The sequence below is a fragment of the Pseudomonas sp. AC242 genome (genome assembly GCF_979258655.1).
This window is the reverse complement of record NZ_OZ409873.1, coordinates 4,383,227-4,440,897: the sequence shown is the minus strand read 5'-3', so window position 1 is coordinate 4,440,897 and position 57,671 is coordinate 4,383,227. Positions and strand designations below refer to the sequence as shown.

Here is a 57,671-nt window from a genome sequence, read left to right as displayed (position 1 = left end):
CCGCAGGTGTATCGTATTCGCCTTTTGCAGGCTTTCAGGGCCTGCTGCTGATACGTGAGGTAGTTGAGTTCATGTCCTTTACCCGTCGCCAAATCCTCGGTGGCCTGGCCGGTCTTGTTGTCGTTGGTGTCGGGGCGGGGGGCGCGTCGCGTTATTGGCTCGGCAAAATGGCCGACGCCGAGGCGGGCCATGACTATGAACTGATCGCCGCACCGCTGGACGTCGAATTGGTGCCGGGGCACAAGACCGAGGCCTGGGCATTCGGCCCGTCGGCGCCTGGCACTGAGTTGCGTGTGCGCCAGGGTGAATGGCTGCGGGTACGTTTCATCAACCACTTGCCGGTGGCGACGACCATTCACTGGCACGGCATTCGTCTGCCGCTGGAAATGGACGGCGTGCCGTACGTGTCGCAGCTGCCGGTATTGCCGGGCGAGTACTTCGACTATAAGTTCCGCGTGCCGGATGCCGGCAGTTACTGGTATCACCCGCACGTCAGCAGCAGCGAAGAGCTCGGGCGCGGGCTGGTCGGGCCGTTGATCATCGAAGAGCGCGAGCCGACCGGTTTCAAGTACGAAAAGACCTTGAGCCTGAAGAACTGGCACATCGATGACGAAGGCAATTTCGTCGAATTCAGTATTCCCCGTGAAGCGGCGCGTGGCGGTACGGCGGGGCGCTTGTCGACCATCAACGGTGTGCCGACCCCGGTGATCGAACTGCCGGCCGGGCAGATCACCCGGGTGCGTTTGCTCAACCTCGACAACACGCTGACTTATCGCATCAACATTCCCGGCGTCGAAGCGCAGATCTATGCGCTGGACGGCAACCCGGTCGAACCGCGCCCGTTGGGCAAGGAATACTGGCTCGGCCCGGGGATGCGTATTTGTCTGGCGATCAAGGCGCCGGCGGCGGGCGAAGAATTGTCGCTGCGCAACGGTCCGGTACGTCTGGGCACCCTGCGTTCGGTGGCCAATACCGACGCGCCGAGCGACTGGCCAAAAGCGCTGCCGGCCAATCCGGTGGCAGAACCGGACCTGGCCAATGCCGAGAAACTCAACTTCAATTTCGAATGGGTCGGCTCAGTGTCGGTCAACGTCGACAATGGCCGGCCGCCGAGCCTGTGGCAGATCAACGGCAAGGCCTGGGACATCACCGACAAGACCTGCGCTGACCGACCGATTGCCAGCCTGAAACTGGGGCAGAGTTACATCTTCGAATTGAAGAACATGACCCAGTATCAGCACCCGATCCACCTGCACGGCATGAGTTTCAAGGTGATCGCGTCGAACCGGCACAAGATTATTCCGTACTTCACCGACACCTATCTGCTGGGCAAGAACGAGCGCGCGCAAGTGGCGCTGGTGGCCGATAATCCGGGGGTGTGGATGTTCCATTGCCACGTGATCGACCACATGGAAACCGGCCTGATGGCCGCCATCGAGGTGAAGTGATGCGCCAGATTCGCCCCGCGGCCATCATCGACCGCAGCCGTGACCAAGACTTCATGCGTGAAGCGCTGACCCTCGCTGCACAAGGCGCAGCCCTCGGCGAAGTGCCGGTGGGTGCAGTGTTGGTGCAGGACGGCGAGATTATCGGGCGCGGCTTCAATTGCCCGATCAGCACCAGCGACCCGAGTGCCCATGCAGAAATGGTCGCCATCCGTGCGGCGGCGCAGGCGGTGGATAACTATCGCCTGCCGGGCAGCACGCTGTATGTGACGCTGGAGCCGTGCAGCATGTGTGCAGGCTTGATCGTGCATTCGCGGGTGGCGCGGGTGGTGTATGGCGCGCTGGAGCCGAAGGCGGGGATTGTGCAGAGTCAGGGGCAGTTTTTTACCCAGGGTTTTCTCAACCATCGAGTGCTATATGAAGGCGGGGTTTTGGCCGAAGAGTGTGGCGCCGTGCTGACCGAATTCTTCCGTGCTCGCCGAGCAAAAAGCCCCTCACCCTAACCCTCTCCCAGAGGGAGAGGGGACTGACCGAGCTGGATGGGCGAGGTCCGTCGACCTGAGATTCCGAGTCGAACTCAAGTCTTGAAAAGCTCAACGATCAGCCCCCTCTCCTTGGGAAGAGGGGACTGACCGAGTTGGATGGGCTAAGTCCGTCGACCTGAGATTCCGAGTCGAACTCAAGTCTTGAAAAGCTCAACGATCAGCATGCAGTGGTCTAATTTCCCCGGACACCCCGATAGGTGGAAAATACATCTATCGAGGAGTTATTCATGACTAAAAAACGCAGGGCATTCGACGACAGCTTCAAGCTGCAAGTCGTGAAGATGATCAAGGATCAGGGACTCACCGTTGTACAGGTTTGCCAGGATCTGAACATTGGTGAGACAGCCGTTCGACGCTGGGTTCAGCAATACGAGGCAGAGCAACTGGGGCAGGCCGGAATCGGCAAGCCATTAACGGCAGAGCAACAGCGCATCCGGCAATTGGAACAAGAAAATCGGCAGCTCAAGATGGATAACGACATCTTAAAAAAGGCTACCGCCTTCTTTGCCCGCGAGCTGAAGTAAGGTATCGACTGGTTCGGCAGCTGCAACAGAAGGCTTACTCAGTGGCACATGTCTGTCGGTTGCTGAGCATCAGTCGTTCAGGCTTCTATGAGTCTCAGAAGCGTGCTGATGCGCCTGTTCGGCAGAGTTGTCCTGTTCTTGTGCAACTCAAGGCGTCTTTCGCCGAGAGTGGAGGCTGCTACGGCAGCCGCCCTTTGCGCGACGCTTTGCGCGGTAAAGGCATGCTTGTCGGGCTGTATAAAATCCGTCGATTGATGCGGGCTAACGGACTGCGTTCAGCCTGGAAGCGCAAGTTTGTACACACAACCGATAGTAATCATGACCTGCCGATTGCAGAGAATGTACTGAACAGAAAATTTGATCCAGTAGCGCCAAACAAGGCCTGGGTAGCCGACATCACTTATATCCGCACCCGCAGTGGCTGGTTGTATCTGGCCGTGGTGTTGGACTTGTTTTCACGCAAGATAGTGGGCTGGTCGATGGCTCCGAACATGCCGGCAGAGCTGGTGTGCACCGCGATGCAACTGGCAATCGCGCAGCGTCAACCGCCGCCAGGCTTGATTGCCCACTCAGATCGGGGTAGCCAATATGCGAGTGCAACTTACAGAGAATTACTGGCAAGAAACGACATGCAGCAGAGCATGAGCCGTAAAGGTAATTGCTGGGACAATGCAGTGATGGAGCGCTTCTTTTTGAGTTTGAAAATGGAGCGAGTATGGCGACGTGACTACGCGAACCACGCTGAAGCGATCCGCGACATCACCGAATACATCGTTGGGTTTTACAACAACGAACGGCTGCACTCGAAACTGGGATATCTGCCACCGACCGTTTACGAGCGGGCGATGGCGTCAAAACCACCTATCGAGGTGTCCGGAATTAGTTGACCACTGCAGCCCTCTCTCCTTGGGGAGAGGGGACTGATCGAGTTGGATGGGCTAAGTCCGTCGACCTGAGATTCCGAGTCGAACTCAAGTGTTGAAAAGCTCAATGATCAGCTCCCTCTCCTTGGGGAGAGGGCTGGGGTGAGGGGTGGGCTCACCGCGGTGTTTGGGCGATTTGATTATTTACGAGCGACAATCACCGCGCGCATCGGCGCCGGCAATCCTTCAATCGTTTTGCTGTGATCTTCCGGATCAAGGAAATCACTCAGCGACTGATACTTCATCCACTCAGTCCCGCGCTGTTCTTCCACCGTTGTGGTGCTCACATCCACGCAGCGAATATCGCTGAACCCGGCACGACGCAACCACAACTCCAGCGCCGGCACCGACGGCAGGAACCACACGTTACGCATCTGCGCGTAACGGTCTTCCGGCACCAGCACTTGATGCTTGTCGCCTTCCACCACCAACGTTTCCAGCACCAGTTCACCGCCCTTGACCAGGCAATCCTTCAGCGCCAGCAAATGCTCGATCGGCGAGCGACGGTGATAGAACACGCCCATCGAAAACACGGTGTCGAAGCCTTCCAGGTTCGGCGGCAGGTCTTCGAACGGGAAGGGCAGATGCCAGGCGTTCGGCTCTGACAGATAACGCTGCACCGCCTGGAACTGGCAGAAGAACAGCCAGTTCGGATCGACACCGATCACGCTGTCAGCGCCGGCACCGAGCATGCGCCACATGTAGTAGCCGTTGCCGCAGCCGACATCGAGGATGCGTTTGCCTTTCAAATCCAGATGCGGGGCGACGCGCGACCATTTCCAGTCCGAGCGCCATTCAGTGTCGACGTGCACGCCGAACAGATCGAACGGCCCTTTGCGCCACGGCGACAAACCCATCAATGCAGTACGCATCTGCGCACGGGTTTCGTCGTCGCAATCGGTGTCGAGTTTCAGGCCATTGAGCAGATCGATTTCGCTCGGCTGAATTTTCGGCAAGGCATCCAGCGCACTTTGCCAGCGCTCCAGGTCGCCGTGACCTTTCTCCATTTTCTTGTCGAGTTGCGCCTGCAGGGTGTTGGCCCATTCGGCCAGCGGCGTGCCGGCCAGACGACGGGCGAGGGGGGACAGATCAATCATGGCAAGGCAATCAACGAGGCAAAGTTAAGACACTGGAACCACGGCACGACTTTCGAGAACCCGGCGGCCAACAGGCGTTCGCGGTGTTCTTCGAGGCTGTCGGGCTTCATGACGTTTTCGATGGCGCTGCGTTTCTGGGCAATCTCCAGTTCGCTGTAGCCGTTGGCGCGTTTGAAGGCGACGTGCAGATCGGTGAGCAGCGCGTGTTCTTCGGCATCGTTGAAGCGCAGCTTCTCCGAGAGGATCAGCGCGCCGCCCGGCAGCAGCGATTGGCGAATGCGCGAGAGCAACGCGGTACGCTGATCCGGGGCGATAAATTGCAGGGTGAAGTTCAGCGCCACCACCGAAGCAGGCTGAAAGTCGAGGGCGAGGATGTCGCCTTCGATCACTTCAACCGGCAGCAACTCCTGGAACATCGAATCCTGACCGTTGAGGTATTCGCGGCAGCGTTCGACCATCGCGGCAGAGTTATCCACAGCGATCACCCGGCAGCCGTCGGTGCGCACGTGACGGCGCAAGGCCTGAGTCACTGCACCCAGCGATGAACCGAGGTCGTAGAGCACGCTGTTCGGCTGGGCGAACTGTGCGGCGAGCACACCGAGGTTTTCGACGATGGTCGGGTAACCCGGCACCGAGCGCTTGATCATGTCCGGGAACACCCGCACCACGTCTTCATTGAAGGCGAAGTCAGGCACCTGGGCCAAAGGCTTGGCGAAAATACGATCGGGTTCTTTGCTCACGGCGGTTCCGGCGGTGTAAATGGAAAGGCCGGCATTTTAGCCAAAAGGGCGCGGGGATGCTTGGGTTGTCTGATAAAACGCGGGGATATTGCTCTGGTTGATCGTTCCCACGCTCTGCGTGGGAATGCCGCCCCGGACGCTCCGCGTCCCTGCGCAAATGACGCAGAGCGTCACAGGATGCATTCCCACGCGGAGCGTGGGAACGATCAGATCCGTTTGGTCTGGGAGAACGCCGAGGCGGCGATGCCCCACTGGCCCAGCCAGTAGCTGAGGATGATGACGTATGGCGCGGCGTGGAATGGCGATACGAAGCGATCAATACCGATCACGCTGTCCGAGAACACAAACGCCAGCGCACCGCCCGCCGCTAGCAACGCCGAGCGTTTCGGCACATCGGTGCCCAAACGGGCCAGTGCGCGCCAGAGCATCGCGCTGATCGCCGTGCCATAAACAATCACCGGCACCAGCAATGGCCCAAGACCGCTGGAAATCAGAAGACCTAGCAGCATCGCGCCAACACCGAGGGCGAGCACCAGCGGCAACACCGCCAGACGCTTGCAGTCACTCAGATAAGCCTTCAGATAAGCCAGATGCGCAACCAGAAACGCGCCGAGGCCAAACACGAACAGATCGCCCGGCCACGCCAGCAACACATCACCCAGCAACGAGAAAATCAGACCGAGACTGATCCAGCGCCGATAGTCACTGGGTGGCGCGTCGTGCAGCCAGCCGAGCAATGCCAGCACCGGCAACGGTTTGACCAACAGGCACAGCAACGCCGCATGGGTGCTGACACCGTAGAGAAACGTCACCGCGCCCATCAACGCCAGAATCAGCCAGCCCATGATCAATTTACCGAAATGGCGCAGTCAAAGGTTTCCACCGGGAGCACTTCCGGTGCCCACGGTTGTTGTGAAGTCAGGCGCAGGCGCCCGGTGCCGGGGGCGAAGGCCTGGAAGCGCCAGGTCGACAGACCTGCTGCGCCGACCACGCCAGCGTCTTCCGGATTGCTGTAGACCTCGGGGCTGAGTGCGCGCAATACACCGCCAGCCGAGTCCTGAATGGCCCAGCGATAACCCGTGGTCGGGTTGCTTGGCAGCATGATGATGAGGTTTTGCCCGTTAGTGAGCCGCACCGGGCATTCGCTTTGTTTTTCCACGGTCACGTTGTGTTTCGGTTGCGTGGCGCACGCGGCCAGCAATGAAAGGGCGAGGGGGAGAAACAGGCGAGTGGGGGACATAAGGTCAGTGGCTCCGGGTGTTCACGACGAACGGCGAGCATAACTGAAGATGAGACAAAGTGTGACAGTGCCTGCCCTCACCCTAGCCCTCTCCCAGAGGGAGAGGGGACTGATCGGGGGATATTGGTGAGGTACGCCGACCTGAGCGTGCGTCAGCGAATCCATAATCGACCCGGTGTTTCAGGTCGGCGCATAGCGCAAGACCGCTCGGTTGGCTCCCTCTCCTGGGGGAGAGGGCTGGGGTGAGGGGCTACGGGCTACCGGTCAGAACAGTACCTTCGCCACATCGGCAAACCGCTTGGCGAAATGCACGGTAATCCCTTCCTTCAGATAATCCGGCAACTCCTCAAAGTTACCCCGATTCGGCTCCGGCAAAATCAATTCGAAAATCTTCTGCCGCCGCGCCGCAATCACCTTCTCACGCACCCCGCCAATCGGCAGCACATGCCCGGTCAGGGTCAATTCGCCAGTCATCGCCACGCCTTTCTTCGGCGGTTGATTACGTGCAAGCGAGAGCAGGGCGCTGGCCATGGTCACGCCGGCGCTCGGGCCGTCCTTCGGTGTCGCGCCTTCCGGTACGTGCAGGTGGACGAAGGCTTCGTCGAAGAACTTCGCGTCACCGCCAAACTGTTTCAGGTGCGAGCTGACGTAGCTGTAGGCGATCTCTGCCGATTCCTTCATCACATCGCCCAGTTGCCCGGTGAGCTTGAAGCCACGGTTAAGCGTGTGAATCCGCGTCGCTTCGATCGGCAAGGTCGCGCCGCCCATGCTGGTCCAGGCCAGACCGGTAATCACGCCGGTGCCGGACAGCACTTGCTCGTTGCGGAACACCGGATGGCCGAGTGACGCTTCAAGGTCTTTCGGCCCGAGTTTGATCACCGCTTTCGGCTCGTCAATCAGCTTCATCACCGCTTTGCGCACCAGTTTGCCCATTTGTTTCTCGAGCTGGCGCACCCCGGCTTCACGGGCGTAACCGTCGATCAAGGCTTTGAGCGCGCTGTCGCTGATGCTCAGGCTACCCTTGGACACACCGGCCTTTTCCAGCAGTTTCGGCCACAGGTGACGCTTGGCGATGGCGACTTTTTCTTCGGTGATGTAGCCCGACAGGCGAATCACTTCCATGCGGTCCAGCAACGGGCCGGGGATCGAATCGAGGGTGTTGGCAGTGCAGACGAAGAGGACTTTCGACAGGTCCATGCGCAGGTCGAGGTAGTGGTCGAGGAATTCGACGTTCTGCTCCGGGTCGAGGGTTTCCAGCAGTGCCGAGGCCGGGTCGCCCTGGTAGCTCTGGCCCATCTTGTCGATCTCGTCGAGCATGATCACCGGGTTCATCACTTCGACGTCTTTCAACGCCTGCACCAGTTTGCCCGGCTGTGCGCCGATGTAGGTGCGGCGGTGTCCCTTGATCTCGGCTTCGTCGCGCATACCGCCGAGGCTGAAGCGGTAGAACGGCCGGCCGAGGGATTCGGCGATGGATTTGCCGACGCTGGTTTTACCTACGCCCGGCGGGCCGACCAGCAGCACGATGGAGCCGCTGATCTCACCTTTATAGGCACCGACGGCGAGGAACTCGAGGATGCGGTCCTTGATGTCGTCCAGGCCCGCGTGGTGTTTGTCGAGAATTTTGCGCGCGTGCTTGAGGTCGAGTTTGTCCTCGCCGTACACGCCCCACGGCACCGAGGTCGCCCAGTCGAGGTAGTTGCGGGTGACCGCGTATTCCGGCGAACCGGTCTCGAGGATCGACAGCTTGTTCATTTCTTCTTCGAGGCGCTTCTGCACCTGCGCCGGCAGGACTTTGCCTTCGAGGCGTTGCTCGAACTGTTCGAGGTCGGCGCTGCGGTCGTCCTTGGTCAGGCCGAGTTCCTGCTGGATAACCTTGAGTTGTTCTTTAAGGAAGAACTCGCGCTGATGCTCGCCGATCTTGCGGTTAACCTCCGCTGAAATCTCTTTTTGCAGGCGCGCGACTTCGACTTCCTTGCGCAGCATCGGCAGGACTTTTTCCATGCGCTTGAGCATCGGCACGCAGTCGAGCACGCCTTGCAGTTCGGGGCCGGTGGCGGAGGTCAGGGCGGCGGCGAAGTCGGTCAGCGGCGACGGGTCGTTGGGGCTGAAGCGGTTGAGGTAGTTTTTCAGCTCTTCGCTGTACAGCGGGTTGAGCGGCAACAGCTCTTTGATCGCGTTGATCAGCGCCATGCCGTAGGCCTTGACCTCGTCGGTCGGCTCGGTGGGCTGGTGCGGGTATTCGACTTCGACCAGATACGGTGGGCGATGGTGTTTCAGCCAGGTCTTGATGCGTACGCGGCTGAGGCCTTGGGCGACGAATTGCAGTTTGCCGTTCTCGCGGCTGGCGTGGTGGACTTTGACCAGGGTGCCGTATTGCGGCAGGGCGCCGGTGTCGAAGTGGCGCGGGTCTTCCTGGGGCGTGTCCATGAAGAACAGGGCCAGGGAATGGTGTTCAGATTTACTGACCAGTTCGAGGGTTTCGGCCCAGGGTTCTTCGTTGACGATGACCGGCAGGACTTGGGCCGGGAAGAACGGGCGGTTGTGGATCGGGATGATGTAGACCTTGTCCGGCAGGTTCTGGCCGGGCAGGGCGAGGCCTTTGCCGCTGGAGGTGTGTTCGATGTGTTCGGCTTCGGTGTAGTCGTCGGGGTTTTCCGGGAATTCTTGCTGGTCGCTCATGGGGCACCTGCGCAATGGGGTATGGGTCTTAGATGGGGCAGGGTTTGGGTGGTTTCAATGGCGGGGGATGTTTCTGCTTGTGTGTTCAGGGTTTTGACAGGGTTCACGCTTTTGACTTGGCGGCCTTTGGGCCGACCATGCTCTTTGGGGTTTTGGGTGTATATCCGTTTCTTCGGTAACGGCGGCTTAGGGTTTCGCCCTGACGGCGACTCACTTTTTTGACAAACGCCTCAAAAAAGTAAGCAAAAAAACGCTTGCTCCTACGTGCGGCCCGCTCGCTGGGGCTCGGGGTTCCTTCGCTGCGGGATCGATCCGGGCGCAGCGCCTACGGTTTGCTTCGCTGCACCTCCTCTCGCTGTGTTTGGCTGCGCCAAACGGTCGCTGCGCTCCCACGCCCGGATCAATCCCTCCGCTCAGCCTTCCGACGTCGCCTGTGGATCAAGATCAAAAGCAGGCGAGCTGACACTCGGCCTATTGAGTGGTGAAGAGCGGGGGGCGTGGACGGCTTTGGATTTGTGGTGGATTGTCCCCCTCATTGGAACGCCGCCCGCCCAGACCTCTGCCGAGGGAGAGGTGGCCGTTTTTTGGGCTTTTCAAAATGCGCGTTCAACTCGATATCCCAAGTCGGCGTAGCTCGCCCAAACACCTCGGTCAGTCCCCTCTCCCTCTGGGAGAGGGCTAGGGTGAGGGGCTTTTGATTTTCTCAAGTTCTGCGTTTAGATACGGGTTGACCTGACCAAGGTCGTTACAAAGGCCACGTCAGTTCCTGGAGCAGAAAGAACCCGTTGCAGGTGAGTTCACGTGTGTCATCCGTGTAGCGTGCCTTGCCGAAAAGTTCGAAGTCTTTGAAGTCATATCGGTAGAGGTTGGGGTTGAGCTTGGTGACTGCGATAGTTGAAGAGGACTCTGTTTTAAATTCATAAAACTGGATACCCCGGCCTGTAACGACTCGTTCAGAGTAGGCAGGTGTAGATGGCTTTAGCAGGTCGCGAAGTGAAACGGAAAAAGTTCGTTCGCTCGATAAGCCTCTTTTGTGACCGAAATCAAAGTAATACCCCCCTAACGGGTTGAATGACACAGAAGTGGCTTTGGTCCTGTAGCTGGTCAGATCTAAATACGTACCGCTGATAGTGCCTTTCACATCAATATCAAGAACACCGACGGCGAAGACTGCTGGGAATGCTTTTGAAGTTGTCATAGGGGGCTTCCTCGATTGATTGAGTTGGAGAAGGAAGTCTGAGAGAAACGGCATAACCTGTTAACTGTCATATCTGACAGGTTTTTATGCCTGTTCGTGATGATGCCCTATGAGACGAGTTATATAGGACGCGCAAGATAATCCGGTGGCGGGGAGGGCCGCTTGCGAAAGTGACCTGACAGCCGACCCTTTTCTAGCTAAATGCGCTCAATCCGACTATGGGCGAGCCTGCTCGCGGACGCGGTGTGTCAGGCACTGTAGATGTTGAATATGCTGACGCCTTCGCGAGCAAGCTCGCTCCCACAGGTTATCTCGGGTGCTTCTGAAATAGCGTGCACAAATAAGGCGATGCCTCTCGACAGTCATCTGCAATCTGGCGGTTAACTCATAGATCAAAATTCATTGCGGTTTATTTCGAAGCGGTCTTGGGCCCCTGTAATTTCTGACAGTAGACACGTTGCCCGGTCGATCCGAGATTAACCAGGCGTCCTCAGGCAGGGCGGCGCGTGCCGATTTACGGACTTAAAGGAATCCAGCCATGAGTTATACCGATACGAGTTACGAGGGCTGCACTATTCGCGAATACTCCCCTGACACCCCGGGTCTGCGTTATCGGGTGATCTATAGCGCGACGGATGAGAGTTTGTTGCTTGAGACTCGCAAACAGGCCGAGCAATTGATCATTGAGCGATTGCGGTTGATGAAAAACGGAGGGAAAGCTTCTTGAGTCAGCCGGGCTAACGCTCACCTGTGCAGGAGCAGCCTGCGGCAGCTCCTGCACCGGGTGGTTTGTCAGGTATTTGCGGGGATTTCGTGGTTATCCAGCACGCGGTTCACCGCCAGTTCGGCGAGCATGATGATCTGCTGAATGGCCAGGATCGTGCGCCGCTGTGGCAGGTCGATGTAGGCGGCGATGTCGCTGGTCATGAGGCTGGCCTGGGCCAGTGATTCGCAGGCGTGGACCAGAAGGCTTTCGCTGTCCTGCTCGGGGGCGACCTGGAACATGGTGCTGGGTTTGTGGAAGCGCAGGGTTAAGGCGTTGGGTTTGAGGTAGTGGTCGAGGGCGCGTTCGGCGGCTTCGTGGAATTTCTTGGAATCGGGGGATTCGTAGGGCGAGGTGTCGTCGGTTTCGGGGGGATTGGGTGTTGGCTTTTTCATAGTGACGCTCCGAATGATAAGTGGGGCTGTCACTCTCAATCACCGCGACGCGACGGAGGGTGGCAGCTGTACGCAGGTTCGCGGACCGAGCCATTCGGCAATCTCGGCATACCCGAAGGTATCCCGCGCACAGCCACCATCAAACCAAACAACAAGCACCTGAGCGCTCCGGTTTGGGCCGGCGATTATGCATCAAATCGAATGAACTGCTCGGGCCGCGACGCCCGTTCGCTGAATTTGCAGCGACCCCCCGAGCCTATCCAGCCGATTTCCGAGGCACAACCGACGCGACTTGTCGGAAAACTCCGCGCCACTTTCAACGTCTGTAGGACGAGTACCTTTCCCACAGATCAACGCATTTCAACCTGTAGGAGCTGCCGAAGGCTGCGATCTTTTGATCTGGCTTTTAAAAAACGAAGTCAAAAGATCGCAGCCTTCGGCAGCTCCTACATGGGTGTTTGGCGTGCACAAAAAAGGCGATGCCCCTTGCGGGACATCGCCTTTATTTTTACCGCCGCTAAATCTTATTCCGGCAGTTTGTACGCAATCACGTAGTCACCCATTTTGGTGCCCAGCGAGCCGTGACCGCCGACAACCAGCAGCACGTATTGCTTGCCGTCCTTGCCGGTGTAGGTCATCGGAGTCGCTTGGCCACCTGCCGGCAGACGCGATTTCCACAGCTCTTTACCGCTGTTCACGTCGTACGCGCGCAGGTACTGGTCGAGGGTGCCGCTGAGGAAGCCGACGCCGCCAGCCGTGACCATCGAGCCGCCCATGCTAGGCACGCCCAAAGTGAAGCCGATCGGGATTGGCGAGCTGTCGCGGCTGGTGCCGTTTTTGCGTTTCCACACGACTTTGCTGGTGGTCAGGTCGATACCGGCAACGTAACCCCAGGCCGGGGCCTGGCACGGTACGCCGAATGGCGACATGAACGGGTGCATGATCACCGCGTATGGCGCGCCGGTGTTCGGTTGCACGCCAGCGGTTTCGCTTTCGCGTTTGCTGCCGGCGGCGACTTGCTCGCGTGGCACCATTTTCGAAACGAAAGCCATGTAGTTCGGGCTGGTGAACAGCATTTGGCGAACCGGGTCGACCGAGACGCCGCCCCAGTTGAACACACCAACGTTACCCGGATAGATCAGGCTGCCCTGTTCCGACGGCGGGGTGTACTGGCCTTCGTAACGCAGTTCTTTGAACTGGATGCGGCACAACATCTGGTCGAACGGGCTCGCGCCCCACATGGCTTTTTCGGTCAGTTCCGGGGCCAGCAGGTTGAGGTCCGAACGGGCCTGGGTCGGTGCGGTGTGGTCGCCTTTCACGGCGCCTTGCGGGACCGGGATTTCCTTGATCGGGATGATCGGCGTGCCGTCACGACGGTCGAGGACGTACAGGCTGCCCTGCTTGGTCGGGGCGATCAGCGCAGGTTTCACGCCATCGGCGGTTTTCATGTCGAGCAGGGTTGGCTGGCTGCCAACGTCCATGTCCCACAGGTCGTGGTGGGTGAACTGGTAGTTCCAGCGCACTTTACCGGTGGCCAGGTCGAGGGCTACAACGCCGGCGCTGAATTTCTCGGCGCCCGGGGTGCGGTCTGCGCCCCACTGGTCTGGAGTCTGGTTACCCAGTGGCAGGTAAACCATGCCGAGTTTTTCGTCGACACTGGCCAGCGACCACATGTTCGCCGAGTTGCGGCTGTAGGTTTCGCCCGGTGCCAAAGGCTCGGTGGCGTCTGGCTTGTCGCTGTCCCAGTTCCATACGAGGTGACCGTCGCGCACGTCGAAAGCGCGGATCACGCCCGATGGCTCGTTGGTCGATTCGTTGTCGGTCACGTGACCGCCCATGATCACCAGATCACGAGTGATCGCGGCCGGCGAGGTGGAGTAGTAGCCGCCAGCGGTGAATGGGCCGATGCCTTGGGTCAGGTCAACCACGCCTTTGTTGCCAAAGCCTTCGCAGATTTTGCCGGTGTCGGCGTTCAGTGCGATCAGGCGAGCATCAGCGGTTGGCAGGTAGAGACGACGCGGGCAGGCCTGAGCAACGGCTTTGCCAGCTTCGGAAATCACCGCCGAGGCGGCGTTTTCAGTTTTCGCATAAGCAGCTTCGTCGTAGTACGACACGCCACGGCAAGTCATGTGGGCGAAGCCTTTGAAGCCGACCGGGCTCTTGATCTGTGGGTCGAAGCGCCACAGTTCTTTGCCGGTGTCCGGGTCCAGGGCCAACACTTTGCTGTGCGCGGTGCAGGCGTAGATCATGCCGTTGGCTTTCAGCGGGGTGTTTTCGTTGGTCAGCTCGACCGGGTCATCCGCGGTCGGCAGGTCGCCGGTCTGGATGCGCCAGGCTTCTTGCAGCTTGCCGACGTTGGCCGGGGTGATCTGCTTCAGCGGCGAGTAACGGTCACCGAACTCGGTGCGGCCATAGGCCTGCCAGTCGCCATCGGGCATGGCTGGCGCGGTGCTGGTGGTGTCCGCGGTGTCGCGGCCCAGTTCGCCGAAGGTTTCGCCCGGGTGGGTGAACAGGCTGGCCAGAGCGGTAACGCCGGCCAGCACCACAGCGACGGTCAGACCGCCAGTGCCCATTGGCGCCGGGCCGTTCAGCAGCAGTGGACGACGGAACCACGGCAGCAACATCACGAAGCCGAGGACGAACCACAGGGCCAGACGTGGCACCAGCTGCCACCAGTCCAGACCGACTTCCCACAGCGCCCAAACGGTGCTGGCAAACAGAACGATGGCGTACAGGCCCAGCGCCGCGCGACGACGCATCAGCATCAAAATGCCGGACAGCGCGATGCCGATACCGGCCAGCAGGTAGTACAGCGAGCCGCCGAGCATGCTCAGCTTGACCCCACCGGCCAACATGGCCAGGCCCATCAGTAGAAGCAGAATGCCGAGCAGGCTCGGTAGCAAACGGCCCCGACTCGAAGCACTTTCGGTGCTCATAGTGTGATTCTCCGTGACGTTTATGTAGTCCCGCGCTGTAGTCACTTTAGATGACGATTTGGCACAGGCATGGTTCAGATAAAAACTTGTCTAGCTAACGAAATTTATTTGTGTAGGAGTGAGCCTGCTCGCGATGGCGGTGCGTCAGTTTCTGGAGATGTCGCCTGAAACACCGCTATCGCGAGCAGGCTCACTCCTACAATGGATTTGCGTATTGCTTTAGAACGAGGACTGGATCTTGATCCCGCCGATCAGGGCGTCGTCGACGTTGTTCACGCCACCGGGGTGGCGGATGTATTGCAGGTTCGGGCGCACGGTCAGCCAGTTGGTTACGTGCACGCCGTAATACAACTCGGCGCTGTATTCGGTGTCTTGCGGCGGCAGGAACGACGGATCGTCGTAGTCGTACACGGCGTTGGCGCGGTTGCTGGCTTCAGCATTTTTGCGGAAGGCCGGGTTGACGTGTACGCGGGCGAGGGCGAAACCGATGTCGTCCTTGGCGCGCGCATCGAACGGGCCTTTGTAGGTGATGCCGGCCTGGACGTAGTTGTCGATCGCGTTGGTTTTCTTGTCGTGCATCGTGCCGTTGGCAAACACGCTGAGGCCGCGCGAGTTGTCGCTGGCCATGCTGGTGATCTGCTGCTGAATGCCCAGCCACACGCCGTGTTTGCTCGACGCGCTGCGGTAGGCTTCGCCGCTGAGAGCCGCCGGTTGGCCGTGGCTGTCTTTATAGACGTCGCTGGCATTGGCGTTGCTGTAGTAGTAACCGGCGCGGTATTCGCCCGGCAGGCCGTTGAGTTTCGGCGTCCACACCAGTTCGATCGGCAGGATTGCGCCCTGGGTGCCGCTGCCGCTGAGTTTGAAGCCGTTGCCGCGATCGAGGTTCGACGGGTTCTGCTCGTAGGCGCCGACCTGTGCGTACAGCTCCGGGGTCAGGTGATATTTGACGCGCAGCGCCCATTGGCTGACCGGCCAGTTGTACCAGATGCCGCCGACCCAGTTGCCGACCTGCGAGCCGCAGAACGCCAGGTTCTGGAAGTCGCACGGAAAGCTGTTGAAGTCTTCGCCTTCGCCGAAACGGCCGACCTTGATGTCGAGTTTCTGATCGAAGAACTTCTGCTGGTACCACATCTGCGTCAGGCGTGTGGTCTGGCCACGGCCCCAGACTTCCTGGGCCGAGGTGAAACCACCGACGCGCGGATCGTTGATGCGGTCGTTGCTGATGTTGTTGCCGCTGCGTTTGGTGATGGTCAGTTGAAACTCCGCATCGTCCCAGCCGAGGATCTTTTGCAGGTCCAGGTGTGTGCCCAGGCCAAACTGATCGCTGTAACGCGCGGTGCGGTCATGGTCGTAGCCACCGTGCAGGTTGCTGCCCATTTCGCCGGTGTAATCGAGCTTGAAATCGTAGCCTTTTTCCGAGAGTTCGGTGCGCGTGCCGTTCCAGTCACCGAGCATGTACGGTGATTCACTGTCGAACGCGGGCGCCGCTTGCACGCAGCTGGCGAGGCCGAGGGCGGTACAGCCGCCAAGGGTGCGCAGGGTTAAGATAGCGCTGTCTCGGGAGAAGGAAAAATCGGGCATGGCTAAGTCTTTTTTTGGTGTTTTCGGGGGCGCGAGCTGAGTGCTTCAATAAGTCGCAGGCAGTGAAGCGATTCAGCGGAAGGGCGGCAGGATAATGATCTGTTACAAAAACACAAAGGCCTTTTGTGAACATGCAGCGTTTCAGATTCGGTAACAGTGCGGCAAACGGGCGCATTGTCGGCCGCTTCGCAGCCTGCGATCTTTTCAGGTTGGCCTACATTTGAAGGTAGGCCTTCCACCCGATCACCCCCTCGGCTAAGGTGCGCGGCTTCTGCATTTTCACTTCGCCCAAAGGCCTGGCATGAACGAACAAACCCCCGATCCGCTGCACGGCGTCACCCTCGAACAGATTCTCAATGCGCTGGTGAGCCATTACGAATGGTCGGGGCTGGCCGAGCGCATCGATATTCGCTGCTTCAAGAGTGATCCGAGCATCAAGTCGAGCCTGACGTTTCTGCGCAAAACCCCGTGGGCGCGGGAGAAGGTCGAGCGCCTGTACGTGAAGTTGATGCGCACCAAGCGACCGCTTTGAAATGGACGCCTGTTGTTGGCGTCGTCGCCAGATCACCTGCGCAGCCGTGTTGGGCTGGGCGGGATTGGGCATTCAGCTTTACCTGATTTTCTTCGCGCGTTTAAGCGTTGGCGCGAGCCTGTTGGGCGGCGTGGTGAGCTTTTTCAGCTATTTCACGATTTTGACCAATACGCTGGTGGCGACGGTGTTGACCTGCGCGGTGACCGAGCGTGAATCCGCTGCGCGCCGCTGGTTTTTGCTGCCGTGGGTCAGCAGTGGGATTGCCGTGAGCATTGCTGTGGTCGGACTGGCCTACAGCATTCTGCTGCGGCATTTGTGGCATCCCGAAGGTTGGCAATTTATTGCCGATGAACTGCTGCACGACGTGATGCCGTTGCTGTTTCTAGGCTATTGGTGGTTGTGCGTGCCCAAGGGCACTTTGCGCTGGTGGCATCTGCCGGTGTGGCTGATTTATCCGCTGGTGTATTTCATCTACGCGCTGCTGCGCGGGCATTTGCTCGGCGCGTATGCGTATCCGTTCATTGATGTGGCGGTGTTGGGTTATCCACAGGTGCTGATCAATGCCGGGGGGATTTTGGTGGGGTTTGTGCTGATTGGGTTGTTGGTCATTGGCATGGACCGATTACGGCGATGAAAATCAAAAGATCGCAGCCTTCGGCAGCTCCTACAGGTGTACGCATTCCAATGTAGGAGCTGCCGAAGGCTGCGATCTTTTGATCTGGGGATTTACTCCTCTTCGGAGGTGCCTTCGGCGCGCCAGTAGCCGACGGCTTTGATCAGTTGCTCATCCAGCCCGTGCTCATCGATCAGCACCCGGCGGATCTGCCGTGAAACTTTCGTTTCTGTGGCTACCCACGCATACAGATTGCCCTTGGGCACCTGCAACTGCTTCACCGTACTCAGCAGGTTGTCCTTGCCACCTTCACGCAACACCCAGATCACATTGACCTGCGCTGCGCTTTCCAGCACTTGCTGCTCGGCGCCGTTTTCCACTTCGATCACCACCAACGCCTTGCGATTGGCCGCCAGGCCTTCGAGGCGGCGGGCGATGGCGGGCAGGGCGGTTTCATCGCCGATCAGCAGGTAGCTGTCGAAAATGTCCGGCACGATCATCGAGCCGCGCGGCCCGCCGATGTGCAGGAACTGCCCCGGTGTGGCTTGCTCCGCCCAGGTCGACGCAGGGCCGTCACCGTGCAGAACGAAATCGATGTCCAACTCCAGCGCGTCGAGGTCATAGCGACGCGGTGTGTAGTCGCGCATTTCCGGTTTCGGCCCATCGTCCTTGCCGGCGCCGAGCACCATCGTCTCCAGCGCGGCGGCTTGTTCGGCGTTCTGCGGGAACGGCAGTTTGACGTGATCGTCGGTGCCCAGGCTGATGAACCCGGCCAGCTCCGGTCCGCCGAGGGTGATGCGGCGCATACGCGGCGTCAGGTCGACCACGCGCAGGACTTCCAGCTTGCGGCGTTTGATTTCGTGCATCACACGGTGAATGGTTTGGGTATCGACTGCAGTCATTCGGCTTTCTCCGGGGCAGGTTGAACGGCAGGGCCGTCGACGATGGCTTTGGCGGTGTCGTTGAGCAGGTCACGCACGCGCAGGATTTCTTCGGCGCTCCAGCGGCCGTGGTGCATCTGCAGGGCATGGCGCAGGTTGTGCACGGCTTCATGGATTTCCGGCGGCCGATCATGGCCGCGCAGCGAGCGTTTGCTCACATCGATGCGCATACGCACACCGTCCAGCGCCACGGCTTGCTCGCTTAAAGACAAACGACCGGCGTCGGTGGCGCTGTAGCGTTTTTTGCCGCCCTCGGCGTCGCCGGTGATCAACTCGCTTTCTTCGAGAAAGGTCAGGGTCGGGTAGATCACGCCGGGACTGGGGCTGTAGGCGCCGTCGAACATGCCTTCGATCTGGCGGATCAGGTCGTAGCCGTGGCACGGCTGTTCGGCGACCAGCGCCAGCAGCAGCAATTTCAGGTCACCGGGGGCGAACACCCGAGGGCCTCGGCCGCCGCGCTCGCGCCCGGGGCGCTTTTCGAAGCCGTCACGGCCGTCGCCGTGTTCGCGATGGGGGGAATGATGGTCTCTCATTTCTGTCTTCTCTCGTCGTGTTTAGATATAACTTAAGATATATCTTGGAGAGTATGCAAGACGTTTTTCCCCGAGAAAGGGCGTCGCCTGACGAGCGGCAGATCCGATTCGGGCGCAAGCAGCGAATCTCGGCCGGTTGTCGGAAACGATAACTTGAAAGTTAAAGTCATCGCTCTATTGTATGTAGAGTATATGTTCTAAATTGCACTAAGTTGCCGTGCTGTCAGGGTGAAGTTGCTGTATGGTTTTTTTACTGAAACTGTCTGTAGGGTGAAACTTACAGTCAATGTTTTGAATATCTGTTTTATGTTCTTTTTTCTTGCGGGTCATGGGGTTGTTTAACTACGCGGTTGTCGGAAGTTGCCTGCTTACTTCCAAGAGTTAACAGTCGATGATGCTTCGGCATTGAAAGTTCAAGTTGACCTGGCTCAACTCGGGCAGCGACTCGGGCAGTGATTGTCTTGAACTTTCAATGTTCATCCCCCTATCAAGAAAACAGGTACATAACGATGTTCAAGAAACTCGCAATCGCCGCTCCACTGGCTCTCCTGGCACTGGGTTCGACTGGCGCATTCGCCGCTGGTGAAGCGTCGCACTCGATCAGCCTTGTCGCGCATGTGCCGACCAACGGTTTCTATGTAGTGCCGACCGATCCGGACCTGGTCAACAAAGACCAGGACATGAGCTACCAGCCGAGCACCGGGAAAATGCGCGACGTCAATGGGTTCTTCGATGTGCGCAACAACAACGGTTCGGTACACGCCAGCCTGGAGAGCCAGCCGAAGCTGGTCGCTGGCAATACCTCGATCGACCTGCAAGTCATGCTTAACAACAAGGAACTGACCCTCACCCCGCAAATGGTTGTGGGTGAATCGGAGTCGGACGTCAACTACCGCGCACCGCTGAAAATCAGCGCGGTGGGCAGCAACTTCGTGCCGGGGGATTACACCGGCTCCGTGGCGATGATCTTTGATGCCGTGCCACCGGTTGCTGGCAACTGATCGCATTGATCAGGCACTAAGGCGCGCTTTTACAGTGGCGCTAACCGACGGGGCAGATAGCAGTGTTTGTCCCGTCGGACTTTCCTTGTTTGTAAATCAGAGTACGAGTTCATGTTCCCGATGACACCCATCGCGGCTGCGCTTGCGCTGTTGTTTTGTGCCAGCGCAGCCGTGGCGTCCAACTCCACCGGTACCACGCCCCGCAGTCTGCTGGCGCAGGCCAAGGGTTTGCCGGCGGATTTCGAAGAGCATTTCTTTGATGTGCCTCTGGCGGTACGGGTCGAAGTCGATCAGCAACCGCTGGGTGAGGCCATGGTGGTGTTGTCGCACGATGATCGCATCACCCTGCTCGAATTCACTGACACCAGCGATAACCGTCTCGGTCCGGCCGAGCGGGAAAAATGGGCGAGCTATCTCAAGCCCGGCGTGCCCTTGGGCGCGTGCAGCGGTTCCTGTCCGGACCAGTTTCTGGCGGTGCATTACAACCTGGAAAACTCCCTGGTCTCGATCCTTACCGAAAATGCCGAGCGCGACGTTGAGGCCAAGCGCTATTACGAGCAGCCCGACAGTGGCAGTCACGGCCTGATGGTGCGTAACCAGCTCAACCTCAACGGTGGTCAGGAGCAGGATCTGGGCGGACGCTTCGGCCTCGAAGCCAGTTCAAGCCTGGGCAACTGGAGCCAGACGCTGAACCTGCAAGTTGCCCGTCTTGGTGGCCCGGACGACAAGCTTTATCACGCCATCCAGGAGCTGCACACCCAGCGCGAACTGCAAGGCAGTTTTTTCCGTCTGGGCTATTTCACCCCCAATTCCGAAGGGCTGATGCGCCAGCCGCGCACGTTCGGCACCAGCCCCGACACCGCCGTTGGTGTGATGTACGGCAGCTCCGACAGCCTGGCCATCAACAGCGCGATGCCCAGCGTTTATCCGATCTATGTCACCGCCAACCGTCAGGGCTCGGTGGAGATTTGGCGCGATGGTCTGCTGATCAATACCCAATCGGTGCCGGCCGGCTTGCAGACCCTCGATACCCGACCGCTGCCCGGCGGCATTTATGAAGTGGAAGTACGGCTGATCGAAGACGGTCAGATCACCTCCACCACCCAGGAGCTGGTGTACAAGCCCAACAACTGGCGCAACCTCGACGAGCGCTGGCGCTACAACGTCTTTGCCGGCGAAGAACAGAAACTGCTGAGCAACTGGGACACCCAGGCCAGCGGCAATCCGACGGCGGGCGCGTCAGTGAATTACCTGCTGCATCCGCGGGTGATCCTCGGGCTGTCGGCGCGGCAGATTCGCGAAAAACTGCAATACGGTACGTCCATCGACTGGACCCTGGCCAATCACCTCAGCCTCTACGCCAACGTCTACAAGACCGAGGATTACGGCACTGGTCTCGACTTGCAAAGCCTCTACAACTATGGCGCCGGAAGCATCGTCGTCAGCCACAGTCGTAGTTGGCTCGACACTACCTATACCTACGACACCCTGCCCGATGGCACTCGGGTTCGTCCGCGCAACGTGTTCATCGGCCAGACCAGCAATTCTTCGCTGGCGCTCAACCATCGCGTCAGCAGCAAGAGTTCAGTCAATGCGCGGGTGTCGCACAGCGAAGGCAATGTCGAAGGCATGGGTATGGATCTGGGCTGGACGCAGCGCACCACCCTGCTGGGCAGTGACGCCAGTTGGCGGCTTTCGTTGTTTGATCGGCCCGGCAGTTACAGCAGTGGTGATGCGCGCAATCGCGGGGTCGACCTGAGCATCAACATGGCGCTTGGCGCACCCGGCCAGCAGATCACCGGCAGCATCGGCTCACGCACGGCCCGCGACGGCACACGTGACAACAACGCCTCCCTCGGCTGGCGCAAGGATTTTCAGGATCACGTCCTGCAAAACGTGTCGCTCACGGCACTCACCGATACTTACGGGGTGGGCGTCGCCAGCCTCGCCAACTTCCGCACCGACGCGGTCAATGGTGATGGCTTCATTCAGCGCTCCTCCTACAACGGCAACTTCACCGGCGGCCTCAACGTTGACAGCACCTTGGTGGTCGGCGGGCAACAGATGCTCATGACCAGCCAGAGCGATGTGCGCGGCGCCGGGATGATCGTCGATGTCGAGTCGGATATCGAGGACATCGTCCTGCGGGCTGACGATTACAGCGGTGGCGGGGCGGCGTTGAAGCCGGGGCGCAATTTCATCCCGATCACCGCGTACCGGAACAGCTCGGTGAGTTTTGATTTCGAGGGTACCCACGTGCCGGCGGCGAGCATTGAACCGGCACGCACCCGTTATCACCTGAACAAGGGCGGGGTCGAGTACCGCAAAGTCCGCGTGATGAAAACCCTGACCGTGCTCGGTCGACTGGTGGACGCACAAGGACGGCCGCTCAAGGGCCATCACGTGATCAACCACGCCAGCCGCGGTGTAACGGAAGTCGACGGCTTCTTCTCGATGGAAATGAACGCCGGCTCACCGACCCTCGAAGTGCGTCAGGGCAACCAGTTGCTGTGCCAGTTCCGCCTCGATGCCGGCAGCCATCGCAGCGAAAACGATGTGTTGATGATCGGCGACCTGCGTTGCACGCCGGACACGCTGGCCGACGTTACGTTCACCGAACAGAAGGCAGGTTGATCCGATGAAGATAATCACAAGTGGATGTGTATTGGCGCTGGCGCTGAGCATGTCGCCGGCACAAGCCATCAATCAGGAGATCCGCGCGCTGTTTCAACCGGATGCTTCTCAGCCGGGCAAGAACCTGTTCGTCAACCAGACACCCAATAGTGGCTATTGCGTAAACTTCCCCGCGCAATGCGCCAGCAACAACATGTTCAGCATTGAGTTGCCCGTCCGCTACAGCTCAGGCGAGCTTAGGCCGGGTGACGATGTCTCAGTGCAGGTTCCGGCTGGCTGGAGACGGTTGACGGTCACCAATCAGGATACTCAGGAAACGGAAACCGTAGAGGTGCGTATCACCGGTATCGGCTCCCGATTTGTCCTCAGCGATAGCGTGGATAACCTGACCGGAGTGGCAGCCCCCACAGGCCATGACATCCTCTGGACGTCCCTTAGCGGTTGGCTTTATGCCCCGGCGCCTTGCCAAGGCACTAGCGTGGCCGGGTACAGCGATCGCACCTATCGCTTTTTCTGGCAGACGCCTGTGCAAGCGCCCTGTACCAAAACCGCCGCTTTTCGCATCCCCTCTATGTACTTCGAGAGGATTGATTTTGCGTATGAGCTGAAAACCCCAAACCCGTTGAACATGTCGAGCGGTCTGTACACCGGATCCATCTCCTACAGCATGGGGCCCAACGGTGATTTCGATATGGGCGCGACATTTCAACCGGATGACGGCAACCTCACCCTGGACTTCGTGCTGGACGTACAGCACACCCTCAAGGTCGATCTGCCGCCGGGTGGCAACCAGGTGTCGCTGGAACCCCAAGGTGGCTGGGCGCGCTGGATCGACAGCGGGCGCAAGCCGACGCGGATTTTTCGCGATCAGCTGTTTTACCTGTCCGCCTCGTCGCGCTTCAAAGTCAAGATGGTGTGCAATTCCACTGGCGGCCCGGCGTGCAAGCTCGGCAGCCCCAAGGGCAATACCACCGAGGTCGAAGTATCCCTCAGCTTGCCGACGGGGATTACCGGTCCCAGCGGCAATGTCACCCGGCATCCGTTAAAACACGACGAGTGGGCGGGGCCGTTCCTGCCAAGCCTGTACGTGGATCGCAAGCCCGGCACGCTGCATTTCGACATGACCCCGTTTGCCATCGAATTCCTGTTGCGCCCCGGCCTGAGTGACCGGCTGCGCGGCAACATCACCATTATCTGGGACTCGGAAGCATGAGCGGTCCCGCCTGGCCATTCTCGACATTCATGGAGTTGAAAACGATGAACCGTGGTTTTCTGCTGGGCCTGCTCAGCGTGTTTTGCCTGACGGCGCAGGCCGGTCCGCAGATCAATGTCGGCACCGTTTACGACTATCTCGACGCCGATAAAAGTACCTATCTGAAACGCGTGTTCAATAGCGGCGACGCGACGGCATTCGTCAAGATCAATGTGCTGGAAATCATCTACGACAGCGATGGCAAGCCGCAGGAAATTGCAGTCGAGAACGCTGCCGACGGCGCCTCACGCAATGGTTTGATGGCCAGTCCGGCGCGGCTGATCGTCCCGGCTCAGGGCATGCAAGGCACGCGTTTGCTGTACATGGGCGAGCGTGATCGTGAGCGTTATTTTCGCGTGCGTTTTGTCCCGGTAGTCCCGGAAAAGGAAGACGACTTTGTGGTCAGTGGCGAAGAGCGGGATGAGTACAAAAAATCGCTTTCGGCCGGGGTCAATGTCATGACCGGATTCGGCACGATCTTTTTCGTGCGGCCCAAGGACGTTCGTTTCGCCACCGTGGTCAATGAAACCGAGAGCCGCTATGAGCTGCGCAATGACGGTAACACCGTAGTGATTGTCGATGAGTTCAAGAGCTGTTCGCTGAGCAAGGAAACCGACTGTGGTGCGACCACCAAGCACCATGTGCTGGCGGGCAAGACTTTCGCGTTCGACAAGGACAAGGGGCGCGAGTACCGCTTCTTCCTGATCGAGGGCAGCGCCAGAAAAACCATAAAGACCGCCAGTCGCTAGGTCTGTTTTCCAATGACGCATCGGGTAAACCACATGATCAAGCAATGCATCCTCGGCACGCTGATGGCCACTGCCGTGTTGGCCAGCGTTGGGGCCTGGGCCGCTCGCGAAGAACACACCTTTGAAGTGTCCCTGACCATTCCCAGCCGGCCGTTCTACATTATTCCCGCAGAGCCGGACTGGATTCACCGGACCCAGCGGCTTGCCTGGGATTACCCGCGTGCGACGCTTGGTGGCCTGGAGAAAAATTTCGACCTGCGCCACGACAGCGGCGCGATCGAGGCGCGCCTTGGCTCCGACCCTTATCTGGAAAACGGCCGCCCCGGCGAGGTGATCGAGTTACAGGTCACGTTCAATGCCGTGGAGTTGAGTTCACACATCACGCCGCGCCAGGTGCTGTCTCAGGAAGAGGCGGCGGCCGGCAAACGCGTGGCCCTGAAGATCAGCCCTGTCGAACCGGCGGGCGGGTATCGCTCTGGCGATTACAGCGGCAACGTCGTGTTGTTGTTCAACGCCAGGGCGCCGGGTGTCGAATGAGGCTGTTGCGTAGTCATCTTCGCGCCTGGCCCGATCCTGTGGCGGTCTGTTGCTGGCGCTCAACGTCAGCGCCGCAACGGCCGAAGTGCATCACATCGAAGCCCGGCGTGGCGTGAAGTTACTCAGGCCACGTCACCGTGATTCGGGATTCGGAAGTGGCGCAGGCGCGATGAAGCTCTGCCAGCTTTGACCGGGCTGGCAGAGCAACAGCGTTGTCGTCAGAAACCCGCTCTGGCCAATGCTTCACGAGTCAACTGCCTGGACAGTTCATCGCGCTCATAGCCAATGTTGTCCGACAGCCGTCTGTGGCGTGCGGCGCTCATGGCTTCGCCGCTGAAGACCTCTGCCTGCGGTATGCCCAGTTGATCGGCAAGGCTTTCCATTTTTCGCGCCAGTTGATTGAGCGGCGTTTGTGGCGTGGCGTTGGCCCATTCAGCCTGCGCATCACGCAGCTCATCGAGCCGTCCCAGTTTTTCCGCGTAAAAATCATCATTGGTTTCATAGCGGTCCGGGTGGTTCTTGCGCAAATGAGTCTCCCAGAACTTCTTCGAATAGAGGTGGATCATTCCGTTGACCAGACCATCGCCCTGTTCGCGTTTGATGATCGTGTTATAGGCCGCGTCGAGTTGTTCGGTACTGACGCCGGAGCGAGGTCGGTAGAGCATACCCTCGGCCTGCCAGGGCAGCCCCAGTCTTTCGGCCAGCCCGGTCTCATAGGCCAGATGGATTTCTACCTCATCGGGAGCGGGGATGCTGTTATCGATCTTGTTTTGCTGTTTCTGACGCTGGTATTCAAAATCTGCCTCATCGGTCACTCGGTTCAGTCGGGCGGCACTGCGGGCGAGGCGTACGAGTCTGTCATCCAGAGCGCTGGCTGATGTCGACTCTTCGTAGGCTTTGGATACCAGTACTTTCATCCCCAGTGAATTGAACAACTGAGTACCCAGATCGCCGCAATCGTCGGGGGACACAATCTGTTTGAACAGTTCTGCGCGCAGTTGTGAATCGATTGCCGCCGCTTCGACCATTTCCCATACGCGCCGGGTCAAATTCTGTCGACCGCGACTCGTCCGGTAATCCGCGCTTTCCCTTTGCTTGCGGATAACGCTGAAAAAACCGGCGGAGTCTGGTTCGGCCATCAGGTCATGCCAGGATTCTTCGCGATATTTTTGCAACGCTGCGGACGGTCCGAACCCGCTAGGCTCAACGGGAAACATTTGCCAATGGCTGAGCTCGTTGCTGGCTGCCGGCAAATAGCTTTGCACCAGACCCAGGCCTGAAGATTGCCGATACAGGCCATAACGCACCCTGTCCTCATTGGTCAGTTTTGCCAGGTCAAAGCGCGCGCGGCTGAGGACAAACGCCTGATCGGAGCCGGGCGTGACCTGGGGCAGGGTATTGATCGGCGACCGCCGCATGTCGAGCATGAAACCGCGCCGTCGCGGCCAGTCGCCGCTGCCGGGTTCGAACAACCCCTCGGGCCAGGTTTTAATGTCGGTATTGGCCAGGCCCAGTTCATACAACTGGGACATCCGCCCGACATCGGGTGGCACGCCCAATGGATTACCGTTCAGGTTCAGCGTGCGCAGACGCACCAGTGCGTTGAGGTGTTCGCCGGACTGTGGCGTCAAGTGAATCCGGTTGTCGCTCAGATCCAGATACTCGAGCCGGCGCATTTGGCCGAGGGTGGAAGGTATCTCTTTCAGACCGCACTGGCGGGCGCTCAATTGCCGCAGCTGCGGCAGGCTGCCGAGTAGTCCTTCGGCGGTAGGCGAGAGGGGCATTTTGTTGACTCTCAGCGAGGTGATCTGCTCAAGGTGTTTTTGCAGGTCAGGTTGTTCGCGTAAATCTTTCCACCACCTTTCGAGCTCAAAGCTCAGGAAATCGGACGTCAGGTCCAGCGTATAGCCTTGTTCGGGATGATTGCTGCCACCTTCGAACAGATCGCTTTTACGCTCGAAACATTCAATCAACTTGTCTTCGATGTGCCTGCCGCCGTTGTGCATGTAATCCAGGGATGCTCCGTAGGCCGGATCTCCCGAGTCGTCCATGCCGGCGGGGTAATTGTCACGCCATTTCTGCAGTGCCTGGTGCAGATCCTCGCGTTCGTTTTCCAGCTGTTTGATCGCGTTTTCGGGGGTATCACCCTTGCGTTTCAACACTTCGATGAAGGTGGTCACCTCGCTTTCCTTCATGTACGGGTAGAGCTGCCTGATTCGTTGTTCCGGTGTCTGTTTGGCAAACGGCCACGGCCAGCCGCGCAGCAGCGTTTCGGTTTCAATCGTCGCCACCGGGCGGATGGGTGGCTCTGCCAGCGCGGTTCGGCGCTGTGCAGGGGACGTGGCCTGTTCCATGATCCATAGCTTCAGCGGGCGTCCCTGACGGCGTTGATAACCCACTTCAGGCAAGGTCTGGACAGGCACCGCATGAAGAATCGACTCGTAGAAATCATCGCCTTCATGCAGTTGGCGGTTATTGGCGTCGAGCACTTCATAACGCCCCCGTTCGTCGCGGATCAGACGTCTGACGGTGGTTGCGTCAGCCGGCCCGACACTGCAGCGCAGCGGTCCGTCAAAGCTGCCATCGCGAACCTCCAGGCGCAGGTCGGCGAAGGTGTCGGTATTGACTCTGAGGGTGTTGAGCGCGAGGCGTTCAGTCTCCGCAGTGATCAACTCATCGTGATAAAAACCATCGTAAGCCCGGGTAGCGGACGCTTCGAAATCCAGTTCTCGGGCTTGGTTCTTGAGGCGCAGCGGCAGGCGTTGTTCATCGGCGATGCGTTGCAGTTCGGCGGGTTTGGCCTGCGCCACGACTTTTTCTGCAAGCTCGAGTGGAAGATCCGGGAACGTCTGTCGGACGCGCTGGATATCGGCTTTGCCTGATCGTTCCCCAGCTTGATAAACATGCCGGGATACGGCGCCGCTGCGTTTGTCGACGTCATCGGCGAGCTGATTGCGCAAGGCCGCAACACGCTCGCCAGGGGGAACCTCGCGCCCCAGCAGACTGTTGAACTCTGCCTCGGTAAGAAAGCCCGCCACCCGATCCGGCAACTTGCCCGCGTTCAGATCGGCGAGACTGATGCTCAAGGTATCGGCCTCCAACGCTTGGGGGTTGCCGTACTTGCGCGAATAGCCGGCCCGGTCGGTGTCGGCAAACACCTCCAGCGCCCGGTTGTACGGCCAGCCTGGCAGGCTGGTCAGCACCGGCTCCAGCCACACCGATTCAGCGGCAATCGGCTGCCCGTTACGGATGTTGGCGGTGGCGATGCGAATATCGTCGTAGGCACTGAACCGCTTGACCGTGTCGGCCAGCAGCGGTGGTGGTGGACGGGTGTCCACATACATCTGGCGCAGAGCGTTGTGGTCGGTACCGCTGCTGATGCGGATCTGCTCCAGTTCCCTGGGGGAAAATCGCTCGACGCGATGGCCCAGGCGCCGCATCAGTGCTTCATTTGGCCAGTCTTGCGGGGTTTCCGCTTCATGCACCCAGGCGCCGTGGCCATTGTGTTCGATCCGTGGCTGGTAGGCGTTGGCGCGGTTCGGGTGCTTGATGCGGTGGGTGGTGGACGTCGCGTCAGTCGAGGCTTTTTCGACGAAGTACAGCTTGCCCTCCAGTGGCAGGACGTTTTCGTTGCCGTACTGATGCAGTCCCTGGTGGTCAGGTTTGGCGTCTGGCGAGAGCATCAGTTCATTGCGTGCGTAAGGGCTCAGATCCGGGTGCCATAAACTGTTTTTGCCATCGGGCAGCTTGACCGGTTTCATAGCGTCGACCAACGGCGACAGCTTCACGCGAAAGGCTTCGCCGATCTGCGCGCCCGCAGTGAAGGCGGCCAACTGGATGATGTCGGTCACCACGCTGATGACATGCCCGGCGGCTTCCTGCCAAAGCCCTTCGGCCAGATCGACGATGCCTTCGATGACGTCGCTGGTCAGTTGGTAAGCGGTGTAGGCCATCATCAGTTCGCCCAGACCCGGGACGAAAGGAGTGGCGATCAACAAGGCGACATTGGCAATGTCCGAGAGGATTTTCTTGAAGTTGTCCCACCACGCCCAGCGCGCCTTGCTGTCGGTGTCGGCGGTGGAGACGGCGATTTCCCGGGCATCGTTGAGAATCTTGTTGAGCTTTTGCTGATAGGCGTGGCGCCAGTAATCACCCTGTAATTTCAACCGGCTGAATTGCAGGTTGGGATTGTCCACCGGATCCTTGCGCCACGCCGGTCGCTGGTCGGCCGGATCCTGACGCGGGTGATACCTGACGATGAACAGTCGCTGTTCGAGTTCAGCGAAGAAGTGTCCGCGCTGCTGCTGGTCGACAAACTGGCTGAAGAATTGACGATAGGTCTGTTGGCTTGAGGCACTGAATCGGTCTTCGCGAAACTGCCGCGTCAATTCATCGCGCAATGCTGTCAGAGAGTCGTACTCCTTGAGCGGGTGATCCGGATCGTGAGGAATGTAGGCGATCACCCGTCGAACGCCACGGTTGTCCGATACCGCATGCGTCAGTAGCAGGATCCCGGTCAGGCGGGTGCCGAGCAGCGACAGGTCAGAGCACTGCATTGAGCGGCCATTGAGCCGCAGTTGCGGTTTGCCTTCGGCCAGGGTCAGCAGCATTTTGTAGGCGTCGTACTGGATATCGTCCTTGATCAGTGCCAGGTGCGCCGCGACGGCGAGGGCGTCTTTCTGACTCTCGTTCACCTTGTGTTGCAGCACGCCTTCAGCCAGCGGTTCACCCGGTAGCAGATAGCTTTCCAGATGCTTTTTATACTGGGCGCCGATATCCAGGTCGCGGCACAGCGTCTGGAACTGGCTGATGGGCATGGCGCTTTTGATCGGCACGACATCGAACAGACCGCGTTCATCGGGTTGGCTGATGTAGTCCGAGCCAGGACCGACCGTTTCGCTGTTGGCGAAGTTGTGCAGGGCGGCGTCCAGCAAGGAGACGGTGCGGGTCACGACGCCTGCGGAGAAATCGATGGCGTACCACGGTTTTTCTTTCGGCAGGTACAGGCGTAGAAAGGTGCTTTTGAGGTCCGGCTCGATGCCGTGACGTTGTTTGATTTTTGCCTTGAGCAGCGGTTCGGCGAAAGCGTACAGATCGGTTTTCGCCAGCAGGTGGTCAACCTGGTTCTGCGAACCCCAGGCCTTGAGGTTGGCGTCGGCGAGTTTGTTCAGATAGGCGGCGGGCGCGGTGGTGTACCAGGCTTCATTTTTCAGTGGCGAGGCTGCCAGGGCGAGGCCCCGGCTGACGGTAGCGGTCTTGAAATTGTCGTCGACGGCGGATTTGATGAATTCGTAGTGCCGTCCTTTGTCCGTGTTTTCCGCAGGCTGGGGAGAGAGAGACATGGCCAATCATCCTTGATTGTTGAGGAGTGATCAGCCTACTCAGGGCAGGGCAAAACAAAAGTTCAAAGATCGGGAGGCAAACGGCGTTGCGCAGCACCAACCCGACGAAAATTCGAATCTGAAAAATACATGAATACCACCCGCCGAATCGAAAATTCGTCACTCTGATGCAGAAAAAACCGACACGATTTGTTACCTCGCTGTAGGGCGCGGCGCTTCGAGCATCGCCACGCTGGCGGTTTTCGTTGGCGTGCATTGCGAGTCGCTGCCCGGTTGCAGATACGGCGTCAGAATCGGCGCCATGCCCTTGAGCACCTGCACTGGCAGGGCCGAGGTGAACTTGAAGTTCTCCGCCGAGCGCCCCGGGACGAACGCGGTGAGGGTGCCGAAATGGTGATCGCCGATGTAGAACACGAACGTCGCCGTGCGGTTGATCGACTTCGAACTGAGGATGCGCCCGCCCGAACCGATGGCTTCGATGCGGTTGTCACCGGTCCCCGTTTTGCCACCCATGGCCAGTGGGCTGCCATCAGCCAGTTTGAAACTGCCGGAAACACGTTTTGCCGTACCGGCGTCGACCACTTGCGACAGCGCCTCGCGCATGGCCGTGGCGACTTCGGACGGCATCACCCGTTTGCCGACATGCGGGTCATTGACCAGTTGCGTTTCGTAGGGTGTGCCGGCGGCGAAATGCAGGCTGTCGATGCGCAGAGTCGGCATGCGCACGCCGTCATTGAGGATGGTGCCGATCAGCTCGGCCAGTGCGGCCGGGCGGTCACCGGAACTGCCAATGGCGGTGGCCAGCGAAGGCACCAGATGGTCGAACGGGTAGCCGACTTTCTGCCAGCGCTGGTGAATTTCCAGGAACGCTTCGATCTCGAGCATGGTGCGAATACGGCTGTCACGAGCGCCCTTGTGCTTGCTCTTGAACAGCCAGCTATAGACTTCCTGACGTTCGAAATGGCTGGCCTTGACGATCTCGCTGAAGGTCGCGTCCGGGTGGTTCAACAGGTAGCCCATCATCCACAGGTCCAGCGGATGCACCTTGGCGATGAAGCCTTGATCGGGCAAATCGTAACTGCCGGGGCCATAGGAATCGTAGAGGCGGATCAGGCGATCATCGGTGAGTTTTTCGCTGAGCTTGGCGCCTTTGAGGTGTGAGCGCACGAAGGTATTGAAGTCTTCCTGACTCGCCTCCGGCAGCAAGTAACGATGCACGGCGGCCATGCGAATCGGCGTCGGGCGCATGCTGTCGAGAAAGGTGTCGAGGCGCGCTTGAGTGTCTTTGTTTTTGTACTTTTTCCAGAACTTGAGCTGGAACGAGGTGCCTTCGCGGTCGGCGAAGCTCGCCAGGTATTCCTGCCGGCGCGGGTCACGATCATCCTTGAGCAACTCGGCACTGCTGTTGGGCCCCGAATAAGTGACATAACGCACCACGTCGCGCATCAGCCGAATGAACGGCAGGTTGATCGACTCGCGCAGGGAATCGCGCAAGGTCGGCAGGCGGCCGTTGTCTTCCTTGCGAAAGTTATGGAACGTGTGCAGGCCGCCGCCGGTGAAAAACGCCTCGCCGGGGCTGGCCGAGTATTTGCGGTCGAGGGCTGCGCCGAGCATCTTTGAAAGGTCGTGGTCTTTGTTCTGGATCAGGTAGTCGATGACCCACTGGCTCAAGCGGTCCTGATCGGGGACTTCGACTTTCTTCAGTTCCGGCACGCCCATTGCGCCGTACTTGTCGTGGAGTTCGGCGATGATTTGCAGGTAAGTGGTGAGCACGCGCATTTTCGCCGTTGAGCCGAGTTCGAGTTTGCTGCCTTCGTTGATGTCGAACGGCTGGTCGGTGCTGTCGGTCTGTACCCGCACGCGGGAACCGTCCGGGGTCAGCTCGAAGAGGGTGAAGCTGTAGCGCACTTGGGTGGTGCTGGTCGGCGTCAGCAAGCGTTCACCGAGCAGGCCGATTTCGGCGGCGTAGGCCGGGTCGGCGAGTTTTTTCAGGTAGGCGGTGGCCTGGGTTTGCAGGTCGCCTTGCAGCGTGCTGGTGGCGGACAGATCCAGGCGATCGAGATCGTACAGTGGCCGGTTGAGCATGCTCGCCAGACGACTGCGGGCGACGCTGATGCCTTTGTTGGTTTCGATCGGTTGCATGGTCGGCTGGGTCTGCCAGTCGCGGTAGGTGACCTTGCTGGCGAGGGCGGCATCGGCCAAAGCGCTGTCGATCACCGCGTTCTGCTTGAGCAGGCGCAAGTGGCTGTCGGTGAGGTTGGCGAGTTCCTCGCGGCCCTTGGTCAGATAATGCGAAGGGCGACGCTGGGCGATCATCAACGAAAGCATTTCACGCAGGACCAAGCCTTTGGCCGCCATGGTTTTCGGATCCGTGGCCGGACTGTTCAGCTGTGCATTGGCCTGGTTGAAATCACTGCCGTACCAGACGCGCAACCCCTCCGCCATGCCATGCACTTCACCATGCCCCGGCACCGCCGAGAGCGGCACGCTGTTGAGGTAATCGCGCACGATGTTCTGCCGTGCCCCCAGAGTTTGCGGGCCGGGCTGATAGGCGCGCACGCTGGCGGACATCATCTGCCGCAGCTTTTCGGCACCGGAGACTGTCAGGCCATCCGGTGAGTGCCGGTACTTTTCCAATTGCGTCGCCAGCGTACTGCCGCCTGCCGATTGGCCCGGCAATCGCAGCAGTTTCGCCACTTGCGACCAGGCGGCCATGCCGAAGCGCGGCCAGTCCACTGCCGGGTTGGCCAGCGGCTGTTTCGGGTCGAGCAGGAAGCGGTTTTCGATAAACAACAGGCTGCTGACCACCACTGGCGGGATGGATTCGAAGCTTGAATACAGCTGCTGCGGGTAGTTGTACTTGTACAGCGGCGCAGCCCGGCAATCAGTGATCGACAGCCCGGCCTGGATCTTTTCCGAATACGGCACGAACAGGCCTTTGTCGGTGTAGCTGAGCAGCGCCGGGGAAAAACGCGTCTGCTCGGTGATGACGTAATTGCGTTTGAGCAGGCGTGGCAGAAATTCATCCAGCGAGCTGTAGCCCAGGCGCAAATCGAATGGCCCATTGCCCGGATAGCGAATTGCTTCGCTGGGGCCGGGTTCGAGATGGTAAGTCAGCGACGCGGCGTACTGGCTGAGCTCGCGCGACTGGAAGCGCGAGGTGCGCATTTCCTTGGACGCGGCCAGTCCCACGACAATCGCGATAATCACCAGCAACAACCAGAAAGCCTTCCACCCATGCCGGTTGCGGCGGGGTTTTTCAGGGACAGGCGCTTCATCCACACGGTCAGTCGGAACCACGGCTTTACTCGAATCGGTTTGCCACAAAGCGCCCATAGTCGATTGATCCATTCACGCAGATTGATCGGACTTGTCTGAAGCTTAGACGGTGGTTGGCGAGGGGCGAGGGAATTGTGAGCGGGATGCGCCTCGAAGCACTGAGCCGTCTCGACCACTCGATGAGTGGCCGGGGCTTTTCGGTTTCTACCACGTGATCGTCCCCCGCCACACGATCACGCGGTTCGCTCGAACTTCGGTCGCCGGGGTGGCTGGTCTGATCGTTTTGACAGGCTCCTGACGGCTAAAAAGCATGACTGCCTGTATATGTTTTACAGCGAGCGAAGAGAGCGGGAACAAAACTTGATAAGGCTTTTATCGACTTGTGTTTTCCGGCTGTTTTTTTTCTTCGAATGATTTATTTTCATGATGTTTAGTGTGATTGCGCATTGTTTGTTAGAAGGAATCGTTGGTTGGATTTTACATACAGTTGGTAAAACACTTAATTGGTAATGGTTGTCGGCTTTTTCTTTAAGTGTTTTGGAGGTTTAATTTTTCCTTGTTTTAATCCTGAAGGAAAAGTGTATGTCTGAGTTTGAAAGTTCTACTTCGAATGTTGTTTCGGCAACTGACAGTGATACAAATAATATTGATTCCATAAAGCGTGAAGCCGAAAAGGTTTTGCCTTGCGCACTGGCAGATTTTGCCGGCGCTTTATCCTGGCAAATTCCTTTAAGTGTCGAGCAGAAGAAACAGGTGTTGGAAGCCGTTCGGCTTTTTATCGCCGGTCTTGATGACACGCCGCAGCCGGATCAAGGGCTGCTGGAACTAATGAACATAGAGCAACCGCTCGCCGCCGACGCCTTGCGCGATCCAGCCAGGGCACTGGAAACCCTGATTGCCGGAACTCGCGGTCAGGCATTGGGGCTGGCAGTGCAAACTCACTTGAAAGGTTTTGCCTCGGATGTAAGCGTCAACGACTACGCGCTGGCCGCACTTCAACTTGACCTTGATCCGCAGTCGATTGAAAACCATCAACGCAATAATGTCGCCGGGTTCGATCTGGACAGTAAGCAACATTGGGGGGAACCGGTTGCAGCAGTATTCAACAAACTGCGCGAACACCTGATCAAAGACCGTGTCTGCAACTCCGAAATGGCTGGGTTGGGCGCTTACTTGTTGCTGGCCAGGCATGCTCCATTATTTCTGATCAAAGACCTGCCGACCGCAGTTAAATACGGTGGGCCGGCATGGTTCAACCTGTCCGTTGCCGCTGCGACCATCGAAGCTGAATCGCCGGGCAAGGTTGCAAAGATGAAGTTCGCACAGGTCATGGTCTGCGCCGAAAGTGCAGCGTTGATCGACCCGGCCGTTACTCAGTACGCGCAGACCGTTACGCTGATTGATTGGGGCGTTGTCCACGGGCTGGTGGAAAGGAAAAACGATGGACATTACACCCCGGCTGAACTGGATGTACTCAAAACACGTTTCAATGAGGCCTTGGCCGACCGGCTCAACACGCCAATTCTGTTGAGCAGTGTGTTCCCGAGTCGCAAGGAAATAGCTCGGGCCGGCCTTAAGAAGGAGTTTGGCGAGAACTATCCGATTGAAGAACACGTCCTTGAATGGGACCGCTCGGTGGGGGCGAAAATAGTCGGCGCACTCTCCCCGGTACCCAGTGCAATCCAGGGGCCGGTCGGGATGCACACGTTGCTGGACGTTGCAATGATGGACGGGACGTACAAGTGGAAAACCAGCCACCCACTCGTTAACTTCCGTATTCACGACATCAACGAACTGGATCTGCGTGTACGAAGGATCTTCAACCGTGAGTTTGAAGCGACGCTCAATCACCTCAAGGAAGGTACCCGGTTAACCATACGCCATCTGATTTCCGAGTTACCGCTGGAAGACCGAGAGAACATTGAATACGGCAAGATCGATTTTTATCAGGACAAGACCATCAAAGCCGGTTTGCAGTTTCATGACAAGTTTGTGCGTGCCGGCAACCAAAATTTGACCCTGAGAGTGGAGCAGGGCATCGATAAAAAAGTCTCGGTGTATTACATCGATCTGAAAGCGGGCTCAATCACCAAAAAAGACGTTGATCCCGTCACACAGACAGACAGGGTCAGCGTGCATATCCCCAGCGTTTCGTATGGTGTGAGGCCGTTCTATCTTGCTGACAGGGACATCGCCAAAAAACTCAAGCGAAGACCCTCCCCGTCATGGACATTTCCCGTTCCCGACAGTTATTCCAGCGAGAGAACCCGCATCATTGCCGATGCCTTTGTCGAACATCTTGATTACGACAGTGAAGATATTCTCAAAGCCGCTGAAGGCCTGACCACGTGGGATCAGGAAGTGGAAGTGCTGGAGAGGAGTGTGAAGTTTCTGCTTAATCTGATTCCCTTCAAATCGGCCATCAGCAATTTTATCGACGGCAAATACCTGGACGGTGCAATTGACCTGTTTCTCGACGTGTTGGGATTCGTTACCGCTGGCGTGAGTGCCACGGCAAAGTTGGCACAATTGGGCGCCAGGACGGCATCGGCACTCAGCAAGGCGCTCAAGGCCGCGAAAATCATCGGCGCACTGGTTATCGGCGAACTCAATCCGTTCAGCGGGTTGCACGGTCTCGCAACGGGAGGCGCGCGGCTCGCAGGCAACGGAGTCAAGTTCCTTGCGAACCGCGGCCTGGGAAATATCGCCAGATTGCGCGGCGGGGCTGCGGGTAGCTACGAGCTGTTGCAGGCGGTGGGAAAACAACACGGGACTGCATTGCCTGGTACTTGGAAGGTAGGCGAGCAGAATATCGCTGGGATAGGCGTTTTGAAGAATGATCAGTGGTATCCCTACAATCCTGTAAACAACAGGATCTATGGCGCCCCTGGCAACTTTCAGCCCAGACAAGGCCGTTTGGGCAGCCTTTCTGGAGTGGATGCCGGCTATGCCGATCGCTATGCGGGTTTTAGCGCCAATATCGCGGCTGCCCGCACGCCACTCAACTTTCCAGCCTTTAGAAAAGCTTATGACGACGGGCTGGATATTCTGGAGGCCATCACTGATTACAGCTTCCGAATGGACACGCAGCAATTGGTCGAGTTGGCGGCCCAACCCGGCCGCCGCCCTGAAGAAATGGGGGCTCTGGTAAGGGAGATAGAAGACAGCCTGTTTGACGACGCCACGTTTTATACAAATCTTCTCCGTCAGGACATGCCCAAAGGCGTAACAGTGGAGCCGTTCTCGCAGTGTTATTTTCTGGCACGGGTCGATATGGCTTCCAATGGCAGATGCGCCGCCCTGTCATACGCCATGGCGTATGCCTATCTTCATCGGCGAGAAGGCACTCTTTTGAGCAATGTCTTGAAGGCCGCCGAGAAGCAAACTCATCCGCAAGCGGCGCGATTTATTTCCGCTCTGGAAAAGAGTCAACAGAGACTGGGTCCCAAGTATTCGTTTCATACAGGTGGGGCGCCTAAAAAAATGGATGCCCAGAACATCATTGATGAACTCGTCGCTTCTCGTGATTCAAAAATCCTCATGATCGGTACTAAAAGTCACGGAATGGTCGCCGGCACCCGATTCACAGACGGCAAGCAGGAATGGTTTTTTTTCGACCCTAACTCTGGCATGGCGATATTTGAAACCAGACAAACCTTACAGCAAGGTTTGTCTAAAGCGTTCGGGAACGGGTCCTTGGCGAGCACCTTCAAGACCTATGGAAAAAAACGCGGCGGCGCTGATTATGCTGTCAACGAGTTCCGGCCTGGCGATGTCGAATTGACCGACGTCCGTGACACTCTCGAGAAATTTTCCGCCATGCCCCTGAGCGTGTGATCCGCCCTGAAGGGGCAACTCCTCGAACCTCGTCCGTACGGGGGGCGCGGAAGCGCCGGTAACGCGTTACCGAGAGCGGTAAAAAGCAGGGCGAAGCAGAACGGCTTGCTCTTTTTGTGAATTACTCGCCGCTGTTTTCAGTGGCGAGTTTTCCTCTGGTGCCAGTTGATCCAACGGGTTTGCTGGCCTTCTCGCGACAACTCCCGCCTCAGGCTTTTTGCCGGTCTCAAGTACAAGATGTGGCTGTGCCCGGTCAGCTCGTACTTTGCGCTGGCGTTTCTGGTCCTGCTGACCGTGTTGTTCTACGTGTTCAAACTGCAGCCGAATAATCTGCCGCAAAGTGCCGCGCGTTCGGTGCTGTAAGGTTTCAAGCGTTCAAGACCATCAACAAAGATCGCTGCCTGCAGCAATACCTACATCGTTCAATCATGTAGATATTGTTTCAGGAAGCGATTTTTTTTGTTGTAACAGTAATCTCAAGATTTTCATTTGTTATGTTGAGAAGCATTTTTGGATGTGCGTCTGGGCGGGTCAAATGAATGTCTGTCTTTGCTGTGCGCCAAGTTATGGTGGTCGGTGTCTGTTGTTTATAATGTTCTGTGACATTCACTGAGTAACAGTTTTTTCATGGTTGTTGATTAAATTGTTGTCTGTCGGTGTTGGCGCGCTATATCGGTAATGGTTCTTCGGTTTATGTTCTGCCGAATTCATTATCTACTTTGGATTCTATTAATCCCGTCAAGGAACAACAGATGTCTGAATCCAATGTAGACGTTGTTGCTGAAGTATCGTTATCCGAAAGTGATCAGCTGGAAAAAATCGCAACTTTTCTGCAAGTCGAAAAAGTCACTGTCCATCCGTTTGCTGACCTTGCCGGAGCATTATCCTGGCCGATTCCACTGACGGTCGCGCAGCAAAAAGAGGCCTTGCACGCCACGAGTGTTTATCTGGACAGCCTCGATATTGTGTCGATACCCGGTGCCGGAGTACTGGACTACCTGGACGCTGACGAGCCGCTTTCAAATGCGGCACTGAGTGATCCGCACTCGGCATTGGCTCGCCTTATTACCAGTCCTCGCGGGCAGGCGCTGGGGCAGGCGATCCAGACCCGCTTGAACGGAATCGCCACGGATGTCAGCGCCAGGGAATACGCAATGGCTGGCATCCATTTGAGCCTGCATGAGGGGGATATTGATCAACCGTCGCCTCGCAAAGTTGCCGGTTTCGACCTGGCCGGGGAGAAACTTTGGGGCAGACCTGTTTCGGCGGTTTTTGGCAATCTGACTGATTACCTGATCAAGGAACGTCTTAGTAGCCGGAAACTGGCTGGATTGACGGCGGCACTGTTGCTGCTTCGCAAGGCGCCCGAGTTTCTCGTCAAGCAGTTGCCTGCCAGTTTGAAATACGGCACGACGGCATGGTTCAACCTGAGAGTCGCTGCGCGAACGATTGAGGCTCACACACCCGGAAAAGTGGCGTATATGACGTTTGCCCAAGTCATGGCCAGTGCAGAAAGCGCTGCGCGGATCGACTCGCAAGTTGCGCCGCAAGTCAATGCCGCCGCCCTGGCAGATTGGGGCGTGGTCAGCGGCGTATTGCAGAAGAATAATGATGAACATTACCCCCAGGACGAGTTGGAAAACGTCAAGACACACTACAACCGGCAACTCGCTGACCGCCTCAATGCTTCGATCCTGTTGAACAGCGAACTTCCGAGCCGCAAAGCCATCGCGAAGCACAGACTCAAGCAAAAATTCAAAGGCGACATTCCTTTTGAAGAGCGGCTGCTGCAACAGCCCACTGTGGCCGCTGTTGACGGTGCCTTCTTGTACCCGACCCTGAACGGTCGATATTCGCTGCTCGACATCGCCATGATGGGAGGCCCTCCCTACTATCAATGGACGACCCGCGATCCTCGCTTGCAGCCGCTGCTTGACCAGATCAATGCGCCGCTGGAACTCGGTGTAGTCGACGCCTTCCAGACTCAATTCGAGAGTGCCGTCAGTAACATCAAGCAAGGTTCCCGGCTGCTGGTTAAACATCTGCTCGCCGAGTTGCCTCTGGAGGACAGGAGAAATCTCGAATACGGCCAAGTCTCTTTTTACCAATACAAGACTTACCGTTTGAGTATGGGCTTTTTCGGCAAAAACCTGACATCCACACACGGCACCCTGCGAGTGAAAGTTGATCTGGGCCATGAGTCGAAGCTTTATGAGATCGATCTCAAGCAAGGCGTTATTCATACCCGCAGCTACGATCCAGAGGAGGTGACGGAACGCACCGATGCTTTTGTTCCGAGCATCCAGTACACCATCGAACCGTTCAAGCTGGCTGACGAGTCGAAGGCCGGGAAGCTCCTGCCACAGACCGCAAACAGAACTTCGGTGCCCGCCAGTTACTCGAGCGAGAGGACCGAGCTGATTGCCGACGCCTTTGTTGAACATCTCGATCTGGACAGCGAGGCCATTCTGAAGGCCGCCAGTGGCCAGACTACGCAAGACCGGGAAAACGCAGCGGTGCAGAAGGTTATTGATTTCGTGGTCGACCTGATCCCGTTCAAGTCGGCGATCACCAATTTCGTCAAAGGCAACTATTTCGACGGTGCGATGGATCTGTTTTTCGATGTATTGGGATTCGTGACTGCCGGTGCGAGTGTTGCCGCGAAATTGGCCAGGATAGGCGTTTCCACGGCATCAGCCATCAGCAAGACACTCAAGGCTGCGAGAATAATTGGCGCGGTGGTGATTACCGAACTCAACCCGTTGACCGTTCTGCGCGACGTGGGGGTGGGAGTTACCCGGCTTGTCGGTCACGGGCTCCAATTCATCGGAAGGCACGGTCTGCAGCAAATCATGAAATTACGCAAGGCGATGGACCTCAGCGAATTGGTGCAGATGTTGCGTAAAGAACACGGGCCGACGCTGATCGGTGCCTGGAAAATAAACGGACTAAGCGTCGACGGCCTCGGTGTGCTGAAAAACGAGCAGTGGTATCACTACAATCCGCTGAGCAATCGTCTTTATGGCTCGCCGGGTGATTTCCGGCCCAAGCCTGGCCGCTTCGCACTGGGCGGATTCGACAATAACGACTTCAAGCGCTTCACCTTCAAGCCAGCGGAACTCAGCGGACTTGAAGCCAATGCCCACGGTATTTATCGCAGTGCCGATGGCCAGCGCTTCTATATCCGCAACATCGATGCAACCGGCAAGGAAGCGGTGTATGGCATCAGGAATGATTTCAATCTGAAAGTTGATTTAACGGACGTGGTGATTGTTGATCCTTTGAACAATCGTCCCCACGGTCCCCGACTCTGGCAAGTCGCGCCGGATCAATGGCAGCCAGTTTCACTGCGCGGCGGCGATCTTCCGCCGGGGGCAGCAGACGTCCCGGCTGGCGAGATTGTTGATGAAAGTGCCAGTGTCAGCCATCAGCTCGTATACACCTCAAGCAATCCGCTGCGTCCGGACCCGGCATTTGTGCGTGAGCGGCTGCCCAACGGTTTATGGGAGCCCGTTATCGAAGCCGTCACTAAAAGTGAGGTTGAGCACTTGGCGTACGATTGGGGTGAGTCTTCCCTGATGCAATATTCGTTTCAGCTCACCAGCATCAATGAAGCGTTGTCGCCAGCGCAGTTGAGCCGGTTTACGGTGGCAACAGGGTTGTTGCAGCCGGTTCGAGTCAACTACAGCGACGAGATCACGAAACGACTGGTCAACAAGCAGGGCGGTTCGAGTTTCGCCTTTGTCATGGAACGCATTCAGCCCGTCAATTCGCCCCGGGCTGAATTCAATGCACTGAAAATTCATGACCCCAAATTCGGCAAACTTCCGCAACCATCGAATGCCGTGGTGGGTTATTGGGCAGCGCAGGGAGGCTATGTTGATATCCCGATCCATCCCAAGTGGGGCGAGCCCGATCATGTATTTACGCCAGGCTTCGGTGGCTGTTCGTTGGTGGTCGATCAGTTGGACGCCAGTCGCCTGCGGGTACGGCATGTCGAGGGAGGAAAGGAACTCGCTCAATACAACGGCCTCGCCACTCATGAACATGGCTTGGGTCTCAGCGCGTCCATGGAATATCCGGACTATGGATTGCGCGTGAATGCAAGCGGACAGGTAGACTCGAGGATGGTGGGTTTCGCCTTCATGAAGTACGACCATTCGGCGCGGTCCTGGAAGTTGCATTTCCAGATCAGCGAAGGCGCTGCAACAATCGTAAAATATTCCTCGGCGAAACCTGGCTGGATAACGCGGCCGGACACATTGGTCGGCGTCCACCCCAATTCCAGAGTTACCAAAGTGGTGACCAGACCGGTGCTGATCATTGATACGGTGGGCGCCGGGTAATGTGACGCTGCACCATCCTTGTGCAATACTCGCCGCCATTTTCGGTGGCGAGTTTTCCTACTTGTGCCAGTTGATCCAACGGGTCTGCTGGCCTTCTCGCGACAACTCCCGCTGAATCTTGTGGTTTATAGAGTGAAAAATCCTGCCTCAGGCTTTTTATACTGCACGCCCCGCTGATCTTGCAGGTTCTCTTGCAGGACGCGTCTGCCCACGAGGCAGGCGCGGTTTCACAGCAGCCAAGGCTTATCGGCCGACGCTTCGACACTCGGTGGTCATATCCAATAACAAGACGAGGTTGTCCCCCTATGCCAACTGGCAATCACCTGCCTCACGGCGACACCGCTCAGGGCGGTCCGCTCAAACGCGAACTTGGCGAACGGCATATTCGCCTGATGGCACTCGGTGCCTGTATTGGCGTCGGTCTGTTTTTAGGTTCCGCCAAGGCCATCGAAATGGCCGGTCCGGCGATCATGCTGTCTTACATTCTGGGTGGTCTGGCGATCCTGGTGATCATGCGCGCCCTCGGCGAGATGGCCGTGCACAATCCGGTCGCCGGCTCGTTCAGTCGCTACGCCCAAGACTACCTCGGCCCATTGGCGGGCTTCCTCACGGGCTGGAACTACTGGTTCCTGTGGCTGGTGACCTGCGTCGCGGAAATCACCGCGGTGGCCGTGTACATGGGCATCTGGTTTCCCGACGTGCCGCGCTGGATCTGGGCCCTCGCGGCGCTGATCAGCATGGGCTCGGTCAACCTGATCGCGGTCAAAGCCTTCGGTGAATTCGAGTTCTGGTTCGCCCTGATCAAGATCGTAACCATCATCGCCATGGTCATCGGTGGCGTCGGCATCATCGCCTTCGGTTTCGGTAATGACGGTGTGGCGCTGGGGATTTCCAACTTGTGGGCCCACGGCGGCTTCATGCCCAACGGCGTGACCGGCGTGCTGATGTCGCTGCAAATGGTCATGTTCGCCTACCTCGGCGTCGAGATGATTGGCCTGACCGCCGGTGAAGCGAAGAACCCGCAAAAAACCATTCCTGATGCGATCGGCTCGGTGTTCTGGCGGATTCTGCTGTTTTACGTCGGCGCGTTGTTCGTGATTCTGTCGATCTACCCGTGGAACGAAATCGGCACGCAAGGCAGTCCGTTCGTGATGACCTTCGAGCGTCTGGGCATCAAGACCGCCGCCGGCATCATCAACTTCGTGGTAATCACCGCCGCGCTGTCGTCGTGCAACGGTGGCATCTTCAGCACCGGGCGCATGCTCTACAGCCTGGCGCAGAATGGCCAGGCACCGGCCGGTTTTGCCAAGACGTCGAATAACGGCGTGCCGCGTCGTGCATTGTTGTTGTCGATCGCTGCCTTGCTGTTGGGCGTGCTGCTCAACTATCTGGTGCCGGAAAAAGTCTTCGTCTGGGTGACTTCGATTGCCACCTTCGGCGCGATCTGGACCTGGGTGATGATCCTGCTGGCCCAGCTGAAATTCCGCAAAGGCCTGAGCGCCAGCGAGCGTGCCGGCCTCAAGTACAAGATGTGGCTGTACCCGCTCAGTTCGTACTTCGCGCTGGCGTTTCTGGTGCTGGTGGTCGGCCTGATGGCGTACTTCCCGGACACGCGCGTGGCGCTGTATGTCGGGCCTGCGTTCCTGGTGCTGCTGACGGTGTTGTTCTACGTGTTCAAGCTGCAACCAAGTAACGTGACACAAGGTGCTGCGCGTTCGGCGTCTTAAGTAAAAAACGCTGATACAGCCAAGCCCCGATCGCGAGATCGGGGCTTTTTTGTGGGGGCTGGTGCCCCCCGACCACTGGTCTGAAACAGCGATACAAAACCGCCGTGGCCGCTCAAAGCTTTATCACACACCGCTCCCCGCGCAGTCGTGAACAGAGGCGCCGCCATGAGGATCAGCGATTTTGTCGTTCGCGAGCTCGGTCGTCGCCAGGTTCTGCTGTTCTTTGTGCTGGCGACCGGGTTGTATGTTCTGCCGTTGATCCTCGCCGACTTTCCTTACATCGACGACAACTGGCGCGCACTGGCCGCCGGTAATGCGTGGGCCGGTTACGGGCGGCTGTTTGCCGACTGGCTGTATCAGGCGTTGACGTTCACCGGCGCTGCGCCGGATGTCTTCCCTTTGCCTTTGCTGCTCGCCACCTTGGCGATGAGTCTGGCACTGACCCGGCTGACGTTTCACTACTTTGTCGAGCCGACGCTGGCCTGTTGTCTGGTGCCATTGCCGCTCTGGTACAACCCGTTCCTGCTGCAGAATCTCTCCTATCAGTACGACGGGCCAAGTATGGCGTTGAGTCTTGTCGCGATGATCTACGCGATCACCTTTCACGGTGCGACTCGGGTGCAGTGCTGGCTGATACCGGCGTTACTGATTGCACTGGGCACAGGGTTGTACCAGATCAGCGTCAACGTCTTTCTTGGCTTGTGTTGTGTGGAGTTGCTCAGGGCGTTGCACCGGCAAGTATCGTGGACTGAGGTCTGGGGTTTGCTTGGCGGCAAGCTTGCGCAGTTCGGTCTGGGCATCGCGATCTATGGCGTCACCGCGTATCCGTTCATGACAGCCGGGCGCTATTCAGAAGGGCTTGATGGGGCAGGGCACCCATTCCTGCAGATCGGCACGAACATGGGCCGCGTGCTGGAAAAAACCGCGCTGTTGTTTCACGGCGGATATCTTTGGGTGTTTGCCGCTTTGGTGCTTTGTGCGTTCTTGGGGCTGGCCCGTCTCGGTCGTCCGGATCGGCGCGCAAGTCATGTGATCCTGGGCCTGACGGTTTTTGCTGTATTGGTGCTACTGGTGCCAGGTATCACGCTGTTGTTTCGCGACTTCAACGAGGGCGCGCGCACGTTGATGGGGTTTGGCGTGCTTCTGGTGTGTTTGTTTTATCTCAGCCGTCTGGCGCTGGCGGCGCATAACCGCTGGTTGCCCTTGCTGCTGATCATCCCGCTGCTGGCGACGTTGTCGCTGTCGTTTGCCTACGGCCGCGTGTTGAGCATGCAGAAAACCTTCGCCACTGCAGCCCTGTACAGCCTCGGTCACGACATCGCCACCCATAGCGAACTGCGAGAAGCCAAGCGTATATACCTGTCGATCAACTACTCCGATCGCTGGCTGGCCAGCGCCGAGGGATCGTTCAGGCAACTGCCGGTTTTGCGTTATCTGCTCAATGTCGACTACTACATGCTCGCGGAAAACCTGCCTTCGGTGGGCATCACCAACGTGGTTGCCGAACGTGAGCGCCGCAATGCCACGCACGTTGGCTATCTGCAATATCCCGCGCTGGTGGAAAGCCTGTATTACCGCATTTATCTGCTCGGCGATTACGGGTTTATCGTCATGAAGGAGCCGCCGCACGGGCGGTTGTTGCAATGGTGAGTGCTGATTATTCGTCGGGAGGAACGCGCCAGTCTGCGGTGCAGACCGGCGCTTTTGCCGTTATGCCGCGGCCACTTCCTGCGGCTCGAAACTGTCCGCCCGCGCCATCTGCCACATCCGCGAGTAAAACTCGCCATTCACTTCCCCGGTAAGCAGTTCCCCCGGTTTCAGGAACACATGCAACTGCGAGAACAACTTGATCTCGGTCGCCGACATGCGCCGCACCAGATGCTTGGCTGACAGTTGTGATGGATGTTCGAGCCCGGCCGCCGCGAGCATTTCCGCCAGTGCCTTCAAGGTGTTGCGGTGGAAGTTGAATACACGCTGGGCCTTGTCCGGCACCACCAGCGCACGTTGGCGCAAGGCATCCTGAGTCGCTACGCCGGTCGGGCATTTGTTGGTGTGGCAGCTTTGCGACTGGATGCAGCCGATGGCGAACATGAAGCCGCGTGCGGAGTTGGCCCAGTCGGCGCCGATGGCCAGCACGCTGGCGATGTCGAAGGCGCTGACGATCTTGCCGCTGGCGCCGAGTTTGATCTTGTCGCGCAGGTTTAAACCGACCAGGGTGTTGTGCACAAACAGCAGGCCTTCGCGCATCGGCACGCCGATGTGGTCGGTAAATTCCACCGGTGCGGCGCCGGTGCCGCCCTCCTTGCCGTCGACGACGATGAAGTCCGGGAGGATGCCGGTTTCCAGCATGGCTTTGGCGATGCCCATGAATTCCCACGGATGGCCGAGGCAGAACTTGAAACCGACCGGTTTGCCGCCGGACAGCTCTCGCAGTTGCTGAATGAACTGCATCATTTCGATCGGCGTGGAAAACGCGCTGTGGCGTGACGGCGAGACGCAATCTTCGCCCATCAGGATGCCACGGGTTTCGGCGATTTCCTTGGTGACTTTGTGCTTGGGCAGGATGCCGCCGTGGCCGGGTTTGGCGCCTTGGCTCATCTTGATTTCGATCATTCGCACTTGCGGGTTCTGCGCTTGGGCGGCGAAGCGTTCCGGGTCGAAACGGCCGTCGCTGGTGCGGCAACCGAAATAGCCACTGCCCAGTTCCCAAGTCAGGTCGCCGCCATGTTCGCGGTGATAGGGGCTGATGCTGCCTTCACCGGTGTCGTGGGCGAAGTTGCCGAGTTTCGCGCCTTGGTTCAACGCGCGAATGGCGTTGGCGCTGAGCGAACCGAAGCTCATCGCCGAGATGTTGAACACCGACGCCGAGTACGGCTGGCTGCACTGCGGGCCGCCAACGGTGACGCGGAAACTGCTCGGGTCGCTCAGCGGTGCCGGACGCATCGAGTGGCCGATGAATTCAAAACCGGATTGATAGACATCGATCAGCGTGCCGAACGGTTTGTCGGCGGTTTCGTTTTTCGCTCGCGAGTAGACCAGCGAACGTTGCGCGCGGGAGAAGGGCAGGGCATCGCTGTCGGATTCCAGCAAGTACTGGCGGATCTCCGGGCGGATGCCTTCGACCAGGTAACGGATGTTGCCGAGGATCGGGTAGTTGCGCCGTACCGCGTGGGGGCTTTGCAGCAAGTCGAACAGACCGATCAGGCTCAGTACGCCGGTGACAGCGGTGATTGGCCATAGCCAGTCATGTTCGAGGAACGGCAGGCTGGCGAGGGTGAACATCACACAGACGGCAAAGAAGGCGTAGCGGCTCAGGAGTGACAGGCTCATACGGTTTCCTTGGTTCGGACTCGGAATAATCAGCGAAGATTGAGGGATAAACACATTCCCTTGTAGGAGTGAGCCTGCTCGCGATAGCGGTATATCAGCTACGAATGATTTGACTGACCCGACGTCATCGCGAGCAGGCTCACTCCTGCATAAAGCAACTTCACCAAACGATCAGGCGTTTTGTGCCTGAAGAAATATCGAAAACAGCTCGGACTGGGATTTGATCCCCAGCTTGCTGTACATGTGTTTCTTATGGACTTTCACGGTTTCTACGGAGATTTCCAGCTTACGGGCGATTTCTTTACTGGAGCAACCGCTGAGCATCAAGCGCCCGACATCCAGTTCCCGCGCCGTCAGTTGCGCACCCTTGAGTTGTTGCACCGAGGCTTCCAGTTGCACGCGCCAGTCTGCTTGAACGGGTGCGGCGGCGAGGGCCACGGTTTCGTTGATTTCATACGGTAACCGCTGACGCAACAAGCCCAGCACCCAAGGCTGGATCAATGACAGCAAGGCGATCTGTTCGCCAGTGAAACGTTTTTCACTGCCCAGCGACAGACACAACGTGCGCTCACCTTCGAGCTGACAATTGAACTGGATTTCGTCCGCCACGACATTCAGACGAAAGTATCGCTGGTAATACTCGGTCAGTTCGAAATGCTCCGGCGCCACTTCTGACAGGCGATACAGACCGGTGCGCGTTTGCTCACGGCAGGCGATGTAGAACGGGTCAAGCAGGTACAGGCCACGCAGATAATCCTGGAATAACGGATCAGGGCTGCCGTCTGCGCCGGGGCATTCGGCGAAGACTTGCGGGTGTTGATCGGCGCTGAACAGCAGCGCCACCCAGCTATCGAACGGCACGTACTGGTCGAGCAACCGCACCAGTTGCGCCCAGAAATTCGGCTTGTCGAGCGCGTCGATCAGTTGCCCGACGGCGCGGTGCCAGGTGATGTCGTCAAACGAAAGTGTCATCGATCTACCCCTATCGGGTTACCCCGGCCGCGTAATTCCCTGGCCGCTCGCTTGCTGCGCATACTGGCCCACAGACAGCCACCGGGCAATCTTTCCGCGCCCGTCGCTCAGCACAAGGAATTCCCATGAAAGTCGAACTCGCCCAACTGGCGGGCCGTGACAATGCCACGGCCTACAACCTCGAACGCGCCCTGGCGGCGATTGCCGCGTGCGCGGCCGACACGCAATTGATGGTGTTCCCGGAAACCCACCTGATGGGCTTCCCGACAGCCGAAACCGTGGCGCAAACCGCCGAATCCGTCGACGGCCCGACCGTCAGTGCGGTGCTGGCCGCTGCGCGCGAACGCAACATCGCCGTGGTGATCGGCATGGCCGAGAACGACAACGGCCATTTCTACAACACCACGCTGCTGATCACCCCTCAAGGCATCGCCCTGAAATATCGCAAGACCCATCTGTGGGCGTCGGATCGCGGCGTGTTCGAGGCCGGCGACCGCTATGCCACGTGCGAGTGGAACGGTGTGCGAATTGGCCTGTTGATTTGCTACGACATCGAGTTTCCGGAGTCGGCCCGTGCCTTGGCACAACTCGGTGCCGAACTGTTGATCGTGACCAACGGCAATATGGATCCGTACGCGCCGACGCACCGCACCGCGATCATGGCTCGCGCGCAGGAGAATCAGGCCTTTGCGTTGATGGTCAATCGCGTGGAGGCGGGGGATGACGGTTTGATGTTTGCCGGTGGCAGTGCGTTGGTCGATCCGCTGGGGACGCTGCTGTTCGAGGCCGGGCGTGAGGAAGGGACGTTCTGCGTTGAACTGGATTTCGCGCGGTTGGAGATTGCGCGCAGGGATTACCGCTATCTGGATGATCAGCGTTTGAAGTTGCCGGGGGAGGTGCTGGAGCGTGGCGATGGTGTTCGCGAATTGTTGATTCCACGCCGTTGACCGCTGCCCTCACCCTAGCCCTCTCCCAGGGGGAGAGGGGACTGACCGAGTTGATTATCCGAGGTACGCCGACCTGCAATACCGAGTCGAACTGAGGATTTGAAACTGCGAATCAAACTCAGGATTTGAAACTGCGAATTCAAGTCGAGCTCAGGATCTGAAACCCATGGAGATCGGCTCCCTTTCCCCCTCTACCCCTTGGGGGCGGTCCGACGTTTCGGGAGGGCTGGGGTGAGGGGGAAAAACTTCAAGTCGAACAAAAAAACCAGGCAACACCAGAACAATAAAACCAACCCGAAAACATTCGCCGAACCCGGCTCTGCCATAAATCCAATAACATTCGGAGTAAGTCGCCCATGGCTCGTTTGCAACGCACCCTTTCATTAGGGTCGGTGGTGCTGTTCGGCATCGCCTACATGACGCCGATCATTGTCCTCGGCACCTTCGGCATCCTCGCTCAATCCACCGCTGGCATGGTGCCCGCCGCGTATCTGGCGGCGCTGGTGGCGATGTTCTTCACCGCCATGAGCTACGGGCGCATGGCCGCCGCGTTCCCCGTCGCCGGTTCCGCTTACAGCTACGTGCGCAAGGCGATCAGCCCGAAACTGGGCTTTATCGCCGGTTGGGCGGTGTTGCTCGATTACCTGTTTCTGCCGATGGCGATCTGGTTGATCGGCGCGGCTTATCTGGCCTCGGCGTTCCCGTCGATCCCGCAGTGGATCTGGGTGTTGGCGTTCATCGGCATCACCAGCGCAATCAACATCATTGGCCTGAAACTGGCCAACGGCATCAATGCTCTGTTGATGCTGGTGCAGTTCCTCGTGCTGATTGCTTTCGTCGCGCTGTGCGTGCACTACATCGGCGGCGATGCGAGCACGCCGTTGTGGTCGATCAAACCGTTCTTCAACGGCGACATGCAGATGCCGCTGATCATGAGCGGCGCGGCGATTGCCTGCTATTCGTTCCTCGGTTTCGATGCGGTCAGCACCCTGACCGAAGAGACCCGCAACCCACGCCGCACCATTCCAAGGGCGATCATGTTGATCACCTTGATCGGCGGACTGATCTTCGTCGGTGTTTCGTATTTCGTGCAGATCGCGCACCCGTCGTTCCAGTTCGACAGTGTCGATTCGGCCGCCTATGAAATCGCCCGCAATATCGGCGGCGATCTATTCGTGTCGATTTTCCTCATCGGTCTGATTGTCGGCCAGTTCGCCTCGAGACTGTCGGCGCAGGCCAGCGGCTCGCGACTGCTGTTCGCCATGGGCCGCGACGGCGTGCTGCCCAAGTCATTTTTCGGCACCTTGCACGCGCGCTTCGGCACACCGGTCAACAGCATCCTGCTCTGTGCCGTGGTGGCGGTGCTGGCGCTGAAACTCGACGTGACCACTTCGACCTCGTTCATCAACTTCGGCGCTTTCCTGGCGTTCAGTCTGGTCAACCTGTCGGTGATCTTTCATTACTGGATCGGCGGCGAGAAAAAGGTCCGCGCGAGTGCCTGCTGTTTCTGGTTTTCCCGTTTATCGGGCTGGTGGCGGACTTGTGGCTGATGGTCAGCCTTGATCATCTGGCGGTGTATCTGGGGCTGAGCTGGCTGGCGATCGGCGTGGTGTACCTGGCGGTGCTCACTGGTGGTTTCCGTCGGCAGCCGCCGGAGATGGACTTTCAGGAAACCACCTGAAGCGCCCTCAGGCAGCGGGCCGGTTCTGGCGCATCGGCAATTCGACGCGAAAGGTCGTGCCGACGCCCGGTTCGCTGCGTACGGAAATGTCGCCACCGTGCTTTTTGACGATGCCGTAGGACAGGGACAGGCCCAGCCCGGTGCCTTGGCCGACGGGTTTGGTGGTGAAAAACGGATCGAAGATTTTCTGCAGGATGTCCGGCGCAATCCCCGCGCCGGTGTCCGCGACTTCCACCCAGGCCGTTTCTTGTTGCTGCCCGGTGCGCAGGGTGATGGTGCCGCGCTCGGGGCCCATGGCCTGCGCCGCATTGACCACCAGGTTCATGATCACTTGATTGATTTGCGACGGCAGGCACTCGATGTCCGGCAGGGGCTGGTACTCCTTGATCAGGTCGGCCTTGTACTTGAGTTCGCTGGCGACGATGTTCAGGGTCGACTCGATGCCTTGTTGCAGATTGGCCCACTGCCATTGCTGCTGGGTATCGACCCGGGAGAAATCCTTCAGGTCCTTGACGATCTGCCCGACCCGGCCAATGCCTTCCTTGGATTCGCGGATCAGCACCGGGATGTCCTCGAGCAGAAAATCCAGGTCGGCGTCTTTGCGCAATTGCTCAAGCCGCGCCACGGACTCGCTGTCTGGCATTGGCCCAAGCGTCTGCCAGGCGTCGAGTACGCTGAGCAATTGTTTGAAGTAGCCGTCCAGCGTGCCGAGGTTGGAGGAGATAAAGCCGATCGGGTTATTGATTTCATGGGCCACGCCCGCCGCCATTTGCCCCAGTGAGGCAAGTTTTTCCGACTGCACCAACTGACTTTCCAGTTGCTTGCGCTCATCGATTTCCCGCTGCAGTTCTTCGCTGGCCTGCTTGAACTGGGCCGTGCGTTGATCGACCAGATGTTCCAGGTGATGCATTTGCAATGACGCGCGTTCGGTCATCTGCCATTTGGTCAGCAGGGTGTTGGCCATCTGCTGCACTTCGATGTTGTCGAACGGCTTCTTCAGAATCAGCAAGCGGTCATGCGCCTGCAGACGCTCCAGCAGTTCATCCCAGGAATAATCCGAGTAGGCGGTGCAGACCACCACTTGCAACTGCGGATCCTGCTGCCACAGATGCTCGATGGTTTTCGCGCCGTCCCAGCCGTCGGGCATGCGCATGTCGACAAAGGCCAGCGCGTAGGGGCGTTGTTCTGCCAGGGCCTGCATCAGTTTGCCCAGGCCCTCTTCGCCGCCATAGGCGGAATCGAGTTCGAACAGTGGGCGCTGGGGGCGTGTCTGGGCACCGAACAGTGCCGCTTCCATCTCGTCCAGTTCCACGGACTGCGCCGCCGGCGGCGCGAGAATCTTGCGAAAGTCTTCATGAATCGACGGCATGTCGTCGATCAGCAGAATGCGGCGGTTCGACAGCTCGCTCATGCGTTCTCCGTGACGCTGATCAGGGGGATCTGCAAGGTGAACAGCGCACCCTGGCCCGGGCCGTCGCTGTGCGCGGTGAGGTGGCCATTCATCTCGATAGCCGCCAGGGCGCAACTGTGCAGGCCGAAGCCGTGGCCTTCCTTGCGGGTGGTGAAACCGTGGGCAAAGATTCGCGTCATGTTTTCCGGCGCAATGCCTTCGCCGTCATCCTTGACGCTGATCTCAAGGAAATTGTTATCGACGATCCTGACCGCCAGGGTCATGGTGCGGGGGCGGTTGCTGAGGTCGGACATGGCGTATTTGGCGTTGCTGATGAGGTTGATCAGGATCAGCAGCAATCGGTGTTTGTCGCCCATCACCTGCGGCACCTCGGCGTACTCCCGGACCACCGTGACATGGTGGCGGGTCAGGGCACCGGCGTTCATGCGCAACGCGTCTTCGAGCAATTCGTTGATGAACAGCGGTTCGGTCATGCTGTTGGCGCCAGCATAGGATTGCTGGGTGGCGACGATGTCCTTGATGTGATCGACGCTTTTGTTCATCTGATTCAATTCGTCGAGCATTTCCTGTTGTTCCTGGGCAATCGCGACCACCAGTTGGTTGAGGTAACCGGGGAGCAATTTGCCTTTGGCGTCTTCGCTGAGGAACGCGCCGAGGTCATCCGGGTGTTCATTGATCAGTTGCATGGCCTTGCCCAGGCCTTGGCTCTTGCTGTTGCGCAGCTTGCGCGTGATCAGGTCGCTGGAGATGTTCACGCTGTTGAGCACATTGCCGACGTTGTGCAGCACATTCGTGGCGATTTCCGCCATGCCGGCCTGACGTGCCGCGTCGAGCAGTTCGCTCTGGGCGTCCTTGAGTTCGCGGGTGCGTTCTTCGACCCGTTGTTCCAGCGCATCGTTGGCCGTTTGAAGCGCATTATTGACCCGGTTGATTTCGGCGAAGCTGCCGATCAGGCGGATGGCCAGCCACACCAGCGACAACATCAACAGCACCGAAAACAACAGCAGGTAGAAGTGGTATTGCCGGTCGACCTGATCGGCGCGCTGCTGATCGTGATCGAGCATGGTGGTGATGTTGTCGAGGCTGTCAGCCACGGGGATGTTTTCGATGTTTTCGAGCAACTGGTTGACCAATGGCTGTTCGCGAGCAATCAGTGAGATATGGCTGCTCAGGATTTTGATCGGGGTCTGAAACGCCGGCGGCAGGCGTTGTGCATTGACCTTCAGCTTGTTCAGGCCGACCTCGATGTCGGCGGCCCGGTCGTCGGAGGTGACCTGGGCGAACTCAAGGGCGCTGAGCAGCAAGTCGTAGGTATCGGTGATGATGTTTTGCAGCTGCAATTTATCGAAGTCCGACAGGCTCGCCAGTTGCTGCTGGATGTCGTCTTCAGCGGTGGGTAAAAAAGCCAGGGAGTTACGCAACAGCGCGTTGTGCGATTTGAACTGTTCGACCAGACGGGTCTTTTCCTGCATCGCCTGCAGGAAACGCTCGTGAGCTTCGTTCCATTGCGCCGAGTCTTTACGCCCGTGCCCGGACTCGATCGCTTCGAAGCGCGCCCAGAGCCGGTTCATCTCGTTCATCGGCGACACCAGCGGATCGTAGTTGTGGGTGAGCGCCACTCGCGCCTTGAGAATTTCGTTTTCCCACAGCGAGTTCTGCTGTTTGATCTGCCGGATCAGATCCCGTGATTCGGTGTACGTCATGCTCTGGTCAGAGCTGGATTTCAAGTACAGAAACAGCAGAGTCGAGGCCAGCGCCAGGGCGACCAGGGTCAGCAACAACAGGCTGCGTCGCCGCGAGATGTTGATCATGGCTTGTCTCTCCCTTGGCCGGTGAGGGTGGTGAGAAACAGAATGATCAGTGTTTTGTCCTCTTCACTCGGTAAGCGCCCCAACTGGTACCGGAACATCACATCCACAGCATCTTCGAGGGTGAGCGCCGAACCGTCGTGAAAGTATGGCGCGGTGATCGCGACATTGCGCAGGCTCGGCACCTTGAATACGGCGCGGTCTGCTTCGTCGCCGGTCACGTTGAAACGTCCCTGATCGGCCACGGTCGGGTTGCCGCGATCGACTATGTAATCGCCGAACACGCCGAACTTCTGGAACATGTTGCCGCCGATGTTCACCCCTTGATGGCAGGCAATGCAGCCGTATTCCTTGAAGCGCTGGTAACCGTACTTTTCCTCCAGAGTGAGGATGTCGGTGTTGCCGAGCAGGTATTGATCGAAGCGTGAGTTGGGCGTCAGCAGGGTGCGTTCAAAACTGGCCAGCGCCTGCTGGACATTGGCCTGGGTCACGCCGTCCGGGTAGGTGGCGGCGAAATCACGACGGTAGTCGGGGTCGTTGCCGATGCGTTCGATCACGGTGCGCCAGTCGCTGCCCATTTCATGGGGGCTGGTGATGACGACATTGCTTTGTTCCTCCAGCGTTTTGACGCGGCCATCCCAGAACTGACGAAAGTTGAGGGCCGCGTTGAACACGGTCGGTGTGTTGACCGCTACCGGTTTACCGTCGAAGCCCAGTGACAAGGCGCGGCTGTCGGCCCCGTTCTTGTCGAGTTGGTGGCAGCTGGCGCAGGACAGCGTGTTGTTGATCGACAAGCGTGGCTCGTGGAATAACCGTCGACCGAGTTCCACGCGCCGGGCATCCTGCTGCGGCACTGCGGGCAACGGTTTGAGCGGCTCGTCCAGTGGCTCGGCACTGGCGCCGACGCAGAGTCCGCACAGCAGCAACGCCATGGCGTGGTGGAACAGGCTCATCGGCAAATGTCTCCCTGACTCAAGGCCGTTTTCACAGTGATCATTCAATCGCCCAGGGCGTGGGTTGCGTACCAGCGAGCAACTGCGCAAACGTGTCTGCCGGCAGCGCCTTGCTGAAAAAGTAGCCCTGGCCCTCTTCGCAGTGGTGGGCCTTGAGAAACGCCAGTTGTTCGGCGGTTTCGATGCCCTCGGCGATGACGTTCAGGCCCAGGCTCTTGCCCAGGTTGATGATCGCGCTCACCAGCGCGGCATCGCTGCGGTCGTTGCACAGGTTGCGAATGAACGATTGGTCGATCTTCAGCACATCGATGGGAAACCGCCGCAGGTAGCTCAGGCTGGAATAACCGGTGCCGAAATCGTCGATGGCCAGCCGCGTGCCCAGCGTTTTCAGGCGGTTAAGTGCTGTCATCGTCGCTTCGACGTTTTGCATCAGCACGCCTTCGGTGATTTCCAGTTCCAGCCACTCGGGCGCCAGACCAGTCTGTTGCAGTACGCGTTCGATGCCGGCGACGAAGTCACGCTGGCGAAAATCGATGGGTGAAGTGTTGACCGACATGCGGATCGGCGGCAGTCCGGCCAGTTGCCAGGCACGGGTCTGCCGACAGGCTTCAGCCAGCACCCATTTGCTCAACGGCACGATCAGGCCACTGTCCTCGGCCACCGGGATGAAGTCCGCCGGATAGACCCAGCCATGCCCGGGTTTTTGCCAGCGCAGCAGTGCTTCGGCACCCACCACGGCGGCCGTGCGCAGGTCGATTTTCGGCTGATAGTGCAGGACGAATTCATGTTCCTGCAGGGCGCGGCGAATGCCCGACTCGATGCTGTGCTGTTCCCGGGCGTGCTGGTTCATGGCTTCGATAAAGAAGCCGATGTTGTCAGGCCCCAGTTCCTTGACGTTGCGCATCGCGGTCTCGGCCTTCTTGATCAGCTCGGTGGCTTCGAGGCCGTCATCGGGGTAGACGCTGATGCCGACGCTGGCAGTGACGCTGACATCGTGACCGGCAATCGTCTGCGGCAAGCGAATGGCAGTGAGGAGTTTTTCCGCGACGGCGTGGGTTTGCTGAGGGTGGTTGATGTCGCCGAGGATCACTACGAACTCGTCGGAGCCGTAGCGAAACACCGAGTCCGAATCACGCACACAGGTCAGCAGTTGTCGGGCGACCCGTTTGAGCATCTCGTCACCCGCCGGATGACCCAGCGCGTTGTTGATACGCTTGAAGCGATCCAGGCCGAGAAACATCACCACCAGTTGTTTGTCATGCCGTCGGCACACCGCTATGGCCTGGCTCAGGCGATCACCGAGCAGGGTGCTGTTGGGCAGTTCAGTGAGGCTGTCGTATTGCAGCAGGTGCGAAACCTTGAGCAGTTCGTGCACCCGCGCCTCAATGGTTCGCTCAAGGCTGAGCATCTTCAGCGCCGCGTCTTGCGCCAGTTGCCATTTCCACGTCAGGGCGTTGGCCATCTGGCGGATTTCCAGACTGTCGAACGGCTTTTTCAGGATCAGCAACTGGTCGCCAAACTCCAGCCGTTCGGCCATCGCCTCCCAGCTGTAGTCGCTGTAGGCGGTGCACAAGGCGATTTGCAAATTCGGGTCGACTCGCCACAGTTGCTCAATGGTTTCCAGGCCGTCCCAGCCGGGCGGCATGCGCATGTCGATAAAGGCGAGGGCGTAGGGATTGCCACTGGCCAGTGCGCGGTTGACCAGCGCCAGCGCTTCCTGGCCCTGATAGGCGGAGTCGAGCTGGAAGCTCAGGTGTGGCGTCTGCTGAGTGCCGAACAACGTTTGCTCCAGTTGCTGCAAATCCGCTGCGTCTGAGATCTGTGGCGCAAGGATCTTGCGAAAGTCATCGTGGATCGCCGGCGTGTCGTCGATGATCAGGATGCGCCGGTTGGTCTGGGGAAAAGGCGCTTTCATGCCTCGTCCTCCTTCGGTGCGAGGAGGGAACTGTCTTTGAGCAAATGCCCGGCCTGTTCGGCGCTGACCGCCGCGCTGAAATACAGGCCCCGGGCACTGGGCAGCGCGGCTGCGGCAGAGGACGCGCGCGGCTGCTCCGGCGATGGCTGGCCTTCAGCGATGATGCCGATGCCCAAGTCCCGGGCGAAGTTGACGATCGCGCGCAGGGCATTGGCGCCGGCGACATCGTGGGCGGCACTGTCGACGAAACTCTGCGCCAGTTTGAGGTGATTGACCCGGTAGGTTTTCAGATAGTCGAACGATGAGTATTCGGTGCCGAAATCATCGATGGCGATGGCCACGCCCAGTTCACGCAGGCGCGGCAGCGCATCGTTGTGCGTCCACTTGGTCTGGGCCAGCGTGGCCTCGGTGACATCGAAGCGCAGCTCCCAAGGGGCGAGCTCCCAGCGGGCGGTGGTGCGCAGCACGTTGTAGATCAGTTCCGGGCCGCTCTTGAGTTGCGCCAGCGAGAGTTTGATCGCCATCACCGGCGGCGCGACGCCTTCGTTACGCCACAGATGCATCTGCTGGCAGGCGTGATCCAGCACCCAGCGTCCGAGCGGAATGATCGCGCCGGTTTTCTCCGCGATAGGTACGAAGTCGGCGGCCGCCAGCAGACCGCGACGGGGATGCTGCCAGAGGACTTGCGCCTCCATGCCGAGAATTCGGCCGCTGTGCAGATCGATTTCCGGCGCATACCGCAGCATCAGTTCATTGCTCTCGAGGGCGGTCATCAATTCGCTGACGAGGGTCATGCGTTCGGCCACTTCCCGGGAGATTTCCTCGGAGTGGAAGTGGTACTGGTTGCGGCCCATTTCCTTGGCGCGGTACAGCGCCATGTCGGCCTGCCCGAGCAGCGCGTCGGCATCGAGGCTGAGGTCGCTGTAACTACTGATGCCGATGCTCACCGAAATATGCAACGCATTACCGGCCAGGTGGTAGGGCGCCAGCAGCGTGTCGCGGATGTTGGCAGCCATCGTGGCCGATTGGGTCGGGTCGCTGACGTCCAGTTGCAGGATCGCGAATTCATCGCCGCCCAGGCGCGCCACTACGTCACTTTCGCGGACGCCGAACTTGATACGCCGGGCGACCTCCTGCAGCAGCAGATCGCCCACCGGGTGGCCCAGGGTGTCATTGATCCGTTTGAAATGGTCGAGGTCCAGGTAGAACACCGCGAACGGCATGGCGCCCCGTCGCGCGGCAGCAAACGCCTGATGCAGGCG

General features: G+C 58.7%; 37 protein-coding genes and 1 pseudogene (1 of these 38 cut by a window edge). 18 read left to right on the top strand and 20 right to left on the bottom strand.

Features of this window, described 5'->3' with window-relative positions:
* Nucleotides 1-71: 71 nt before the first annotated feature.
* The 3 genes from ACZZ0A_RS19815 to ACZZ0A_RS19805 all read left to right on the top strand — a co-directional run bounded on the left by ACZZ0A_RS19815 (nt 72) and on the right by ACZZ0A_RS19805 (nt 3,401).
* On the top strand, nt 72-1,448 hold the full coding sequence (locus ACZZ0A_RS19815) for a multicopper oxidase family protein (protein ID WP_007916816.1): 1,377 nt from the start codon (nt 72-74) through the stop codon (nt 1,446-1,448).
* Complete coding sequence (tadA, locus tag ACZZ0A_RS19810) at nt 1,448-1,948, top strand: tRNA adenosine(34) deaminase TadA (protein WP_007916815.1); 501 nt, start codon at nt 1,448-1,450, stop codon at nt 1,946-1,948. Before ACZZ0A_RS19815 ends, tadA begins: the two co-directional genes overlap by 1 nt.
* 269 nt (nt 1,949-2,217) lie before the next feature.
* Nucleotides 2,218-3,401, top strand: a protein-coding gene (locus tag ACZZ0A_RS19805) for an IS3 family transposase (RefSeq protein WP_208867554.1) whose coding sequence is annotated in 2 segments (ribosomal slippage) — nt 2,218-2,482 and nt 2,482-3,401 — 1,185 coding nt in all. Because the reading frame shifts where the segments join, the coding sequence is not laid out codon by codon here.
* 176 nt (nt 3,402-3,577) lie between these two features.
* Here ACZZ0A_RS19805 and cmoB read toward each other — a convergent pair.
* The 6 genes from cmoB to ACZZ0A_RS19775 form a co-directional block, all read right to left on the bottom strand.
* Nucleotides 3,578-4,534, bottom strand: a complete 957-nt coding sequence (gene cmoB / locus ACZZ0A_RS19800) for a tRNA 5-methoxyuridine(34)/uridine 5-oxyacetic acid(34) synthase CmoB (protein ID WP_463543633.1) — start codon at nt 4,532-4,534, stop codon at nt 3,578-3,580.
* Nucleotides 4,531-5,274, bottom strand: coding sequence for a carboxy-S-adenosyl-L-methionine synthase CmoA (cmoA, locus tag ACZZ0A_RS19795; protein ID WP_007916813.1), 744 nt, complete (start codon nt 5,272-5,274; stop codon nt 4,531-4,533). The genes cmoB and cmoA overlap by 4 nt, the downstream gene beginning before the upstream one ends.
* A gap of 206 nt (nt 5,275-5,480) precedes the next feature.
* Complete coding sequence (locus tag ACZZ0A_RS19790; protein ID WP_177321078.1) at nt 5,481-6,119, bottom strand: lysoplasmalogenase; 639 nt, start codon at nt 6,117-6,119, stop codon at nt 5,481-5,483.
* 2 nt (nt 6,120-6,121) lie between these two features.
* Nucleotides 6,122-6,514, bottom strand: a complete 393-nt coding sequence (locus tag ACZZ0A_RS19785) for a protease inhibitor I42 family protein (RefSeq protein WP_007916811.1) — start codon at nt 6,512-6,514, stop codon at nt 6,122-6,124.
* 264 nt (nt 6,515-6,778) lie between these two features.
* On the bottom strand, nt 6,779-9,196 hold the full coding sequence (lon, locus tag ACZZ0A_RS19780; RefSeq protein WP_095112368.1) for an endopeptidase La: 2,418 nt from the start codon (nt 9,194-9,196) through the stop codon (nt 6,779-6,781).
* 745 nt (nt 9,197-9,941) lie between these two features.
* A complete protein-coding gene (locus ACZZ0A_RS19775) occupies nt 9,942-10,394 on the bottom strand; it encodes an RNA-binding protein (RefSeq protein ID WP_463543632.1) in 453 nt (150 codons plus the stop codon).
* A 538-nt stretch (nt 10,395-10,932) separates the two neighbouring features.
* Here ACZZ0A_RS19775 and ACZZ0A_RS19770 point away from each other — a divergent pair.
* On the top strand, nt 10,933-11,121 hold the full coding sequence (locus ACZZ0A_RS19770; RefSeq protein ID WP_007916807.1) for a hypothetical protein: 189 nt from the start codon (nt 10,933-10,935) through the stop codon (nt 11,119-11,121).
* A gap of 65 nt (nt 11,122-11,186) precedes the next feature.
* On the opposite strand, the gene ACZZ0A_RS19765 is transcribed toward ACZZ0A_RS19770, so the two are convergent.
* From ACZZ0A_RS19765 to ACZZ0A_RS19755, 3 genes are all read right to left on the bottom strand, one after another.
* Entirely contained in the window at nt 11,187-11,552 is a 366-nt protein-coding gene (locus ACZZ0A_RS19765) for a DUF6124 family protein (protein ID WP_007950222.1), read from the bottom strand.
* A gap of 524 nt (nt 11,553-12,076) precedes the next feature.
* On the bottom strand, nt 12,077-14,488 hold the full coding sequence (locus ACZZ0A_RS19760) for a glucose/quinate/shikimate family membrane-bound PQQ-dependent dehydrogenase (RefSeq protein ID WP_123376526.1): 2,412 nt from the start codon (nt 14,486-14,488) through the stop codon (nt 12,077-12,079).
* Nucleotides 14,489-14,707: 219 nt separating this feature from the next.
* Nucleotides 14,708-16,069 (bottom strand): carbohydrate porin, encoded by a 1,362-nt coding sequence (locus ACZZ0A_RS19755; RefSeq protein ID WP_463543631.1) that lies wholly within the window; start codon nt 16,067-16,069, stop codon nt 14,708-14,710.
* 301 nt (nt 16,070-16,370) lie between these two features.
* Between ACZZ0A_RS19755 and ACZZ0A_RS19750 the strand changes: the two genes are divergently transcribed.
* Both ACZZ0A_RS19750 and ACZZ0A_RS19745 read left to right on the top strand, forming a co-directional pair.
* Entirely contained in the window at nt 16,371-16,601 is a 231-nt protein-coding gene (locus tag ACZZ0A_RS19750) for a VF530 family protein (RefSeq protein WP_007916799.1), read from the top strand.
* Nucleotide 16,602: 1 nt separating this feature from the next.
* A complete protein-coding gene (locus tag ACZZ0A_RS19745) occupies nt 16,603-17,235 on the top strand; it encodes a Pr6Pr family membrane protein (RefSeq protein WP_463543630.1) in 633 nt (210 codons plus the stop codon).
* A gap of 92 nt (nt 17,236-17,327) precedes the next feature.
* On the opposite strand, the gene ACZZ0A_RS19740 is transcribed toward ACZZ0A_RS19745, so the two are convergent.
* Both ACZZ0A_RS19740 and ACZZ0A_RS19735 read right to left on the bottom strand, forming a co-directional pair.
* On the bottom strand, nt 17,328-18,116 hold the full coding sequence (locus tag ACZZ0A_RS19740) for a siderophore-interacting protein (RefSeq protein ID WP_463543629.1): 789 nt from the start codon (nt 18,114-18,116) through the stop codon (nt 17,328-17,330).
* Complete coding sequence (locus ACZZ0A_RS19735; protein WP_007916794.1) at nt 18,113-18,688, bottom strand: PadR family transcriptional regulator; 576 nt, start codon at nt 18,686-18,688, stop codon at nt 18,113-18,115. The genes ACZZ0A_RS19740 and ACZZ0A_RS19735 overlap by 4 nt, the downstream gene beginning before the upstream one ends.
* A 509-nt stretch (nt 18,689-19,197) precedes the next feature.
* Here ACZZ0A_RS19735 and ACZZ0A_RS19730 point away from each other — a divergent pair.
* The 5 genes from ACZZ0A_RS19730 to ACZZ0A_RS19710 all read left to right on the top strand — a co-directional run bounded on the left by ACZZ0A_RS19730 (nt 19,198) and on the right by ACZZ0A_RS19710 (nt 24,861).
* Nucleotides 19,198-19,689, top strand: a complete 492-nt coding sequence (locus tag ACZZ0A_RS19730) for a CS1 type fimbrial major subunit (protein ID WP_007916792.1) — start codon at nt 19,198-19,200, stop codon at nt 19,687-19,689.
* Nucleotides 19,690-19,800: 111 nt separating this feature from the next.
* A complete protein-coding gene (locus ACZZ0A_RS19725) occupies nt 19,801-22,323 on the top strand; it encodes a CS1-pili formation C-terminal domain-containing protein (protein ID WP_007916790.1) in 2,523 nt (840 codons plus the stop codon).
* 4 nt (nt 22,324-22,327) lie between these two features.
* The gene (locus ACZZ0A_RS19720; RefSeq protein ID WP_007916788.1) at nt 22,328-23,536 is read left to right on the top strand and encodes a hypothetical protein; all 1,209 of its coding nucleotides are present in this window, start codon (nt 22,328-22,330) and stop codon (nt 23,534-23,536) included.
* 44 nt (nt 23,537-23,580) lie between these two features.
* On the top strand, nt 23,581-24,324 hold the full coding sequence (locus ACZZ0A_RS19715; protein WP_007916787.1) for a hypothetical protein: 744 nt from the start codon (nt 23,581-23,583) through the stop codon (nt 24,322-24,324).
* Nucleotides 24,325-24,357: 33 nt separating this feature from the next.
* Complete coding sequence (locus ACZZ0A_RS19710; protein WP_042704860.1) at nt 24,358-24,861, top strand: CS1 type fimbrial major subunit; 504 nt, start codon at nt 24,358-24,360, stop codon at nt 24,859-24,861.
* A 218-nt stretch (nt 24,862-25,079) separates the two neighbouring features.
* Here ACZZ0A_RS19710 and ACZZ0A_RS19705 read toward each other — a convergent pair whose 3' ends face one another.
* Together ACZZ0A_RS19705 and ACZZ0A_RS19700 are read right to left on the bottom strand one after the other, a co-directional pair.
* A complete protein-coding gene (locus ACZZ0A_RS19705) occupies nt 25,080-30,203 on the bottom strand; it encodes a dermonecrotic toxin domain-containing protein (protein ID WP_463543628.1) in 5,124 nt (1,707 codons plus the stop codon).
* A gap of 192 nt (nt 30,204-30,395) precedes the next feature.
* The gene (locus tag ACZZ0A_RS19700; RefSeq protein ID WP_095112361.1) at nt 30,396-33,539 is read right to left on the bottom strand and encodes a transglycosylase domain-containing protein; all 3,144 of its coding nucleotides are present in this window, start codon (nt 33,537-33,539) and stop codon (nt 30,396-30,398) included.
* Nucleotides 33,540-34,064: 525 nt separating this feature from the next.
* Between ACZZ0A_RS19700 and ACZZ0A_RS19695 the strand changes: the two genes are divergently transcribed.
* The 5 genes from ACZZ0A_RS19695 (at nt 34,065) to ACZZ0A_RS19675 (ending at nt 45,042) form a co-directional block, all read left to right on the top strand.
* A complete protein-coding gene (locus ACZZ0A_RS19695) occupies nt 34,065-37,319 on the top strand; it encodes a hypothetical protein (protein ID WP_447786976.1) in 3,255 nt (1,084 codons plus the stop codon).
* 237 nt (nt 37,320-37,556) lie between these two features.
* On the top strand, nt 37,557-37,682 hold the full coding sequence (locus ACZZ0A_RS19690) for a hypothetical protein (RefSeq protein WP_256588356.1): 126 nt from the start codon (nt 37,557-37,559) through the stop codon (nt 37,680-37,682).
* Between the two features lie 389 nt (nt 37,683-38,071).
* A complete protein-coding gene (locus ACZZ0A_RS19685; RefSeq protein WP_463543627.1) occupies nt 38,072-41,665 on the top strand; it encodes a hypothetical protein in 3,594 nt (1,197 codons plus the stop codon).
* Nucleotides 41,666-41,970: 305 nt separating this feature from the next.
* Nucleotides 41,971-43,392 (top strand): amino acid permease, encoded by a 1,422-nt coding sequence (locus ACZZ0A_RS19680; protein ID WP_123376517.1) that lies wholly within the window; start codon nt 41,971-41,973, stop codon nt 43,390-43,392.
* Nucleotides 43,393-43,557: 165 nt separating this feature from the next.
* A complete protein-coding gene (locus ACZZ0A_RS19675; RefSeq protein WP_463543626.1) occupies nt 43,558-45,042 on the top strand; it encodes a glucosyltransferase domain-containing protein in 1,485 nt (494 codons plus the stop codon).
* 60 nt (nt 45,043-45,102) lie between these two features.
* Here ACZZ0A_RS19675 and ACZZ0A_RS19670 read toward each other — a convergent pair whose 3' ends face one another.
* The gene (locus ACZZ0A_RS19670) at nt 45,103-46,722 is read right to left on the bottom strand and encodes an FMN-binding glutamate synthase family protein (RefSeq protein WP_007949595.1); all 1,620 of its coding nucleotides are present in this window, start codon (nt 46,720-46,722) and stop codon (nt 45,103-45,105) included.
* 171 nt (nt 46,723-46,893) lie between these two features.
* Nucleotides 46,894-47,694 carry a helix-turn-helix transcriptional regulator gene (locus tag ACZZ0A_RS19665; protein WP_095112357.1) on the bottom strand — a complete coding sequence of 267 codons (801 nt, stop codon included), beginning with the start codon at nt 47,692-47,694 and terminating at the stop codon, nt 46,894-46,896.
* Nucleotides 47,695-47,819: 125 nt separating this feature from the next.
* Here ACZZ0A_RS19665 and ACZZ0A_RS19660 point away from each other — a divergent pair, with 125 nt between their 5' ends.
* Together ACZZ0A_RS19660 and ACZZ0A_RS19655 are read left to right on the top strand one after the other, a co-directional pair.
* Nucleotides 47,820-48,641 carry a carbon-nitrogen hydrolase family protein gene (locus ACZZ0A_RS19660; RefSeq protein ID WP_007916765.1) on the top strand — a complete coding sequence of 274 codons (822 nt, stop codon included), beginning with the start codon at nt 47,820-47,822 and terminating at the stop codon, nt 48,639-48,641.
* Nucleotides 48,642-48,997: 356 nt separating this feature from the next.
* Nucleotides 48,998-50,322: pseudogene (locus tag ACZZ0A_RS19655) on the top strand (APC family permease).
* A 7-nt stretch (nt 50,323-50,329) separates the two neighbouring features.
* Here the strand turns inward: ACZZ0A_RS19655 and ACZZ0A_RS19650 are convergent.
* The 5 genes in view from ACZZ0A_RS19650 to ACZZ0A_RS19630 are tightly spaced (at most 40 nt apart) and all read right to left on the bottom strand, a layout consistent with a single transcriptional unit that may run on beyond the window.
* Nucleotides 50,330-51,733 carry an ATP-binding protein gene (locus ACZZ0A_RS19650; protein ID WP_463543625.1) on the bottom strand — a complete coding sequence of 468 codons (1,404 nt, stop codon included), beginning with the start codon at nt 51,731-51,733 and terminating at the stop codon, nt 50,330-50,332.
* Complete coding sequence (locus ACZZ0A_RS19645) at nt 51,730-53,544, bottom strand: DAHL domain-containing protein (protein WP_095112354.1); 1,815 nt, start codon at nt 53,542-53,544, stop codon at nt 51,730-51,732. The genes ACZZ0A_RS19650 and ACZZ0A_RS19645 overlap by 4 nt, the downstream gene beginning before the upstream one ends.
* On the bottom strand, nt 53,541-54,494 hold the full coding sequence (locus ACZZ0A_RS19640; protein ID WP_007916758.1) for a cytochrome-c peroxidase: 954 nt from the start codon (nt 54,492-54,494) through the stop codon (nt 53,541-53,543). The genes ACZZ0A_RS19645 and ACZZ0A_RS19640 overlap by 4 nt, the downstream gene beginning before the upstream one ends.
* Nucleotides 54,495-54,534: 40 nt before the next feature.
* A complete protein-coding gene (locus ACZZ0A_RS19635) occupies nt 54,535-56,409 on the bottom strand; it encodes a putative bifunctional diguanylate cyclase/phosphodiesterase (protein WP_463543624.1) in 1,875 nt (624 codons plus the stop codon).
* Nucleotides 56,406-57,671, bottom strand: the 3' portion of a protein-coding gene (locus ACZZ0A_RS19630) for a GGDEF/EAL domain-containing response regulator (RefSeq protein ID WP_463543623.1). The gene runs 993 nt beyond the window's last position; only the last 1,266 of its 2,259 coding nucleotides appear in the window; its start codon lies beyond the right edge, outside the window; the stop codon is at nt 56,406-56,408. The genes ACZZ0A_RS19635 and ACZZ0A_RS19630 overlap by 4 nt, the downstream gene beginning before the upstream one ends.

Coding starts and splice junctions, on each gene's coding strand:
- ACZZ0A_RS19815 (WP_007916816.1), top strand. CDS start 72: ATGTCCTTTACCCGTCGCCAAATCCTCGGTGGCCTGGCCGGTCTTGTT.
- tadA (WP_007916815.1), top strand. CDS start 1,448: ATGCGCCAGATTCGCCCCGCGGCCATCATCGACCGCAGCCGTGACCAA.
- cmoB (WP_463543633.1), bottom strand. CDS start 4,534: ATGATTGATCTGTCCCCCCTCGCCCGTCGTCTGGCCGGCACGCCGCTG.
- ACZZ0A_RS19790 (WP_177321078.1), bottom strand. CDS start 6,119: ATGGGCTGGCTGATTCTGGCGTTGATGGGCGCGGTGACGTTTCTCTAC.
- ACZZ0A_RS19785 (WP_007916811.1), bottom strand. CDS start 6,514: ATGTCCCCCACTCGCCTGTTTCTCCCCCTCGCCCTTTCATTGCTGGCC.
- lon (WP_095112368.1), bottom strand. CDS start 9,196: ATGAGCGACCAGCAAGAATTCCCGGAAAACCCCGACGACTACACCGAA.
- ACZZ0A_RS19775 (WP_463543632.1), bottom strand. CDS start 10,394: ATGACAACTTCAAAAGCATTCCCAGCAGTCTTCGCCGTCGGTGTTCTT.
- ACZZ0A_RS19770 (WP_007916807.1), top strand. CDS start 10,933: ATGAGTTATACCGATACGAGTTACGAGGGCTGCACTATTCGCGAATAC.
- ACZZ0A_RS19765 (WP_007950222.1), bottom strand. CDS start 11,552: ATGAAAAAGCCAACACCCAATCCCCCCGAAACCGACGACACCTCGCCC.
- ACZZ0A_RS19760 (WP_123376526.1), bottom strand. CDS start 14,488: ATGAGCACCGAAAGTGCTTCGAGTCGGGGCCGTTTGCTACCGAGCCTG.
- ACZZ0A_RS19755 (WP_463543631.1), bottom strand. CDS start 16,069: ATGCCCGATTTTTCCTTCTCCCGAGACAGCGCTATCTTAACCCTGCGC.
- ACZZ0A_RS19750 (WP_007916799.1), top strand. CDS start 16,371: ATGAACGAACAAACCCCCGATCCGCTGCACGGCGTCACCCTCGAACAG.
- ACZZ0A_RS19745 (WP_463543630.1), top strand. CDS start 16,603: ATGGACGCCTGTTGTTGGCGTCGTCGCCAGATCACCTGCGCAGCCGTG.
- ACZZ0A_RS19740 (WP_463543629.1), bottom strand. CDS start 18,116: ATGACTGCAGTCGATACCCAAACCATTCACCGTGTGATGCACGAAATC.
- ACZZ0A_RS19735 (WP_007916794.1), bottom strand. CDS start 18,688: ATGAGAGACCATCATTCCCCCCATCGCGAACACGGCGACGGCCGTGAC.
- ACZZ0A_RS19730 (WP_007916792.1), top strand. CDS start 19,198: ATGTTCAAGAAACTCGCAATCGCCGCTCCACTGGCTCTCCTGGCACTG.
- ACZZ0A_RS19725 (WP_007916790.1), top strand. CDS start 19,801: ATGTTCCCGATGACACCCATCGCGGCTGCGCTTGCGCTGTTGTTTTGT.
- ACZZ0A_RS19720 (WP_007916788.1), top strand. CDS start 22,328: ATGAAGATAATCACAAGTGGATGTGTATTGGCGCTGGCGCTGAGCATG.
- ACZZ0A_RS19715 (WP_007916787.1), top strand. CDS start 23,581: ATGAACCGTGGTTTTCTGCTGGGCCTGCTCAGCGTGTTTTGCCTGACG.
- ACZZ0A_RS19710 (WP_042704860.1), top strand. CDS start 24,358: ATGATCAAGCAATGCATCCTCGGCACGCTGATGGCCACTGCCGTGTTG.
- ACZZ0A_RS19705 (WP_463543628.1), bottom strand. CDS start 30,203: ATGTCTCTCTCTCCCCAGCCTGCGGAAAACACGGACAAAGGACGGCAC.
- ACZZ0A_RS19700 (WP_095112361.1), bottom strand. CDS start 33,539: ATGGGCGCTTTGTGGCAAACCGATTCGAGTAAAGCCGTGGTTCCGACT.
- ACZZ0A_RS19695 (WP_447786976.1), top strand. CDS start 34,065: ATGTCTGAGTTTGAAAGTTCTACTTCGAATGTTGTTTCGGCAACTGAC.
- ACZZ0A_RS19690 (WP_256588356.1), top strand. CDS start 37,557: ATGTGGCTGTGCCCGGTCAGCTCGTACTTTGCGCTGGCGTTTCTGGTC.
- ACZZ0A_RS19685 (WP_463543627.1), top strand. CDS start 38,072: ATGTCTGAATCCAATGTAGACGTTGTTGCTGAAGTATCGTTATCCGAA.
- ACZZ0A_RS19680 (WP_123376517.1), top strand. CDS start 41,971: ATGCCAACTGGCAATCACCTGCCTCACGGCGACACCGCTCAGGGCGGT.
- ACZZ0A_RS19675 (WP_463543626.1), top strand. CDS start 43,558: ATGAGGATCAGCGATTTTGTCGTTCGCGAGCTCGGTCGTCGCCAGGTT.
- ACZZ0A_RS19670 (WP_007949595.1), bottom strand. CDS start 46,722: ATGAGCCTGTCACTCCTGAGCCGCTACGCCTTCTTTGCCGTCTGTGTG.
- ACZZ0A_RS19665 (WP_095112357.1), bottom strand. CDS start 47,694: ATGACACTTTCGTTTGACGACATCACCTGGCACCGCGCCGTCGGGCAA.
- ACZZ0A_RS19660 (WP_007916765.1), top strand. CDS start 47,820: ATGAAAGTCGAACTCGCCCAACTGGCGGGCCGTGACAATGCCACGGCC.
- ACZZ0A_RS19650 (WP_463543625.1), bottom strand. CDS start 51,733: ATGAGCGAGCTGTCGAACCGCCGCATTCTGCTGATCGACGACATGCCG.
- ACZZ0A_RS19645 (WP_095112354.1), bottom strand. CDS start 53,544: ATGATCAACATCTCGCGGCGACGCAGCCTGTTGTTGCTGACCCTGGTC.
- ACZZ0A_RS19640 (WP_007916758.1), bottom strand. CDS start 54,494: ATGAGCCTGTTCCACCACGCCATGGCGTTGCTGCTGTGCGGACTCTGC.
- ACZZ0A_RS19635 (WP_463543624.1), bottom strand. CDS start 56,409: ATGAAAGCGCCTTTTCCCCAGACCAACCGGCGCATCCTGATCATCGAC.